Raw genomic sequence first — 53,794 nt, 5'->3', positions numbered from 1 at the left:
GGAGAAGCTGCCGCAGATCGTGGAGCGCTTCCGCAAGCGCCGCCGCAAGCCCGAGGCGCTGATCCTCACCCGCACCAAGGAGGAATATGAAAGCCAGGCGCGCATCGAGGACCTGATCCAGGCCGCCGCCGAACTGGGCCTTGAGATGCTGCGCCTTCCCAATGTCCTGGACATGCGGGAGATGGACGCCGGCTCGGAGGTGCGCCCCATCCGCCTGGAGGACCTGCTCCAGCGCAATCCGCTGAAGCTCGACGCCTCCACCATGGCGGCGATGATCAACGGGCGCACCGTGCTCATCACCGGGGCGGGCGGCTCCATCGGGTCCGAACTGGCGCGCCAGATCGTGGAGTTGGAGCCGGCGGGGCTCGTGCTCGTCGATGCCAGCGAGTATCTTCTCTACACGATCGAGAGCGAGCTTCGGCAGCTCGGGCGGCCGGTTCCGGTCCATGCGTGCCTGTGCAATATCCGCGAGCGGACCTCCATCGGGCGGGTGCTGGCCGAGCACCGGCCCGCCGTCGTCTTCCACGCTGCGGCGCTCAAGCATGTGCCGATGGTGGAGGCGCAGCCGCTGGAAGGCCTTTTCACCAACGTGATCGGCACGCGCAACGTGGCCGAGGCCGCCATCGAGACGGGGGCGGGCGCCATGGTGATGGTCTCCACCGACAAGGCGGTGAACCCGGCCAATGTGATGGGCGCCAGCAAGCGCATGGCCGAGATGTTCTGCCAGGCGATGGACCTCGCCTCGGGCGAGGGCGGAACGCGCTTCGTCACCGTGCGCTTCGGCAACGTGCTGGGCTCGGCCGGCTCCGTCGTGCCGCTGTTCGAGCGGCAGCTCAAGGCCGGCGGGCCGCTGACCGTGACCCACCCCGATATCGAGCGCTATTTCATGACGATCTCGGAGGCTTGCCTCCTCGTCATCCAGGCCGCCGCGAAGAGCTTGGGAAACCGGGAGGAGCGCGGTCGAATCTTCGTGGTGGACATGGGCGCGCCGGTGAAGATCATGGATCTGGCCCGCAACGTCATCCGCCTGTCCGGGCTGCGGCCCGATATCGACGTGCGGATCGTCTATACGGGCCTCAGGCCCGGCGAGAAGCTCTACGAGGAGCTGTTCGACCGGCGCGAGACGCTGGGGGAGACCGATGTTTCCGGGGTTCTCGTCGCCTTCCCGCGTTCCATCGAGCGCGCCTTGGTGCTGCGCATCTTCGACGAGATGCGCCGGCTGATCGAGATACAGGATCTCGCCGGGGCCCTGCGGCTCCTGAAATCCACCGTGCCGGAATTCAAGCCGGGGCCCCATATCGAAGCTCTGATGGAAGGGCGGCCCATGCCCTCAGGCGCGGACCAGACGCCCGCCCTTTGACTTTTCAGACCGTGAGATGCCGGCGCACGTCCGGATCGTCCAGGTCGGCGCCCACGCCCTCGAAGACGATGCGGCCCCGATCCATCACATAGACGCGGTCAGCCAGCTCGCGGCAGAAGTCGAGATATTGCTCGACGAGCAGGATCGCCAGACCCGCCTCCTCCTTCAGATAGCGGATGGCGCGGCCGATATCCTTGATGATGGAGGGCTGGATGCCCTCCGTCGGCTCATCCAGCACGAGAAGACCCGGCCGCATGACGAGCGCGCGGCCGATGGCGAGTTGCTGCTGCTGGCCGCCGGAGAGGTCGCCGCCGCGCCGGGCAAGCATGGACTTGAGCACCGGAAACAGCTCGAACACATGCGGGGGAATGGACTTCTCCGCGCGCCTGAGCGGCGCGAAGCCGGTCTGGAGGTTCTCCTTCACCGTGAGGAGCGGAAAGATCTCGCGTCCCTGCGGCACGAAGCCGATGCCGGCGCGCGCGCGGCGATAGGGCGCGTCGCCCTTCATGTCGCGGCCCTGGAAGGAGATGGAGCCCGCGCGCACCGGCTGCTGGCCGACGATGGCGCGCATCAGGCTGGTCTTGCCCACGCCGTTGCGGCCCAGGACGCAGGTGATCTCGCCCTTCCGCGCCTGCATGGAGACGCCGCGCAGCGCCTGCGCCGCGCCGTAATAGAGATCGACGTTGGAAACGGTCAGCATCGTCTCACCTTCCCAGATACACTTCGACCACGCGCGGGTCGGCCGAAACGGCGTCGAGCGAGCCCTCGGCCAGCACGTGGCCCTCGTGCAGGCATGTGACCTTGACGTCCAGCGCACGCACGAAATGCATGTCGTGCTCCACCACCACCACCGAATGGTCGCGCGCGATCTCCTTCAGGAGGCGCGCCGTTTCCTCCGTCTCCGCATCGGTCATGCCGGCCACGGGCTCGTCCACGAGCAATAGCTCGGGGTCCTGCGCCAGCAGCATCCCGATCTCCAGCCACTGCTTCTGGCCGTGGGAAAGATCGGCGGCGCCGGCATTGCGCCTGTCGGTCAGGCGCGTCGTTTCCAGAATCTCGTCAATGCGTTGGCGCTCGGCCTTCACGCCGCGATGGAAGAGGGCGGGGAAGACGCCGCGCGTGCCGGCGAGGGCGAGCTTCAGATTGTCGCGCACCGTGTGGTTCTCGAAGACCGTCGGCTTCTGGAACTTTCGCCCGATGCCCATGGTGGCGATGGACGCCTCGTCGTGGCGCGTGAGGTCCACATCGCCGCGAAAGTAGACGTCGCCGGTGTCGGGGCGCGTCTTGCCGGTGACGATGTCCATCATCGTCGTCTTGCCGGCGCCGTTCGGCCCGATGATCGCGCGCATCTCGCCCTTGGCGATGACGAGCGAGAGGTCGTTGATCGCCTTGAAGCCGTCGAAGCTCTTGGACACCTTGTCGAGATAGAGCAGCGTGTCGCCGCGCTTCAACTGGCCCGGCGGGGGAACGATGGTCATCTTCTCTACTCCGCTGGGCTGGGGGCGGGGGCCGCACCCTTTTCTGCGGCCCGGGCGCGGCGGCGCTCGGTGAGCGCCGACCAGCCGTGCTCGACCGTGCCGACGAGCCCGCGCGGCAGGAACAGCGTGACGGCGACGAAGAGCCCGCCCAGCGCGAAGAGCCACAGGCCGGGCGCGAAGCCCGTGAGCCAGGACTTGGCCGCGTTGACGAGCACCGCGCCGAGCGCGGCGCCCCACAATGTGCCGCGCCCGCCGACCGCCACCCAGATCACCGCCTCGATGGAATTGGCGGGGGCGAACTCGCCCGGATTGATGATTCCGGTCTGCGGCACGTAGAGCGCGCCGGCAATGCCCGCCATCACCGCCGAGAGGGTGAAGACGAAGAGCTTGAAGCGCTCCACCCGGTAGCCGAGGAAGCGGGCGCGGCTCTCCGCGTCGCGGATGGCCACGATGACGAGGCCGAGCTTGGAGGTGACGACCGCGCGCGCCACCAGATAGCCCCCCGCCAGCGCCAGCGCCGTGATGGAGAACAGCGCCACGCGCGTCTCGCGGGCCCGCAGGTCGAAGCCGAGGATGTCGCGGAAATCGGTGAGGCCGTTATTGCCGCCGAAGCCCATCTCGTTGCGGAAGAAGGCCAGCATCAGCGCGAAGGTCATGGCCTGCGTGATGATGGAGAGGTAGACGCCCGTGACGCGCGAGCGGAAGGCGAACCAGCCGAAGACGAAGGCGAGCAGCCCCGGCACGGCCATGACCATCAGCGCCGCGAACCAGAAATTGCCGAACCCCCACCAGTACCAGGGCAACTCGCTCCAGTTCAGGAAGACCATGAAGTCGGGCAGGTTCGGATTGCCGTACTGCCCGCGCGGCCCGATCTCCCGCATCATGTGCATTCCGATGGCGTAGCCGCCGAGCGCGAAGAAGGCGCCGTGGCCGAGCGAGAGGATGCCGCAATAGCCCCAGACGAGGTCGAGCGCGAGCGCGAGCAGCGCGAAGGCCATCCAGCGGCCGAGAAGCACCACCCAGGTGGTCGGCACGTAGAGCGCGTCCCCCGGCGAGAGGAAGGCGTTGGAGAGCGGCATGAAGAGCGCCGCCGCCAGAAGCAGGGCGACGAAGGCGCGCCCGCCCCAGTTTCCGAGAAGACGGGTCGCGATCATGCCTCCACCGCCCTTCCTTTTTGGGCGAAGAGGCCGCGCGGCCGCTTCTGGATGAACAGGATGACGAGCACCAGCACAAGGATCTTGGCGAGCACCGCCCCGGCATAGGGTTCGAGGAACTTGTTGACGACGCCGAGGCTCATGGCCGCCGTCAGCGTGCCCCAGAGCGAGCCGACGCCGCCGAACACCACCACGAGGAAGCTGTCGATGATGTAGCTCTGGCCGAGATTGGGGCTGACATTGTCGATCTGGCTCAGCGCCACGCCCGCCAGCCCCGCGATGCCGGAGCCGAGGCCGAACGTCATGGCGTCCACCCAGGGGGTGCGGATGCCCATGGCGGCGGCCATGCGCCGGTTCTGCGTGGCCGCGCGCATCGACAGGCCGAAGCTCGTCATCTTCATCAGGAGCATGAGCCCGAGAAGCACGGCGAGCGAGAAGCCGATGATGACGAGGCGGTTGAGCGTGAGCTGCGCGCCCAGGACATCGATTGTGCCGCTCATCCAGGAGGGTGAGGAAACCTCGCGGTTGGAGGCGCCGAAGGTGGAACGCGTGGCCTGCTGGAGGATGAGCGAGACGCCCCATGTGGCCAGCAGCGTTTCCAGCGGCCGGCCATAGAGCCAGCGGATGATCCCGCGCTCAATGGCGACCCCGATGGTGCCCGCCACGAGGAAGGCGGCGGGCAGCGCGAAGAGCAGCGAGAAGTCGAACAGGCCGGGCGCGTGCGTGCGCATGAGCCCCTGCACCACGAAGGTGGTGTAGGCGCCGATCATCACCATCTCGCCATGGGCCATGTTGATGACCCCCATGACGCCGAAGGTGACGGCAAGGCCGACGGCCGCCAGCAGGAGCACGGAGCCGAGCGAGAGGCCGTAGAAGAGGTTCTGCGCGAAATCGATCATCGCCAGGCGCGACTGGATCGAGGACAGGCCCGCGCCGGCGGCCTGCGCCAGCGCGCCCTCGCCCTCGGCCAGCGGGGTGAGCAGCACCAGCGCGTCGCGGTCCCCGCGTTCGGCGACCAGCTCGATGGCCTCGATCTTCTCTTCCTCCGGCCGGTCGGAGTTCAGGATGGCGGCGGCGCGGGCCTGGCGCATCAGCGCGGCGACGGAGGGAACGGTTTCCTGCGCGATGGCCGCGTCCAGCGCCTCGATGGAGGCGGCGTCGCGCGCGGAGAATATGGCCTGCGCGGCGGCCCGGCGCTGCGCGATGCTGGGGCTCTGCAAGGTCAGCGAGCCCATGGCGGCGGTGACGGCGCGGCGCACGCGGTTGTTGACGCGGATGGCGTCCACATCGCCGCGCGGCGCCTCGCCCGCCGCCTCGCCGGTGAGGGGGTCGGTCAGGGTATAGACGCGCCCGTCGCGCTCTCCCACGAAAACGCGCCCATCGGTGGAGCGCACCACGAGGTCGCCCTCGCCCAGATGGCGCAGGACCGGCGCGGCGGCCGGGTCGCCCGTGGCGGCCAGTTGGGCGATGGCGCGCTCCACCGCGTCGAAGCCGCCCGCCGCGCCCAGCGCGTCGACGAGCGGACGAAGCTCCGTGCCCTGGGCCAGGGCTGGCGGGGCGGCGAGAAGCGCCAGAAGCAGCGCCATGTGGCGGAGGAATGCGATCATCGAGAATCCCCGGATCGGGAAGGCGCCGCCCCTGGGGCGGGCCCGGCATCGGGAGGGAGGGCGCGGCGGGGCGCCCGTCCGGCGTTGTGGCGAGGCTGCGGGTCGCGCTCCTCCGCTCCCTCGAAGCAGCGCATGGCCGGTATTCCGTCTTCCGCCCGCCCTGCATCTGCCGATGCCACGGCCGCCGCCTCTGCCTCTGCCATAGTCATCCCGGATCGAGTCCGGGATGACTGTGGCGGTAGGTAGTACGGCAGCAGGTAGAGTGACTGCGGCAGTAGGGGCGGATGACGAAGGCGAAGGGACGGCTGAGCTAGGCGCGGGTGGCGGCCATCGCAGGCCGGAAGGCGAAGAGCCCGGAGGGGCGAGGGCGCTTGCGCCCCCGCCGGCTCCGCCCCGTCAGTTGGCGGGGGCGGCCGCTTCCGCGCCCTGGCCGCCGCAGCTTCCGGTCCTCACGTTGAAGTTGCCGCAGGAAAGCGGGGCGCGCCAGTCGGCGATGAGGTCGCGCGAGCCTTCCAGATAGGGCGACCATTCCTGCGCCACGACCGTGCCCGGCGTCTGCCAGACGGTCTCGAACTGGCCGTCGTCCTGGATTTCGCCGATCAGCACCGGCTTGGTGATGTGGTGGTTGGGCATCATGGCCGAATAGCCGCCGGACAGGTTCGGCACGGCCACGCCGATCATCGCGTCGATCACGGCGTCCGTGTCGGTCGTGCCGGCCTTCTCCACCGCCTTCACCCACATGTTGAAGCCGATATAGTGGGCCTCCATCGGGTCGTTGGTCACGCGCTCCTCGCTGCCGATGAAGGCGTGCCACTTGTCGATGAAGTCGAGATTCTCGTCCGTATCGACGCTCATGAAGTAGTTCCAGGCGGCGAGATGGCCGACGAGCGGGCCGGTGTCGATGCCCGCCAGCTCCTCCTCGCCCACCGAGAAGGCGACGACGGGGATGTCCTCGGCCGAGACGCCCTGGTTGGCCAGCTCGCGGTAGAACGGCACGTTGGCGTCGCCGTTCACGGTGGAGACGACGGCGGTGCGCTTGCCGGCCGAGCCGAAGCTCTTGATCTCCGAGACGATGGACTGCCAGTCGGAATGGCCGAAGGGCGTGTAGTTGATGAGGATATCCTCCTGCGCCACCCCCAGCTCGTCCTTCAGGTAGGTTTCGAGGATGCGGTTGGTGGTGCGCGGGTACACATAGTCGGTGCCGGCCAGCACCCAGCGCTCGATGCCCTCTTCCTCGGCAAGGTAGTTGACCGCCGGGATGGCCTGCTGGTTGGGGGCCGCGCCCGTGTAGAAGATGTTGCGCGAGGATTCCTCGCCCTCGTACTGAACGGGGTAGAAGAGGATGCCGTTCAGCTCCTCGAATACCGGCAGGACGGATTTGCGCGACACCGAGGTCCAGGCGCCGAACACGGCGTCCACCTCGTCCTCGGCCAGGAGCTGGCGGGCCTGCTCGGCAAAGCGCGGCCAGTCGGAGGCGGGATCGACGACCACGGCCTCCAAGGGCCGGCCCAGAAGGCCGCCCTTCTCGTTCTGGTCGGCGATCAGCATCTCCATGACGTCCTTCAGCGTCGTCTCGGAGATGGCCATGGTGCCGGACAGCGAATGCAGGATGCCGACCTTGATCGGCTCGCCGGAGGGCTCCTGCGCGCCGGCGGCGAGGGTGGAGAGCATGAGCGCGCTGAAGAGGCCGCCCAGAATGCCCGTTCTCTTGAACTTCATGATGCCTGTCCCCTGTCGTTTCGGTGATCCGGTTGCAACGCCGCCGGGCGTGTTGCGCGAGGGGGACCTTCGGCACTGCGGGAGAATAAGGGTATACGTCAAACGACGTAGATCGCCGGGCTTGCGCGGCGGGGGGCGGCGAAGGCCACAATGGAGCGCGGCATCTTGAGGGAGTCCATGACCGGGCGGCAGCGCATCCTACCCGTGCGGCGGGACTACAACCGCTGGGTCGCCAACCAGACGCTGGAAGACTACGCGCTGCGCTTCACCTCCAAGAAGGCGCGGCGCTGGTCGCCGCAATGGGTGTCGCAGACGGCCATCGGCGCCATCTCCTTCCTGGCGCTGGAGGCGGTGGGCGGGGCCATCACGCTGGCCTTCGGCTTCACCAACGCCATGGCCGCCATCCTCGTCGTCTCCGTGGTGCTGTTCCTCACCGCACTGCCGATCAGCCATTATTCGGCGCGCTACGGGCTGGACATCGACCTTCTGACGCGCGGCGCGGGCTTCGGCTATATCGGCTCCACCGTCACCTCGCTCATCTACGCGACCTTCACCTTCATCCTCTTCGCGGTGGAGGCGGCGATCATGACGGCCGCGCTGAACATCGCCTTCGGCCTGCCGCTGTGGCTCGGCTATGTCGTCTCCGCCTTCGCCGTCATCCCGCTCGTCACCCATGGGGTGACGTGGATCAGCCGCTTCCAGCTCGCCACCCAGCCGTTCTGGATCCTGCTCAACGTGCTGCCGCTCGGCTTCATCCTGTTCCACGACCCCGGCGCGGTGGCCGCCTGGACGGGCTTTGCGGGGCTGGAAGGGGGTGCGGAAGGGTTCGACATCCTGAAATTCGGCGCGGCGGCCTCGGTGATCCTCGCGCTGATGCCGCAGATCGGCGAGCAGGTGGACATCCTGCGCTTCCTGCCGGCGGAGAAGGGCCGGCCCTCGCGCAACTGGCTTCTGGCCATGCTGGCGGCGGGGCCGGGCTGGATCGTGCTCGGCGCGCCGAAGATCGTGCTCGGCTCCTTCCTCGCCGTCCTGGCGCTGCGCCATGGCGTGGTGCCGCAAAGCGCGGCGGACCCCGCGCATATGTACGACGTCGCCTTCGGCTTCGTCTTCTCCTCGCCTGCGCTCGCCACCTTCGTCATGGCCTTCTTCGTCGTGGTCTCCCAGCTCAAGATCAACGTGATGAACGCCTATGCGGGCTCGCTCGCCTGGTCGAACTTCTTCTCGCGCCTCACCCACAGCCATCCGGGCCGCGTCGTCTGGCTCGTCTTCAACGTGATGATCGCGCTGCTTCTGATGGAGCTGGGCATCTACGGCGCGCTGGAGGCGACCTTCGGCCTCTTCGCCAATGTCGCCGTCGCCTGGCTGGGCGCCATCGTGGCGGATCTGGCGATCAACAAGCCGCTCGGCCTCTCGCCGCCCGGCATCGAGTTCAAGCGCGCCCATCTCTACGACGTGAACCCGGTGGGCACGGGGGCGATGGCGGCCGCCGCCGTGCTGTCGCTCGTCGCCTTTTCCGGGGCGCTCGGCATCGTGGCGCAGTCGCTCTCGCCCTTCCTGGCGCTGGGCACGGCGCTCGTCGTCTCGCCGGCCATCGCGTTCGTGACGGGCGGGCGCTACTACCTCGCCCGCAAGCCCCGCGCCGAGTGGAGCGGGCTGTCCGAGATCCAATGCGCGATCTGCGAGCATCCCTTCGAGCCGGAGGACATGGCGCACTGCCCGGCCTATGCCGGGCCGATCTGCTCGCTCTGCTGCTCGCTGGACGCGCGCTGCGGCGATCTGTGCAAGCCACATGCGCGGTTTTCCGCGCAGGCGGCCGAGCTGGTGGCCGCGACGCTTCCCGAACGGCTGGCGCGGCACGCCACCTCCAGCGTCGGACGCTATCTGGGCGTCTTCACGCTGCTGACGCTCGTCATCAGCCTCGTGCTCTCGCTCATCTACTACCAGACGAGCATCGTGAACCCGGAGGCGACGGGAACGGTGGGCGCGGCGCTGTGGGCGGCCTTCTTCATCCTCCTCATCGTCACCGGCATCGCCACATGGTTCTTCACGCTCGCCCAGCGCAGCCGGCGCGTGGCGCAGGAGGAGACGGCCCGCCAGACCGCGCTGCTCCTGGAGGAGATCGACAAGCACCAGGCCACCGACGCGGCCTTGCAGAAGGCCAAGGAGGCGGCCGAGGCGGCCAGCCTTGCCAAGAGCCGCTACGTGGTGGGCATGAGCCACGAGTTGCGCACGCCGCTGAACACCGTGCTCGGCTACGCGCAGCTTCTGGGAGAGGACGAGACGATCCCGGCCGAGCGGCGCAACGGCATCAGGGTGATCCGCAACAGCGCCGAGCACCTCTCCGGGCTCATCGACGGGCTCCTGGACATCTCGCGCATCGAAACGGGGCGGCTTCACCTGAATGCCGGCCCGCTGAACCTGCCGGAATTTCTCGACGGGCTGGAAGACCTCTTCCGCATCCAGGCGCGGGAGCGGGGGCTGGACTTCCGCATCCTGCGGCCGGCCGGCCTGCCGCAGGTGGTGCGCACCGACGAGAAGCGCCTGCGGCAAATCCTCATCAACGTCCTGTCCAACGCGGTGAAGTACACCGAGCGCGGCTCGGTGACGCTCGCCATCCTCTATCGCAGCCAGGTGGCGACCTTCACGGTGACGGATACGGGGCCGGGCATGGCCGAGGCCGAGCTTTCGCGCGTGTTCGAGCCGTTCGAGCGGGGTGTAGCGGCGCGCGGCAAGGCGCCGGGCCTCGGCCTTGGCCTCACCATCACGCGCCTTCTGGCGAGCCTCATGGGCGGCGACATCACCGCCACCTCCACGCCCGGCGCCGGGTCCGTCTTCACCGTGCGCGTCATGCTCTCGCCGCTGGCCGGGGAGCTGCCGTCGAGCGAGGCGCGCCCGGCCGGCGGGCCGCTTCCCATCGGCTACGAGGGCGCGCGCCGCACCATCCTCATCGTCGATGACGAGGAGGTGCATCGCGAGCTGATGACGGATATCCTGCGCCCGCTCGGCTTCGTCGTGCTGACGGCCGCCGACGGGCCGGCCGCCCTGCGGCTGGTCCAGGACGTGCGCCCGGATCTTTGCGTGCTCGATATCCAGATGCCGGGCATGGACGGCTGGGCGCTGGCGCGGGCGCTGAACGAGTGCCTGCCGCGCGCGCCGGTCGTCATGCTCTCGGCCAATGTCGGCGAGCGGCCCGCGCCGGGGGAGGAAGCGCCCTCGGTGAAGGAGCTGATGGCCAAACCCATCGACCTGCGCCGCTTCCTCTCCAGCCTGGAATCCTTGCTCGGGCTGCGCTGGGTTTCGGCGAGGGCTCCGGCCGTGGAGGCCGCCGGCGCCCCGGCCCTTGTTCCGCCGGAGCCGGCGGTGCTGGCGGAGCTTCTGCGGCTGGGGCGGATCGGCTATGTTCGCGGCATCGAGCGCAAGCTTGCCGAGCTCGACGCCGACCCCGTGCTGGAACCCTTCACCGCAAGGCTGCGGATGCATTTGCGCGATTTCGACATGGAGCGATACGCCGCCGCCATCGAGGCCGCACTCGATGAATGAGGCCCCGTCCGATCGCGACGGGCCGGCCTTCCGCGCCGGGCCGGACATCGTGCTGGTGGTGGACGATTCGCCCGACGCGCTGCGGATGCTCACGGATGCGGTGGAGACCACGGGAGCCACGGTGCTCGTCGCCTCCAGCGGCGAGCGCGCGCTCCAGATCGCGGCGGAGATCACGCCCGACATCGTGCTGATGGACGCGGTGATGCCCGGCATCGGCGGTTTCGAGGCGACGCGACGGCTGAAGGCCGATGCAGGCCTGCGCCATGTGCCGGTGATCGTGATGACCGGGCTGACCGAGACCGAGCATGTGGTGGAGGGACTGGAGGCGGGGGCGGTGGACTATCTGGCCAAGCCCATCGTGCCCGACGAGCTTCTGGCGCGAATCCGCGTGCATCTTTCCACCGCGCGCGAGGCACAGCGGGCCCGCGAGGCGCTGGACACCACGGGCCGCTTCCTTCTGGCGGCCGATGCGCGGGGGCGGGTGCTGTGGTGCACGCCCCAGGCGCGCCGGCTTCTCTCCGATGCTCTGGTCGCCGAGCCGGGGCTTCTCAGTCTGCCGGCCGCCCTTTGCACGCAACTGCGCAGCGACGCGCAGGGCGGCTCTCGGGTGCTGCCGATGGCGGAGGGTTATCGCGGGCCGGCCCTGCACCTGTCCTTCCTCGGCACGACGGGGGAGGACGAGCATCTCTTCCGCGTGATGCTGAGCGAGGAGGCGCGGGCGCAGGCGCTGATCCGCCAGCGCTTCTCCCTGACCGAGCGGGAGGCCGAGGTCTCCATCTGGCTGGCGCGGGGCAAGGCCAATCGCGATATCGCCGATATCCTGGGCATGAGCCCGCGCACCGTGAACAAGCACCTCCAGGCGGTGTTCGCCAAGCTGGGGGTGGAAAACCGGGCCTCGGCGGCCGTGCTGGTGCTGCGCAGCATCTCCGAAGGCGGGGCACAGGTTCCCGCCGCGGGCGAACGGTAGCGGCCGGCGCGCGCCTGCCGTGCCTCCCGCCTTCAGAGGCAGCGCCGGGCGGCTGGCCGCTCCGGCGCCTTCGTGCTCACTTGGCCTTGGCGGGCCTGGCGGCGGGCGGCGTGAGGCCGCCTTTCAGGCTGGGAGCGGCGACGACCGCCTTCTCCACCACCTTTTTGGGCTTACGAACCTCTTTCGATCCGCGACGCTGTTCCTTGGCCATCTCGTTATCCTCCTGGTTGAAGCCGATCCTCGCACGGAACGGCGCCGGCAACCCCACGAATTCGTATTCGACGGTCGCGACTTGGCGCTTGACCGCTAAGGCGGACGTACTATTCTCGATTGTGCGGAGGAGGCCGCTCGTTCGCGGGAGGAACAGGAATATCGCGGCCTTCGGCCTGCCTTCGCGCCATGGAGCGCGGGCGGCCTCCAAGCCGTCCCGCAAGGGAGGTTGCGATGTCTGCTGTTTTCGAATTCCTGGCCGAGGCCAGTCCGCAATTTTACCTCACCGTCGGCGTGGCGGTCCTGCTCAGCATCTTCGTGGGCGAATAGGGCCGTCTCTGGGCGCCGGGGCGCGGTGTCAGAAGCCGTGGCCCCGCCGCGCCATGAGGCAATCCTCGCCTCCCGGCATGCAGGCACGGCAAACCTCGGGCCTCAGCGCATAGATCGTGCAGGCCGTCCGCTCGCCGACGACGCCCGAAAGGGCCGAGCAGCGGGTGCCTACGCATCGCATACCGGAGAGATCGTCGGAGACGAGTTCGGGCGGCAATGCGTCGAGGGCGCTGTCGGGCTCGGTGGAAAAGCGCGGCCAGTCGGCCGAGTAGGCGCAGCAGGCCCCGCAGGCCTGGCAGTCGAATGGGGCGGCGGATTGCATCATCGCGCTCCATAGCACGCGCCCGCCGGGAACGGGAGAACGCCCCCGTCGGTTCGTTGGCATGATCTACTTCACCGGCGACACCCATTTCGGCGACCCTCGCGTGCTGCGGATCGACCGCCGGCCATTCCCTTCGATGGGCGAGCACGATGCGGCCCTGATCGCTTCGTGGAACGAGGTCGTCCGCCCCGAGGATGAAATCTGGCATCTCGGCGACTTCGCGCGGGGCACAAGGGATGGCGTCGAGGCGCTTCTCGCCTCGTTGAACGGCCGCAAGCACCTCATCATCGGCAACAACGACCCGCTCGACACGGTGGAGGCGAGGGGGTGGAGCAGCGTGCAGCACTATGCCGAGATGGTGGTGGACGGCCACCGCCTGATCCTGTGCCATTACCCGTTCCGCACGTGGAACCAGATGGGCAAGAAGTCGGTCAACCTGCACGGCCACTCGCATGGCCGGCTGACGCCGGTGACGCGGCAGCACGATGTCGGTGTCGATCCGCAGGGGCTTCGGCCGGTGACGCTGGCGACCATCCTCGCGCCGAAGCGCAAGCGCCGCGCGCCGTGAGTTTGGCCGGGCGGCGGTTGCCGCCCGGCCTCGCCGGTCAGGCCGGCGTTCGGCTGCCGCCGCCCGCCAGCACCTGGGCGGCCGCCGCTTCGTCCACCTCCGGCACCAGGATTCCCACCCGGCGCGCGAAGGCGGCGAACGCGCTCCGGGCGGTCTGCGCCTCGACCCGATGGTTCATGGCGGCAAGACACGCCTTGCGCGCGACGATATGATCGGCCCGGTCGCGATGGCCGGGCATTTCCATCAGGAAGGTATAGGCCTGGAAGACGGTCTTGATCTCGCGCGGAACGCCGAGACCGGCGAAGACCCGAACGGGCTCGGCGAAGAGGTTGTGCTCCATCGTGGACTCCCCCATGAGCATGAAACGGAACGCCCCCATTACGCGGAACGGGGCCGAAGGTTCCCATCGCTGGAAGCCGCGTCGCCTTGCCGCGTCGCTTCCGGCTCCTCGCGCGAACGCCTTCGGCGGAACAATGGCCGGCGCGCGGGCTTCCTTGTCGACAGGAGCGCGAAGGAGTTCGCCATGTCCCGCATCGACGAAGCCACCGAAAACCCCAACGACAAGCTGCCGGCCGGCAAGCCGCTGGACCCCGATGTCATCGTGCCCGATGGCGACGCGGGCCTGGAGGAGGACGAGACGGCGGGCGAGGACGAGCGGCCTGCCGGGGCGCTCGACGCCGCCGACAACGACCTGATCAATGTGGGCAAGTTCAACGATCCCGCCATTCTCGATGACGGCCCATCGGAGCGGAAGGGCAGCGACCTTTCCGTGGCCGAAGCCTTCGGGATCGACGAGCGGGATCTCCACCAGCCGGCACCGGATGCGGCGCCGTCCCCCACGGGCAAGCCCTCGTGACCGGCCGCGAGCCCGGCCGGCCGGGCGAGACTCCGGAGGCCGAGGGGCGGCCGGACGTTTCGCCGCCGACGCGGCCCGAGACGGCGACCGAGAAGATCAATCGCGAGCAGGCGAAGCTGCCGAACCGGGGCCGGCCGGCGGAATACGACGAACCGGGCGACCACGACTGAACCGGCGGCGACGCCAAGGGGCCGGGACGTGTTTAAGCGTTCTTTCAGCCCCTTGGGCGCACGATCCTCCTGCAACCGGCAAGAGGCCGGGCTGATCTGAGGAGGAGAATGCCATGCCCATGATCCCGACATTCTATCTCGTCCACGGCAAGGACGGCTCGTCGACGCTGTTCCACGGCACGGCGCCGGCGGCAAAGCGCTAAGGGCGCCCGGACGGGAGGCACAAAAAAGGCGAGGCAGCCTGATGGCTTCCTCGCCCTTGCTTTCACCGTGGCCGGAAGGCGGCCGACGGAGAATCAGTAGACCTCGATGATTTCCCGAGTGGACGGACGCACGATCACGCGCTGGTCGTTGACGATGGTGTAGGCGTAGTCCGGCTGCTCGGGGATCTCGTAATACTCGACGGTATCGGGCAGGATCTCACCGCGCACCACGCGCCCTTCCAGCGTCACCGAAGGCCGCGCCTGCTCGACCACATAGGTGCGCACCGGAGCGGGAATCTCGATCACCGGCGAGGCGGTCGTCTCCTCGATGACTGTCGTCGTGGTGGTGGTCGTCGTCTGCGCGAAGGCGGGCGCGGCAAAGGCGATGGCGGCGGCCGAAGCGGCCAGAAGGGCGGTACGCATGAAAAGCTCCATAGCTGTTTCGTTGCCGTCCAAACGCTCGTTTCGCCCGAATGGTTTCCTGCATCCGACGCGCGGCCTGCGCCCATGCGTGGATTCGCCGTCGATTTCGCCGGCCCTATAAAGGCGGGAAGCACCCCCGCTCACGGGCGTGCGCTTTTACCGCTGCGCAGCGGGATAGGGGGACTTCATGAATATCCTCATCAGCCTGTTGATCACCGTCCTGGTGATCGTCCTCGTCCTGTGGCTGGTCGAGAAACTGCCGCTCGAGGGCAATATCAAGCAGATCGTGCGGATTATCGTCATCATCATCGGCATCATCTCGCTGCTGCGCTATCTCGCCGTCTTCTAGGCAGGAAGGGCAGGGCGGCCGGGCGCCGGTTCCGGGACGTCGCAGGCCGGACGCCTCCCATGGATCGGCGGCCTGCGGCCGTTGGCGGGATGATGGAAGCCGGCGAACCGGCCGCTATTGCACGGTCTCGATATAGGCGAGGATCGCCTCGATCTGGTCCGGCTCGGCCTGAAACATGGGCATGTCCGGGTGCCCCACCTGGATGCCCTCCGCGAAGGCTTCCTCCAGCGCGTCGATCGGATAGCGCTCGGACAGTTCGCGAAACGGGACCGCCTCGGGATGGGCGCTCTCGTCCTCACGGCCGATGGCATGGCAACTGGCGCAGTTCGATTCCGCCAGCGCGCGACCGAAGCTCACCACCTCGTCCTCCTGCGCCAGCGCGGGCGTGCCGATCGCGATAAGGGCGGCGAGGGTGAGGGCATTCTTCATGGGCGTGCCTTTCCTGTGAGGGGCCAAGCTTACGCTACCCCATCCGAACCATTGATGAAGGCCTGCCCGGAGCGAGGTCAGGCCCAGCGGCCGATGGTCCGCGAGGCGAATGGGACGCGAGCGGATGACGTCGAGACGCGGCCGCATGCGCGCCGGCCGTCCAGTGTCGTGAAACGGGCGGAAAGCTCAACCATTTCAACATGGACGGAGGCAGTGGAGGCCTCGGCCGGAATCGAACCGGCGTGCAAGGATTTGCAGTCCTCTGCGTAACCACTCCGCCACGAGGCCCCAACGCGGCCCTACCTACTGGCGCATATGGGTTTGCGCAAGTGGCCGCAGAACCATTCTGAAAACGATCCCCGCCCCATTCAGGAAAATAGGTCCCCGGTCGTTCCCTGTGTAAGCGGATCGGTCGGAGGCCAAGCCTCCTCTCCATCCGTGAACTAAATCACTTTGCAGTGATTCCTGGCCCGCCTCTGGTCAACTTTCCGTGACGAAAATGTCTTCGCAGGTGCGAGAAGCCGCATCCCGCGAGGCCGTGTCACAAAGTTGAGAATGAGGCAATTCCTTGGAAAATCTACGTAAATCGAAACGAGACAATCGGATCGATCTGCTGCGGGGGTTCGCGATGCTGAGCATCGCGATCAATCACGTCGCGGTCATCCCGAACCGCCTGGAGTTCGACGGGTGGCAGGTTCCGACCTTGACCCTCTACGGCTATTCGTCCGCGGCGGAGATTTTCGTCTTCCTCTCCGGCTACATGGTCGGACTGGTTTATCTCTCGAAGGAGAACCCCGAGAAGCTGCTCCTGCGGCGGGCAGGGACCCTGTATGCGGTCAATGTCGCCGCCTTCATCTCCTCCTGGATGATCATCGCGGTTCTCAGCCCCGAGATCCGGGACGCGAGCGGCTTTGCCTTCTTCATGGAAAGCCCCGTTTCGGGATTCGCGCTGTTCGCGGTGTTGCTTGTCCAGCCTCTCTTCACGGATGTCCTGGCGCTCTACACCGCACTGCTGCTGCTCACCGCGCTTCTGGTGAGCCCGCTGCGAATGCATCCGGCCCGGGTCATCCTCGCATCCCTCGCCATTTACGGCGCGGTCTATGTGGCCGGCGCGATGGGGCTGACGTTGAACGTGCCCGGTGGCCTGCCGGAAGACGACTGGCTGTGGACCTTCAATCCCTTCACCTGGCAGTTCCTGTTCATAGGCGCGGTCGTCCTCGGACGGTACAGGTTCCTGTCCGTCCTGTTTGAATTCCTCGAACGAAACAGAACCTTTGCTCTCGCCATCGTCATCATTCTCGCGGCGAGTATCGGTCTCTTCCTGGCGATACAGGCGCTGGGGATCTATTACGTTCCGCTTTCGGGAAAAACCAATCTGGGCCCGGTCCGGCTGGCTCATGCGGCGCTGGTCATCCTGGCGCTGATGTCGCTTCTGACGCTCATCGACCGTCGAGCGCAGGAATGGCTGGGCTGGTTGTCCCTGATCGGCCGGCACACGCTGCCCTGCTACGCCTTCAGCATCCCGCTGACCTACGCCCTGGCGGGCCTCTGGTTCTCGCTGGGACGGACGCAGACCGCCTATCTCCTCTGCGCCCTGATGGTCGTTCTCGCAATGCTGGCCGTCGCCACGGTCATGGAACGCAGGAAGCAGCGATCCCTCTGAAGCCGGGTCGGGAGTAGGGACGCTCCGGCGCATGAGGCGGCGAGCGCTGCGCGGGCCTGGAGGCTCTTACTCGGCGATGGCGGCGGAAAGGGCGCGGCCGATCTCGGCGATGGCGAGGTTGCGATCGTCCATGGAGGCAGCCGTCTCGGTGACGTAGATGGCGGCGACGATCGGCTCGCGCTCGGGCGGCCACATCACGGCGACGATGCCGCGCGTGCCGTGCCCGCCGGCCCCGGTCCTGTCGCCGATGCGCCAGCCGGCGGGGATGCCGGCGCGCAGTAGCGGGCCGCCGACCTCGTTCGCGACCAGCCACTCCGTAAGCTGCCCGCGCGAGCCTGCCGAAAGCGCGCTTCCCAGCACCAGCTCGCGCAGCGTGGCAGAGATGGCTGCGGGGGAGGTGGTGTCCCTCGGGTCGCCCGGCGTGCCCTCGTTCAACTCCGTTTCCCGCCGGTCCAGCCGCGTCGTCTCGTCGCCGAGGGAGCGCACGAAGGCGGTCACGCCGCCGGGGCCGCCCAGGCTGTCGATGATCGCGTTGGCGGCCGGGTTGTCGCTCGTGGCCATCGTCGCCGCGCAGAGATCGTGCAGCGAAACCTCCTGGCCCACCAGCTTTTCGGTGACGGGCGCGTGGGCGACGAGGTCTTCCGCCTCGATGGTCACGGTGCGTCCGGCGTCCTCCTCGCCAGCGTCGACCCTGGCCAGAAGCCCGGCGCAGGCGAGAGCCTTGAACGTGCTGGCCATGGGAAAGCGCTCGTCGGCATTGTGACGCCAGCTCGTGCCGCTCTCCAGATCATGGATGGCCAGCCCCACCCGCGCCCCCAGCCGCTGCTCGATCTCCCGCGCGGTCTCCACCACACGGTCCTCGGCCGCCGCCGCCATGCTGGATAAGCCGAGCATCAGGGCCGCCATAAGAGGCGGAAGGGCAGTCTTCGTCATCGAAACGTCTCCACAAACGGCCGCCGGCTGTTCCGGCCGGCCCGGTCGTTGTGGCCTAGTTTCGATCGCCGGCCATATTCGGGCAGCTTCGGGGCCATCCTCGCTTTCCCCGCAGCTTTCCTCATGAAGCTTTGCCGGCGGTGCGCTCCAGCCTTACGCGGGGCCGGGAACGGCGCAGAGCGTCGAGCGGGTCAGGAAGCGGCGTTCCCGACCGTTGTCGAGGGAGAACATGCCGCCGCGCCCGGGCACCACGTCGATGACGAGGTCGGTATGCTTCCAGGCGTCGTACTGGGCGGCGCCGATATAGAACGGCGCGCCGCCGATATGGCCAAGAAGCACGTCCCGGTCGCCGATCATGAAATCGGCGGCCGGGTAGCACATGGGCGAAGAGCCGTCGCAGCAGCCCCCCGACTGGTGGAAGAGGACCGGGCCGTGGTCAGCCACGATCTCGGCCAGCAGCTCCAGCGCGGCCGGCGTGGCGGAGACCTTTTCCTGCACGGCCCGGCCCATGGCCTCAGGCCGCGAGATCGAGGACGATGCGGCCCTCGATCGCGCCCTTGTGCATTTTGGCGAAGATGTCGTTGATGTCCTCCAGCTTGCCGGAGGCCACCGTCGCCTTCACCTTGCCTTCGGCCGCGAAGTCGATCGCCTCCTGAAGATCGAGGCGGGTGCCGACGATGGAGCCGCGCACGGTGACGCCGTTCAGCACGAGGCCGAAGATGTCGAGCGGGAAGTCACCCGGCGGCAGGCCGTTCAGCGCCACCGTGCCGCCGCGCCCGACCATGCCGATGGCCTGCTCGAACGCCTTGTTGCTGACGGCGGTGACGAGGACGCCGTTGGCGCCGCCATCGGTCTCCTTGCGGATCACGGCGGCGGGGTCCTCGTTGCGGGCGTTGACCGTGAGGGTGGCGCCGAGGCGGCGCGCCAGGTCGAGCTTGGCGTCGTCGATATCGACCGCCGCCACGTTCATCCCCATGGCCTTGGCGTACTGCACGGCCAGGTGCCCGAGGCCGCCGATGCCCGAGATCACCACCCAGTCGCCGGGCTTGGTGTCCGTCACTTTCAGGCCCTTGTAGACCGTGACGCCCGCGCACAGGATGGGCGCGATCTCCAGGAAGTCGATCTCCTTGGGCAGGTGGCCCACGAAGTTGGGGTCGGCCACCACATAATCGGCAAAGCCGCCATTGACCGAGTAGCCGGTGTTCTCCTGCTCGTGGCAGAGCGTCTCCCAACCGCCCAGGCAGTGGCGGCAGTGGCCGCAGGCGGTGTAGAGCCAGGGCACGCCGACGCGGTCGCCTTCCTTGATGTGGCGCACGCCCGCGCCGACGGCCGAGACGAAGCCCACGCCCTCATGGCCCGGGATGAAGGGCGGGTTGGGCTTCACGGGCCAGTCGCCCTCGGCGGCGTGCAGGTCGGTGTGGCACACGCCGCTCGCCTTGATGGCGACCTGGATCTGGCCGGGGCCGGGCTCGGGAATCGGCACCTCGTCGATAGTCAGCGGCTTGCCGAACTCGCGCACGACGGCGGCCTTCATGGTTTTCGCCATGGATATGTCCTGCCTCTTTCAATTGCGACTGTCATGGGGCGCGGCGGGGCGGGCCCCGCCGCGTCGTATGCTGGCTCAGAAGAAACCGAGCTTTTTGGGCGAGTAGCTGACCAGCATATTCTTGGTCTGCTGGTAGTGGTCCAGCATCATCTTGTGGTTCTCGCGCCCGATGCCCGACTGCTTGTAGCCGCCGAAGGCGGCGTGGGCGGGATAGGCGTGGTAGCAGTTGGTCCACACGCGGCCGGCCTGGATGGCGCGGCCGAAGCGGTAGGCCGTGTTGCCGTTGCGCGTCCAGATGCCCGCGCCTAAGCCGTAGAGCGTGTCGTTGGCGATGGAGAGGGCCTCCTCGTCGTCCTTGAAGGTGGTCACGGACACGACCGGCCCGAAGATCTCCTCCTGGAAGACGCGCATCCCGTTGTGGCCCTTGAAGACCGTGGGCTTGACGTAGTAGCCGCCGGCCAGATCGCCCGGCAGCTCGTTCCTTTCGCCGCCCGCCAGCACCTCGGCGCCTTCCTGCCGGCCGATGTCGAAATAGGAGAGGATCTTTTCGAGCTGCTCGGAGGAGGCTTGCGCGCCGACCATGGTGGCGCTGTCCAGCGGGTCGCCCTGCACGATGGCCTCCACGCGCCTGAGCGCGCGCTCCATGAAGCGGTCGTAGATGCTTTCATGCACCAAGGCGCGGCTAGGGCAGGTGCAGACCTCGCCCTGGTTCAGCGCGAACATGGCGAAGCCTTCCAGTGCCTTGTCGAAGAAGTCGTCGTCCTCGTCCACCACGTCCTTGAAGAAGATGTTGGGCGACTTGCCGCCCAGCTCCAGCGTGACCGGGATGAGGTTCTGCGATGCGTATTGCATGATGAGGCGGCCGGTCGTCGTCTCGCCGGTGAAGGCGATCTTGGCGATGCGCGGCGAGGAGGCCAGCGGCTTGCCCGCCTCCAGCCCGAAGCCGTTGACGATGTTGAGGACGCCGGGCGGCAGCAGGTCGCCCACCAGCTCGGCCCATACGAGGATGGAGGCCGGGGTCTGCTCGGCGGGCTTGAGCACCACGCAATTGCCGGCGGCTAGCGCCGGGGCCAGCTTCCAGCAGGCCATGAGCAGCGGGAAGTTCCATGGAATGATCTGGCCGACGACGCCCAGCGGCTCGTGGAAATGATAGGCGACGGTATCGTGGTCGATCTCCGAGATGCCGCCTTCCTGCGCGCGCAGCGCCCCGGCGAAATAACGGAAGTGGTCGATCGCCAGCGGCAGGTCCGCCGCCGTCGTCTCGCGGATCGGCTTGCCGTTGTCCCAGGTCTCGGCAAGGGCGAGGAGGTCGAGATTCTCCTCCATGCGGTCGGCGATGCGGATGAGGATCAGGGCGCGCTCGGCCGGGCTGGTGCGGCCCCACGCTTCCCTGGCCTTGTGGGCGGCGTCGAGCGCGGCCTCCACGTCCTCCGGGCCGGAGCGGGCCACTTCGCACAGGGGCCGGCCGTTGACGGGCGAGGTATTCTGGAACGTGCGGCCCGAGAGCGCATCGCGCCACTCGCCGCCGATGAAATTGCCGTAGCGCGCGTTGAAGGGCGCCTTGGTGGTGCGTGAGAATTCCGCCTTGTTCATATCTTTCCTCCCGAAAAGCTGGGCCGCCACGGAGGGGGCGAACCGTGTGCGGGAATGTCGCGCCTGGAAGCGGCCACGTCATGCGCCGGCTATGGATATTGCGGCGGACCTGTCGCATCGTTGCGACAGGTAACGCCATCAATGCGGCCGGCGCAGGCCGAGGCGGTTCATCCGCCGATGCAGCGTGGCGCGCGAGACGCCCAGATTGCGGGCCGCCTCGCTGACATTGCCCCCGGCGCGGGCCAGTGCGCGCTGGAGCACGCCCCGCTCCGCTTCCAGTGCCTCCATGGCGTCGCCGGCGGCCGGGCCGAAGAGGTCGATGGCCGGCAGGCCGGCGGCGATTCGTTCCGTATCGAGTCCCAGCGCGAGGCGGGCCGCGCGGCTGGCGCCCACCACCAGATCATCGCCGTCCACCGCGAGCAGCGCGTGGCCGCCCTCGGTGCCGGGAACGACGAGGATGCGCTCCTGCGAGAAGACGGAGCGGAAATGCTCCGCCTCGATCCGCCGCGCGGCATCGCCCACGGCCAGCGCGATCAGCCCCGCGAAGCTCTGGGTCAGGTCGGCCCGGCAGGAGGAGACGTCGAGGGCGGCGACGAGGCGGCCCTCATGGTCGTGGATGGGCGCGGTGGTGCAGGAAAGGCCGATATTGCGCGTGAGGAAGTGCTCGTCGCGGTGGATCGTCAGCGCCCGTCCGTCCACCAGGCAGGTGCCGATGCCGTTGGTGCCCTCGTGGTCCTCGCCCCACAGGGTGCCGGTCCACAAGCCCCAGCTTCGAAAGGTCGCGTCGTCGCACGGCGCGCCCCGCCGCTCCACCGGTATGCCGTCGCTGTCGGCCAGAAGCACGCAGCAGCCGACGCCGCCCACGGCCAGATAAAGCTTGTCGAGGCTGGCGGAGGCGGCCCGGATCAGCCGACCCATGCGCTGGCGCGCATGAGCGAGTTCCGAATCGGAGATGCGCTGGGGCGGGGTTCGGGCAGCGGGGTCGAGGCGATGGAGGGAGCAGGAGCGGCGCCAGGAGGCCACGAGGCCCGAGCGGGCGGCCTCGTCCGATTGAATCGCGTGGAGAACGCGGCTCGCGTGAAGGCGGTGCTCATTCATGCCATCCTCCCTCGAAGGCACGAACCGGCGCAGGGCCGATCCAGCGCGAGCCTACTCTAAGACCGCGACCGTGGATCGGCAAGGGAACAGGGTTAATGGAAGCGCGTGGGGCCGTTTAGGCGGTGCGGCTGCTAGGCGCGCGCCTCAGCGGCACTGGCGGCTGTTGAGATAGAAGACGCCGTCCTGCCCGCTGCGGTGGTAGCGCGTTTCCACGGCCGCGATCTCGCCCCGGCGCAGATGGGGGCGCCAATCCTCGCAGAGATTGGCCGCCAGTTCCCTGTAGGCTTCGCGAACGGGCCGCTCCGGCGGCAGGGCATGGCTCAGGACGACGCGGTCGCCCGCGCGCTCCACGGCCTCGAGCGTGGAGCCGCCGGGCATCATGCGGGGAAGGTCCGTGCTCAGGCGCAGGACGGTGTCGTCCACGCTGCCGAGCGCGTTGGGGAAGGCGATCGCTCCGATATCGTCATGGAAGTAGGCGACAAGCGCCATGGCGGCAGCAGCGCCCAGCGAAAGCTCTCTGGCGCGAAAGAGCTTCCTGCCGAAGAAATGCGAAACCATCGACATGTCCCGTGCGGATGATGATCCTGCCGAACGCGCCGCGCGGGGCCCGGTTCCCCATTTTCCTCGCATCGCAGCATCGCACGGTCCGATGCGCTGCCGCGAAGGGCTGGCTACAACAGGCCGAGGAATGCCGCCAATGCCGCCGCGCAGGCGAATGCGACGAGGACCCATAAGCCCGGATCCCTGAATGAATGCGGCATGCGTAGGCGACCGATCTGTGGATTCGACAAGTCAGCTACGTGCGCGCACACCAGACGGATGCGTTCGCTCATGGAAAAGGGGGACAGCCGCTTCGGCCGCCCCCTGCCGAAGTCGCTCGCGCGGGCTCAGCGCGAGGCCTTGTAGAGCTTCTGGGCAATCTCGAACATTTCCTCCGGCGCGTAGTCCGGGGTGAAGGCCGAGGGAACGCCGGTGAGGTCGTGGATCTTGGCCCCGTCCGGGTGGCCGTCGATCACCTCAAGCTCGCCCTGCGGGTCGCCGGGGAGCGCCATCTCGCCATTGCCCCAGATGCCCGCCATCTCCTTGTAGTCGTTCGGGCTGAACGTGTAGAGCCGCCGGTGCGAACCCTCGTCCAGATATTTCTGGCACTCGGGAATCCTGTCGAGCGGGATGTTGGGCGTGGGCAGGAACTTGTCGAGATCCACGCCGGTGATCTTCTTGAGCGCCAGCGCATAGGCGTGGGCGTGAACCGAGCCGCGCACCAGCAGATAGCCGCACACCTCGCGCCCCGTGGGATCGGTGAGGCTTTCATAGACGCGCAGCTTGTGCAGCCGGGCGCCGCATTCGAGGTGGAAGTTGTGCAGGAGATCGACCACGACATTGCCCGTGGTGGTGACGAAGTCGTTGTTCCAGGAGGCGCCGTTGGAGTTCACCGGCATGGCGCCGCCGCCGGCGGAGAAGAAGGCGCCCGCGAGCCTCGCCTCCGCCATGTCGGCGAAGGGTGCGCCGGAGATGTCGCCGCCGTCGCCCGTGTCGCCATCGGGCTTGTCCGGGCCGTTGGCCAGCATCGCCACGCCGTTCGAGACAAGCTCGACATGGCCGAGCTCCTCGGCCGTGATGGCCGCCACGAGGCTGTAGAAGGGTTTCAGCTTGGTCTTGGAGCGGAAGTTGAAGCTCTGGAACATGTAGTTGCCGAGCGTGGACATCTCTCCATACTTCCCGCCGAGCAGTTCCTGAAGAGCGGCGGCGGCGTTGGGATCGGCGCGGGTGGGCGCCGGCAGTTCGACTTGCAGCTTATCGACGCGCATGAACATGGGGTCGGTCCTTTCCAACGGGTGGACAGGAGCAACGACGCGTACGGGATGGCGTTCCGCCCCTTGGTTAACAGAGTTCGCGTGCCGCGACCGGATAAGCCCTCATATGCCCGAGCCGGCGTCCTCCTGCGCGTCCTCGGGGCGCATCGGCTCGGGCCATGAGGCGGCGAGCGGCGAGGGCAGGGGCATCCATCCCATCAGCTCGGCCTCTGCATAGAGGATGACGCAGTCGGCGCTGGAATCGGCGGCGCGCCAGCCTTCCCCGGCCCGGCTGGTGCCACGGGCCCAATAGGCCGTATCGACGGTGGCCGGGCCTTGCTCCGTGGCGCGCAGCGTGACCAGAATGCGGGTGCCGTCGCGCGGGGCGCTGGCGAGGTCGCGCCACTGGAACGTCTCCGGCGGTGTCATGGGATCGCCTCCTGTTGCGCGCCGACGGAACGCCGACGACCTTTCGCGTTCCATCGGGCGGCCTTTCCCCGTAGATGGCAAGCCAGCACGGGGAACCCCTCGCCGCTGAGCGGCTTTTGGACCGCAAACAGGAGAGACCGAACGATGACCGATGTCGAACTGGACGAGATCAACGAGAAGATTTCAAGCCTCTTCGAGGGCAAGACGCTCGAGGACGTTTCCACCGTGCTCAAGATCCAGCTCGCCATGCTCGTGACCCAGGGCTCGGAGAATGCCGAGGAGGCGGGCGACTTCCTCGCCGACATCGCCGACGAGGTCGAGGAGATGATCGAGAGCTTCGATTTCGCGAATGCGGGCGGCGAGGAAAGCTGAACGCGGGCTTCAGCGCAGTCCGATTCCAAGGGCGCGGCCTCCGCATCGGGCCGCGCCCTTTCTTTACCCTTCGGCGGAGGGGGCCGCCTTTGCCCTCGGGCAAGGGCCGGGGGACGACATCGCTTTTAAGCGAGACTTCACGTCTCGGCGATAAGCCCCGCCGGATCGTGGGGGAGTTGAGTGCATGCCATTCGTTCAGATCGACGATATCGGGGTTCCGGCCTTTGTCCTCGCGGTCGGCACGGACGGGTTCCGTTTCCTGGGCATCAATGCCGCCTATGAGGGCCTGTCGGGCCTGTCCAACGCCGAGGTCGCCGGCCGCCCATTGCGCGAGTGCCTGTCGGCCCGCGCCGCCGAGATGCTGCACAGGCGCTACAGCGACTGCGTGGCGACGGGTGTGTTCAAGGATTACGAGGAGAGGCTTTCGCTGCCCTGCGGCCGCCGCTGGTTCCACACGCTGCTGAACCCGGTGCGCGATCCGCAAAGCGGGCGGGTGTACAAGCTGGTGGGCATCGCGATCGACATCACCGAGCGCAAGAGGCTGGAGCGCGAGCTGGAGAAGGCCGCGCTGACGGACGACCTGACGGGCCTGGCCAACCGCCGGGGCTTCGTCGTCTGCGCCGAGGATGCGCAGGACGCGGCCGAGGACGAGCAGGCGCGCCTCGGTCTGATCGTGGTCGATCTCGACGGCTTCAAGGCCATCAACGACCGCCACGGCCATCTGGTGGGGGATGAGGTGCTGAAGCAGGTCGCCCGGCGGATGCGCGCGGCCCTGCCGGAAGCCGAGGTGGTGGCGCGGCTGGGCGGCGACGAATTCGTCGCGCTGGTGCGCGTCGAGGGCGAGGAGCACCTTGGCGAGCGGGCGGCGACCCTCGGTGAGCGCCTGTGCGCGCCGCTCGTTCTGGAGGGGTATCCGGCGCTGGACATGGGTGCCAGCGTCGGGGCGGCGCTCTGGGCGCCGGGTGCAACGCTTTCGGGCGTCATGGCGTTTGCCGACTCACGCATGTATGCAGCCAAGGGGCACAGGCGCCGCGCGGCGTGAGGCGCCCGGTTCGGGGAAGGGCCAGACGATATGAGCGCTGGGAGCGAGGATCCGGCCCCGGCCACGGCGTCGCCGCAGGACGCCGCGCGTGAACGGCTGGCCTTGCGCCTTCGCGCCGTGGCGCAGGGCGACCGCGTGGCGCTGCGCGACGTCTATGACCTGACGAGTGCGAAGCTTTTCGGCATCTGCCTGCGTATCTTGCCGGACAGGCAAGAGGCCGAGGACGTGTTGCAGGACGTGTATCTGACGGTGTGGCGCAAGGCGGAAGCCTTCGATCCCGCGCGGGCCAGCCCGGTGACGTGGCTGGCGACGATCGCCCGCAACCGCGCCATCGACCGCCGCCGCTCCCTGGCCGGGCGCCACCCGCCGGCCGCGTTCGAGGCCGCGCTCGACGTGCCGGACGATGATGAGGGGGCGCTGGCCGGGCTCGAGCGCGCCGAGGACGCGCACCGCCTGCGCGCCTGCCTGGAAGAACTCGACGGGCGGACGCGAGGCGCCATCGCGCGGGCGTTCTTCGCCGGACTGACCTACCAGGAACTCGCGCGCGAGCGCGCCATGCCGCTCGGGACGGTCAAAAGCCTCATCCGGCGCGGCCTCATCCGCCTGAGAGGGTGCCTGGAAGCATGATCGCGAGCGGCATGGACCCCGAACGGGACGAGGATTTCCTGGCGCCCGAATACGTGCTGGGAACGCTGGACGCGGCCGGGCGCGAGCGCGCGCGTCGAAGGCTCGCGGGCGATCCCGCCTTCGCTTCGGAGGTCGAGGCGTGGGCGCGGCATCTGGCGCCCATGGCCTCGGCGGTGGAGCCCGTTTCCCCGCCGGCCGCCGTCTGGCGCCGCATCGAGGCCGCCCTGCCGCAGGCCTCGTCCCTGCGCGATGCGCCGCGCGCGCTGGTGGACGCGATCTGGCGGCGTCTGGCCATCGGCTCCATGGCACTGGCCGCCGCGAGCCTTGCCGCGCTGGCCTTCGTGGCATGGCAGCCGAGCCGGCAGGCCGGGCCCGTGGGAGGGGTGGAAATGAGCACGGCGATCATGGACGAGGACGGCGCCGCGCTCGTCGCCGCGCTGGTGGATGCGGCGGACGGCTCGATCACGCTCGTTCCCATGGCCCTGCCGGATGCGGACGGGCACACGAGCCAATTGTGGCTCGTCCCCGGCGAGGGGCCGCCGCGCTCCCTCGGCCTCGTGGACCGAACACGCCCCACGCGCCTCGCGCTGCCGGCGGACCTCTCCGAAGGGATGATGAGCGAGGGGGCCGTGCTGGCCGTCTCGCTGGAGCCGGCCGGCGGCTCGCCGACGGGCCAGCCCACCGGGCCGGTGCTCGGCCACGGATCGCTGGGAAGCCTCTGACGGCGCATCGGGCGCCGTTTTCATACACGCCGTCGCAAGCCTTTGGAGGCCGGAAATCCGGCCTCGCGAGATTGTGCGGCGCAATACTCGCGTGGCGTGTCCTTCTCGTTCTCTGCTCCTCCTCGCGCCTGGTCGCGGCCGCTGCCCGGAGGCAAGCTAAGTCATTGCAGAAGGGTCTTAACACGCGGCTGAAAGGGGCGTAGACTGCTTTATATGGTATGCGTGCATTTTGCACGTTTGAGTTGCGGTTCGGCTTGGTGGTGGCATTGACTTAACTGTGTCGCCGGAAGTGGAACGAAGGGACTGAACCGCGCTTGCTCCGTTCAATCCCGCGCGGTTTGCTTTTCCGGGACGACCGGTCACGAGGTGTGAATGGCTGCGGCCGAGAAGAACGAACTGCGTCGTCTTCGCAGCTTGCAGGATTCCGGCCTTCTGGAAGGCGGGAACCTTCCGGAGATGTCGGACCTCTGCGAGATCGTGCGCGAGATGTTCGCCGTGCAGTCCGTTTACGTCTCGGCGGTGGACAGGGACGATCTGTGGTTCGTGGGTCGAAGCGGGCTGGATCTGGAGCGCATCCCCCGCGCGCAGTCGCTCTGCCAGTACGCGATCCGGTTCGACGAGGCGCTGGTGGTTCCCGATGCCCGGCACGATCCGCGATTCAGGGATCTCATGTGGGTGCGCGAGGGGGTCGTCCGGTTCTACGCGGCCGTGCCGCTGGCCATCGAGGCGGGGCTCAATCTCGGCAGCCTGTGCATAGTCGATTCCGAGCCCCGCCGTTTCGATGCGACGGATACGGCCAGGCTACGGCGTTTCGCGGCCATCGCGCAGGGGCTGATGCGGGCGAGGGCGTCCGCCCTGGCGGTGCGCCGGCGAAGCCAGGAGCTGGAGAGCCGCAATGTGACGGTTCTCAAGCAGGCGGAAGACATATGGCGCACCGGCCGCGTGCTCAAGCAGGTGGGGCGGCTGGCCCAACTCGGCCTGTGGGAGTGGAACCCGGCGGAAGGCCGGCTGTCGCTTTCGACGGAAATCCACCGCCTGACGGGCATCGAGGAAGCAGGCCCGCTGACGGCCTCGGAGGGCCTGTCCATCTTCGGCCCGGCCGATGCGCTGGCGCTTCGCAAGGCCCTCAGCCGCGCAGTCCGCAAGCGGCGGCCGCTGGACCTGCGCGTTTCCTATCGCACCAGGGACGGCCATGTGCGACGCGCCCACATTCTGGGCGAAAGCTCCAGCGCGGGCGCCCAGCCCGAACGCGTCTTCGGCACCTTTCACGATATCACGCACCAGCATGAGACGGCCCTGCGCCTCATGCACATTTCCAAGCACGACCAGCTCACCGGGCTGGCGAACCGCACCTTCTTTGCCGACCGGCTCGAACAGGCGGTGGGCGAGGCGAAGCGGCGCGGCGGGATGGGGGCGCTGCTGCTGCTGGATCTGGAGGACCTTCAGGTCATCAACGACAGCCAGGGCCATGAGGCGGGCAACGCGGCGCTGGTCGAGGTGGCACGCCGGGTTGCCGGCTTTCTCGGACCGGAGGATGTCTTCGGGCGCGTGGGCGGGGACGAGTTCGGCATCTTCTTCACGCGGGTGAAGTCCCAGTCGGAGGCGGCCAAGCGCGCGTCCCGCCTCATGGAGGCGCTGGCCGACGATGTGAAGATGCAAGGCCAGAGCGTGCCCCTGCGGTGCAGCCTCGGTATCTCGATCTTCCCCTCGCATGGAGGGGACGGGCGAGCCCTCATGCAGAATGCCGACATCGCCCTGCAACGCGCCAAGGGCGACGGCGGCGGGGCCGTTCTCTTCGCCCAGACGATGCGCGAGGCGTTCGATACGCGCATCCGCCAGATCGCCCAGTTCCGCGCGGCGCTGCGCGCCGAGGCGGTGGAGGCATTCTACCAGCCGCAAATGGACGCGGCCACGGGCGCCCTGAACGGCTTCGAGGCGCTGGCGCGATGGCACAAGCCGGACGGGCGCCTGGCGACGGCGGGAGAGTTCCAGGCCGCGCTGTGCGACCAGCGCGCCGCCATCGCGCTGGGCGAGAGGATGATCGCTTGCGTCAGCAGCGATCTTCGCCGCCTTCTCGACGCCGGGATGCACCCGCCGCGCATCTCGCTGAACGTGACCGGGTTCGAGTTCTGGAAGGGCGATTACCCGGACAAGATCGCCGAGGCGTTCGACCGGCGCGGGGTGCCGCTCGACCTGCTGGGGCTGGAGGTGACGGAATCGGTGTTCCTCGACCGGCCGGGCGCGACGGTGGGCGAGCAGCTCTCGCGCCTGCGCGCGCTCGGCATCACCATCTCGCTGGACGATTTCGGCACCGGCTACGCCTCGCTCACCCATCTGAAGAGCTACGCGATCGACACGATCAAGATCGACCGCTCCTTCATCCGCGATCTCTGCGGCTGCGGGGAGGACGAGGCGATCGTGGGCACGCTCATCACGCTGTCGCGCTCGCTGGGCATCCGCACCGTGGCGGAGGGCGTGGAGACGTGCGAGCAGGCCGAGCGCCTGCGGCGGCTCGGCTGCGACTCCTTCCAGGGCTTCCTGTTCGGCCGCGCCATCCCGTTCGACGAGGCGGCGGCGCTGCTTCGCCGCCCCGTCGCGGCGATGCAATAGCGGGCGTCTGACGAGAACGGCGTTCTGCCGGGCGCTCTACGCGGCGGCGACGCCGATCTTCTCCAGCGCCTCGCGCAGCGCGGAGACGATGAAGTCCTGCGTGGCGGCATCCAGATAGGGGTGCATCGGCAGGCTGATGACCTGTTCCCCCAGCTTGTCGGAAACCGGCAGCCGGCCGCCTTCGACCGGGAAGTCGCGATAGGCGGTCTGGCGGTGCAGGGGCTTGGGATAGTAGATCGCGGTGGGCACGCCCCGCGCCTTCAATTCGCCCGCCAGCGCATCGCGCCGCCCGCCATCGACGAGGACGGTGTATTGCGCGAAGGTGGAGACCACGCCGGTGGGCAGGGCCTGCGGCACGGCAAGGCCGGAGAGAAGCCGGCCGTAGCGGGCGGCGATCCGCCCCCGCGCCTCGATCTCCCCGGCGAAGATGTCGAGCTTTTCCAGAAGAATGGCGGCCTGCATCGTATCGATGCGCCCGTTCATGCCGATGCGCACATTGTCGTACTTGTCCGCGCCCTGGCCGTGGATGCGCAGCGAGGCCATGACGGCGTGAAGCGCCCCGTCATGCGTCTGCACCGCGCCGCCGTCGCCGTAGCAGCCGAGCGGCTTGGCGGGGAAGAAGCTGGTGCACACGACATCGGCCCACACGCCGCTCTGCTGCCCGTCCAGCGTGGAGCCGTAGCCCTGCGCGGCGTCGGAGATGAGCTTGAGGCCGTGCGCGTCGCAGGTCCGGCGGATGGACGGATAGTCGGCGATCTGGCCGAAGAGGTCGACCGCGATGACCGCGCGCGGCACGAGCCGGCCCTCGCGCTTCACCGCCTCCACGGCACGGGCGAGGCCGGCCGCGTCCATGTTGAACGTATCGGGCAGGACGTCCACGAAGACGGGCGTGGCGCCGAGGAAGGCGACGACCTCGGCCGTGGCGGCGAAGGTGAAGCTCGGGCAGAAGACCGCATCGCCGGGGCCGACGCCCCAGGCCATGAGCGGCAGCAGGAGGGCATCCGTGCCGGAGGAGCAGGCCAGCGTGTGCGGCAGGCCGGCGAAGGCGCCGAGGCGCTCTTCCAGCTCGGCGATCTCCGGGCCCATGATGTAGGCGCCATGGTCCAGAACGCGCTTGAGCCTCGCCTCCACGCGCTCGCGGATCACCGCCTGCTGGGCGGCCAGGTCGATGAAGGCGATCGGTGACTGAGACATGGGCGGCGCGTCCTCGAGGATCGAAACGATGTTCCCGAGGCAATAAACAGGGCAAGGAGGCGATACAACGGCCTGTGCGGCCCTGCCCCGATCAGCTTTGGAAACCGCCTGAAATCTGGCGTGTCAGGGCGCGCCGAGAAGGAGCTGGCCGCGTTTCTCGCGGCGCAGGAAGCGCACGCTCATGGACGCGGCGGCGGCGAGCAGCCCGATGCCAAGCCCGAGCCAGACCCCGACCGCGCCCAGCCCCAGCGGGAAGGCGAGGAGCCAGGCGGCGGGCATGCCGATGAGCCAGTAGCTGACGACGGCCAGGATCATGGGCACGCGCGTGTCCTTCAGCCCGCGCAGGATGCCGCTGGCGAGCGCCTGGAGCGTGTCGAAGAACTGGAAGCCGGCGGCCACGGCCAGCAGCGGCACCGCATAGGCCAGCACCGCGGCGGCATCGGGCGTGCTGCGGTCGAGATAGGCGCCCACCAGTGCCTGCGGGATGAGGACGAAGAGGAGCGCGGCGAACAGGGCGACGCCCGCCCCGACCAGAACGGCGGTGCGCGCCGCGCGGCCGATGCCGACCTCGTCGTGCCGCCCATAGGCGAGCCCGACGCGCACGGTGGCCGCGCTGGCGAGGCCGAGCGGAACCATGAAGGCGATGGACGCCAGTTGCAGCGCGATACCGTGGGCGGCCAGCTCCACCGTGCCGATCCAGCCGATCATGATGGAGGAGGCGGCGAAGAGCCCGACCTCGGCGACGATGGTGGCGCCGATGGGCCAGCCGAGGCGGATCACGTCGAAGAAGCCCGGCCAGTCCGGCCGCCAGAAGCGCACGAAGATCTCGTAGGGGGCCAGTGCGCCGCGCGCCGAGTCGATCGCCAGCAAGAGCGTCATGAACAGCATGGTGGAGAGGCCCGCCACCCCCGCGCCCACGATGCCGAGGGCCGGCGCGCCGAGCCGGCCGAAGATGAAGGCGTAGGCGACGAGCAGGTTGAACAGCGAGCCGAGGATGGTGACGATCAGCACCACCTGCGGCCGCTCCAGCGCGCTCAGGAAGCTGCGCAGCACCATGACGGCCAGCGCCGGGAACATCGACCATTGAAGGACGCGCATGTACTGGCGGCACAGATCCGCGACAACGGGGTCCTGGCCCAGGGCCAGCATGATCGCCTCGGTCTGCCACATGAGCGGCATCACCGCCGCGCTGTAGAGGCCGCAGACCCACAGGCCCATGCGCACGGAGCGGCGCACGGATACGATGTCGCCCTGTCCCGCCGCGCTGGCGGCCATCGGCATCACCGCGATGGCGAAGCCCGAGCCGAGCATCCAGACGAGATGAAAGAACTGCGTGGTGAGAACGGCGGCGGCCAGCTCCGTGGTGCCCAGCCGCCCGACCAGAACGGTGTCCGCCACGTTGATCGACATCTGCGCGAGCTGCGCCCCGGCCAGCGGCAGGCCGAGCAAGAGCGTGCCGCGCACATGCGCGCCCCACGAATTGCCGATGCCGATGCCTTTAGCGGGTGCCGCGCTGCTGCTCATGGCCTGCCTCGAAAAGCGACGTCCTGATGCACGGGTGTGCAAAACTCCCGCGCCGGGCGCCGCCGGTGGTTAGGCCTGGCCGACCGGGTTGTAAACCCGGCGCCCTTCTGTCCGCCGGGTCTGTCGGTTACAAGGAGCACGGCAGGAGGGCGCAATGGCGGTTTGGGCGATCGGCTTGATGACGGGAACGGTGCTCGACGGCAATGTCGACATCGCCATGGTCCGCACCGACGGGGAGACGATCCATGAGTTCGGGCCCTCCGCGCTCAGCCCCTATCCCGGCGAGGTGCGCCCGCTTCTGGCAGAGGCGCTGGAGGCGGCCGCGAGATGGGGCTTCTCGGGCGAGGAGCCGGCGATCTTCGCCGAGGCCGAGCAGGCCCTGACGCGGGCGCAGGGTGAGGCCGTGCTGGCGTTCCTCGAATCGCACGGCATCGCGCCGCGCGAGGTGGCGGTGGTCGGCTTTCATGGGCAGACCGTGCTTCACCGGGCCCGTACGGCCGAGCGCAAGGGGGCCACGCGCCAGCTTGGAGACGGCCATGCCATGGCGCGCCAGCTCGGCATCGACGTGGCGTTCGACTTCCGCTCCGCCGACGTGCTGGCGGGCGGGCAGGGCGCGCCGCTGGCGCCCATCTACCACCGCGCGCTCCTGAAACGCATCGGCGCGGGACCGGAAACGGCGATCCTCAATCTCGGCGGGGTCGCCAACATCACGCTCGTCGACGCGCAGGACGGGATGCATGCCTTCGACACCGGCCCGGCCAACGCGCCCCTGAACGACTGGGTGAGAAGCCATACCGGCGAGGAAATGGACCGGGACGGGCGGACCGCCGCGCGGGGCAGGGCCGACGAGGCGCGGCTGGCGCGGCTTCTGGAGCACCCCTATCTAAGCGCTCCCTATCCCAAATCGCTCGACCGCAACGACTTCACAGCCGCGATGGCGCAAGGGCTCTCGCTGGAGGACGGGGCGGCGACGCTGACGGCGTTCACGGCCGGAGCCGTCGCGCGGGCGCTCGACATCCTGCCTGCGCGCCCGGAGCGGCTGGTGGTGTGCGGCGGCGGGCGGCGCAACCCCACGCTGATGGCCGAGCTTGCCCGCCGCTGCGGCGTGGAGGTGGTGGACGCCGACGCGCTGGGCTTGCGGGGCGACGCGGTGGAGGCGGAGTGCTTCGCGCTGCTCGCCGTGCGCGCGCTGGCCGCCATGCCGATCTCGTTTCCCGGCACGACGGGCGTGCCGGCCCCTGCCACCGGCGGGCGCATCGCCCGCGCCTGAAAAATATCGTTGGGCGGGCGACGATGATTTATCGCGCCCGGCCATTGCCGAGGGGGGCGCCCCGCCCTTGATGGCTTCCTAGTTTGGAAGACTTATAAAAGGGGCGGCTTCGATGAAGTTGACCATCAACGGCACGGAATACAGCCTGGAGGCCGATATCCGCACCTCGCTGCTCGATATTTTGCGCGACCATCTGGCGCTGACGGGCACGAAGAAGGGCTGCGACCACGGCCAGTGCGGCGCCTGCACGGTGCTGGTGAACGGGCGGCGCATCAATTCCTGCCTGACGCTGGCCGTGATGCACGAGGGCGACGAGATCACCACCATCGAGGGGCTCGGCAAGCCCGGCGACCTGCACCCGATGCAGGAGAGCTTCCTCTCCCATGACGGGTTCCAGTGCGGCTATTGCACGCCCGGACAGATCGTCTCGGCCGTGGGAATGCTGGACGAGGTGGAGAAGGGCTGGCCGAGCCACGTGACGCAGGACGTGGCGAACGGCGCCTCGCTTTCGGATGCGGAAATCTCCGAGCGCATGAGCGGCAATCTGTGCCGCTGCTCGGCCTATCCGAACATCGTCGACGCGATCCGCGCCGTCGGCGCGAAGAGCTGACGGGAGCGGGACGATGAGACAGTTCGAATATTCCCGTGCGTCCGACACGGGCGAAGCAACGCGGGCCGCCGCGACGGCGGGGGCCCGGTTCATCGCCGGGGGAACCAACCTGCTCGACCTGATGAAGCTTCAGGTGGAGACGCCGCAGAAGCTGGTGGACATCTCGCGCCTGCCGCTGACCGAGGTGGAGGAGGTTGAGGGTGGCCTGCGCATCGGCGCGCTGGTGCCAAATTCCGACCTTGCCGCCCACCCCGCCATCCGGCGCGATTACCAGGTGCTTTCCCGCGCGCTGCTGGCCGGGGCCTCCGGGCAGCTCCGCAACAAGGCGACGACGGGCGGCAACCTCCTGCAACGCACCCGCTGCGGCTATTTCTACGAGACCTCCTCGGCCTGCAACAAGCGCGAGCCGGGCTCGGGCTGCGACGGCATCGGTGGGTTCAACCGCATCCTTGCGATTCTGGGCACGAGCGAGCACTGCATCGCCACCCATCCCTCGGACATGGCAGTGGCCATGCGGGCGCTCGAGGCGCAGGTGGAGACGCTGAAGAGCGATGGTTCGACACGGCAGATCGGGCTCGGCGAGTTCTACCGCCTGCCGGGCGACACGCCGCACCTGGAAACCGTGCTGGAGGGCGGCGAGCTGATCACCGGCATCCGCCTTCCCGCGCCGCCGGGCGGCCGGCATGTCTACCGCAAGGTGCGCGACCGCGCCTCCTACGCCTTCGCGCTCGTCTCCGTGGCGGCCGTCGTCTCCATGGAGGGCGGGGCGATGCGGCGCGTGCGGCTGGCCTTCGGCGGGCTGGGCACGATGCCGTGGCGCGACGAGGGCGTGGAGCGGCTTCTGGAAGGCGAGGTGCCCTCGCGCGCGCTGTTCGAGGACGCCGCCGACGCGCTTCTCTCAGGCGCGCGGGGCTACGGCGAAAACGACTTCAAGCTCGACCTCGCCCGCCGCACCCTCGCGGCTGTCCTGGGCGAGGCGACACGGGGAGAGGCGCAATGAGCCAGAAGACGTTCCAGCTCGACGAGCCCATCGGCGAAACGCGCCTCGACCGGCACGTGCAGGACGTGATCGGCAAGGGGCTTCCGCGTTTCGAGGGCGCGCTGAAAGTAAGCGGACGCGCGCCCTATGCCTATGAGAACCTGCACGGGGCCGATGTCGCCTATGGCTTCCTCGTCACCTCCACCATCGGCTCCGGCAAGATCCTGTCCATCGACGCCGAGGCCGCCAGGGCCGCGCCGGGCGTGCTGCATGTGGTGCTGGACAAGCGGGCGGTGCGCGCCTCGGCGGATGCCAGCGACCCCTATCCGGCGCAGGTGAACGGCGAGATCACCCATTACGGCCAGCCGCTCTGCCTCGTGGTGGCCGAAAGCTTCGAGGCCGCGCGCGACGCGGCGCGGCTCGTGAAGGTGGATGTGGAGTATCGCGAAGGCGCCTACGATCTGGAGGCGAACCGCCACAAGGCCTATGACCCCGGCGACGACATGGGCGAGATGCGCAAGGGCGAGTTCGAGAAGGCCTTCGCCGAGGCGGAGGTCACGTTCGACGCGACCTATACGACGCCGAGCCAGAGCCATTCGGCGATGGAGCCCCATGCCTGCGTGGCGCACTGGACCGGCGACGAGCTGACGCTGCACGGCTGCTACCAGCTCATCGCCAAGAATGTCGGGCAGCTCGCCAAGGCGCTGAATGTCTCGGCCTCCAAGGTGCATATCAAGGCGCCCTATATCGGCGGCGGGTTCGGCGGCAAGCTCGGCATCGGCCCGGAGGCGGTCTACGCCTCCATCGCGGCCAAGGAGCTGGGCCGGCCGGTGAAGGTCGCGCTGACGCGCCAGCAGGTCTACCAGGCCACCAACCGCCGCTCCGACACGATCCAGCGCATCCGTCTCGGCGCCACGAAGGACGGGCGGATCACGGCCATCGCGCACGACACGATCGGCTCGAACTCGCCGGGCGACGATTTCATCGAGCCGGCGGGCATTTCCACCGTCTTCCTCTATGAGGGCGACAACCGGCTGATCACCCACCGGAAGGTCGATCTGGACCTGTTGCTCTCCGCCTCCATGCGCGCGCCGGGCGAGGCGGTGGGGATGCTTTCGCTGGAGAACGCTATGGACGAGATGGCCGAGAAGCTCGGCCTCGACCCCATCGAGTTCCGCAAGCGGAACGAGCCGCGAAAGGACCCGCAGCAGGGGCTGCCCTTCTCCTCGCGAATGCTGCTCGAATGCATGGACGAGGGCGCGCGGCGCTTCGGCTGGGCCGACAGGCCGAAGAGGCCGGGCGAGCGGCGCGAGGGTGAATGGCTGATCGGCTACGGCATGTCCGCCGCCTCGCGCAAGAACCTGTTGCAGCAGTCCTCGGCCAAGGTGACGCTGAACGCGGACGGCAGCGTCGGCGTCGAGACCGACATGACCGATATCGGCACGGGCACCTACACGATCCTCCAGCAGATCGCGGCCGAGATGCTGGGCCTGCCAGTGGAGAAGGTGGCGGTGAAGCTCGGCGATTCGGCCTCTCCGCAGGCGGCGGGATCGGGCGGCTCCTGGGGGGCGAACTCTTCCGGCTCCTCGGTTTACGTCGCGTGCCAGGGGATCGTGGAAAAGATCGCCGGGAAGCTCGGCGTTTCGTTGGACGACCTGACGCTGAAGGACGGCACCGCCATCGCCGGCAACCGGCAGACGGCGCTGGCCGAGCTGTTGAAGGGTGAGCCGATCGAGGTGACGGGCACTTTCAAGCCGGGCAAGGCCTTCAAGGAAACGCACCAGGCCAGCTACGGCGCGCATTTCTGCGAGGTCGCGGTCAATTCCGTGACGGGCGAGACGCGCGTGCGCCGGCTGCTGACGGTGGGGGCGGCGGGCCGCATCCTGAACGAGAAGACCGCGCGCTCGCAGTGCTATGGCGGACAGATCTTCGGTATCGGCGCGGCGCTGACCGAGGAGCTGGTGGTCGATCCGCGCTCGGGCCTGTTCGTGAACCACGACCTTGCCGAATACCACGTGCCGGTGAACGCCGACGTGCCGCAGCTCGAGGTGGTGCTTCTGGAGGAGCGCGACCGCTACGCCAGCCCGCTGGCGGGCAAGGGCATCGGCGAGCTGGCCATCTCGGGTGTGGGGGCGGCGGTGACGAATGCCATCTACAACGCCTGCGGCGTGCGCGTGCGGGACTACCCCATGACGCTGGACAAGGTGCTGAAGGGTATGCCGCGCGAGGCCTTCGCGGAAGCTGCCGAATAGCACCGGGCAACGGGGCCATGCACAAGGCGCCGGGAGCGATCCCGGCGCCTCTTTTCGTTCGGCTTGCGCGTGCCGGGCGATTGCACGGGGGCGCGGGCTCGGCCTATCGTTCAGCGTATGACGGCCCATGACACGGAATCGACGCCCCGCGCGCAGAACGGCCTTGGCGGCGTGCCGCGCCTTCGCCTCGTCTTCGGCCCGCAGGCCATTATCGGACCGGGGCGGGCGGAGCTTCTGGAACGGGTGGCGCGCACGGGCTCGCTGGCGGCGGCGGGGCGCGAGATGCGCATGAGCTACAAGCGCGCCTGGTCGCTGGTGGAGGAGCTGAACCGCACCTTCGATACGCCGCTGGTTGAGCTTTCGCGCGGCGGGGCGGCGCATGGCGGCGCGGTGCTGACGCCGCTGGGCGCGGAGATCGTCGAGCGCTACCGGCGGATGCAGGCGCTGAGCGAGGCGGCCATCGCGCCCGACCTCAAGGCGCTGGCGGCCCGGCTCGCGCCGCGCGCCGACGGGGCCTGACACGCGGGCCGCGCCGTGGCGCGGTGGCGGCCTCCTTCGCCGGGCCGAACAGGCGCTGCCAGACGCGCCGGGCCGCGATGTGCCGGTTGATGTCGTAGCCGGCCCGGCCGGCGCGCACCTCGCGGGCAAGCCTTCGCAACTCCCTGTCCAGCGCCTCGCGGATGCGGGGCAGAAGGAAGCCGGGCGGTGGCGCGCCCGCCTGCTGCGCGAGAGCGATCTCATCGAGCGTGAAGCCCAGCGCGGCCAGGACGCCGCGTGTCTCGCGGCGGTGATCGCCTTGCGTCTCCGCCGCCTTCAGCGCCGCGACATAGGCGCGCGCCGCGCCCCTCAGCGTGCGCTCCATGCGCTCGATGGCGCTCGCCGACACCATGGTCTCTTCCATTTTTCGTCTCCCGCGATGAGCGAGAAGCATCGCGCCGGCGCAACCGTGAGGGGACAGAATCCGGTTGACCCAATCCGCGAAAACGGTGGAACATAAAGGGAACAACGCTTGCCCGGCGCCCGATAAAAGGAAATATTTCCTATCACGGCCCAGTTTTGGGGGATGCTGGGGCCAGAGCGATGCATGGCAGAGGATCAGGAGATGCACATAGAGCCCCAATTGCGCGGGACGCCTGCGATACGCGAGCGGCGCGGGCCTTCGGCGGTGGTGGACGACTGCCGGATGGCGCAGGCCATCGCGAGCGCCTTCCTGGACGTGGCGGTGGAGCGGATCGCCTCCACGCGGCGCGAGACGGCGCCCGTGGCCACGGCGCGGCATGTGGCCATGTATCTGGCCCATGTCGCGATGGGGCATTGCGTGCCCCTCGTGGGGCAGGCGTTCGGGCGGGACCGCACCAGCGTTTCCTACGCGCTCCACAAGATCGAGGACCGCCGCGACGACGCGGCCTTCGACGCGCTGCTGGCGCGCATGGAGGGGCTGGCCGCTTCCTACAGCGCCCTTGCGCGCGCAAGGGTGCGGCCATGACGCAGGCAGGCTACAATCTCGACGAATCCCCGCTGGCGCGCCTGGCCACACGGCGCGGGCGCGAGGCATCCGCCTTCCTCAGCGAAGCCGAAGCGATGGCCGGGGAGCGGCTGCGGGCGGACTTCACGCGCGCGCAGCTCACGCCGTCGGTTTCCCAGAGCTGGGAATGGAGCCCGCGCGGGCAGGGCGGGCGGAACGGGGCGGGAGACCTCTCCGACTCGGCGCTCGACGCGCGCCGGCGGCTGGACCGAGCGCTGGAGGCGGTGGGGCCGGAACTGTCCGGCCTCCTCCTCGACATCTGCTGCTTCCTCAAGGGTCTGGAAACGGTGGAGCGCGAGCGGCGCTGGCCGGCGCGCTCGGCCAAGCTCGTGCTCAAGATGGGGCTGGCCGGCCTTGCCCGCCATTACGGGTTCGAGCGCCGCGCCGCCCCGGAAGGGCGCATCCGCCGCTGGGGCACGCCTGATTCCAAGCCGCGCGTGCTCTAGCGGCCGTCATGCCCCTTGGCCATGACGGCCGCTAGGCCGCCGCCATGGCCTGTCGGGCCTCTTCCTTGATGCGCGCCACCATGGAGCGCAGGCCGTTGGAGCGCTGCGGGGAGAGGTGGTCCTGAAGGCCGAGGCGCGCGAAGACGGCCTCGGCGTCCGTCTCCACGATCTGCGGGGCGGTGCGGCCGGAAAAGAGGGCGAGCGCGATGGCCACGAGGCCGCGCACGATATGCGCGTCCGACTGGCCGGCGAAGGTGATGTGGGGCGGCGTCTCGCCATCCGCCCGGCTGACGAGCCAGACCTGGCTGGCGCAGCCGCGCACCTTGCTTTCCTCCGTCATCGCCTCGGGCGGCAAGGCGGGAAGCTCCCGGCCCAGCTCGATGAGATAGCGATAGCGGTCTTCCCAGTCGTCGAGAAACTCGAAGTCGCTCTCGATGTCCTCGATGCGTCTCATGCGGGGCCTCATAGCGGCCGCGCCCTTGAGCGGCGGGGCCTGTCGTGCGGCATATAAAGCCCCCGGAGGCGCTTGTCAGGGGCGCGGAGCGGCGGTGGGCACGGCGAGGCGGGCGGGCGCGGGCGGCAAGGGCGCATCCGCGAGCGAGACCGGCGCGGCCTCGGCGGCCCGCGCGGGGGGCGCGCCGAAGGGCGGAAGGCCGGCCGCCTTGCGCACGCGCTCGGCCGCGACGGCGGCGGTCTCCATCGGATCGGGCGAGGCGGCCACGGCGATACGGGGGGCGGGCTGCGCGGCGAGGCTGGCCTGCGGCGCGCCATCCAACGAGGCGAGGATGGAGGGCTCCTCGCGCATCTGGCCCTGCGCGACGCGATAGGCATAGGCGAGCCCGTCGCCGACGCGCGCCGCCACGAAGGAGCCGACCTCCCGACCCGCCGCGCAGGCGGTGGGGGACCGCTCGCAGAAGCCTCTCATGTCGGAAAGCGCCTCCTGAGCGCCGAGGAAGGCGGAAAAATAGTTCACGTCCGGCCGACTTGCCTCCCCGCCGCCCGAGGGGAGGAAGAAGGCGATGAGCGCGAGCCAGAAGCCCATCTTGAGAAGGAAACGCATGCGTCCGGTCCCAGTCCCGGGCGGCCACGCGGCACGCCCTGTTCCCCGGCAATCTGGCGTGCCGCGTGGGAAAAGCGCGTTTCGGGCGCGGCGGCGAATTGATTCAAATTGCGCCGAAAGTCGCCCGGCCGTCGAGCGCTCCCTTCGCTATCCCCCGGTATTTCGGGGCCCGCGATGCGCGGAGGCTTTCGTTAAACATGGAAGAGAATTGTGACGAGGCGCGCCAGATGAGGCCGTTTCGCCTTGGCTTCGTCACGAGCATTAGCCCCGGGTTAACGGGCACTTATGCCTTCCTTAAACGCTTGCGGGCAAGGATCGCCCCAAGAGTTCGGCAGGGCGCTGCGGCGCGCCGGCCACGGGCAAGCGAGACGGTGCGAATGAAGGAAGCGAGGCGCGAGGAGGGAAGGGGCGCGGGCGGGAACCGCGCGCTTGCGCGCGCCGTCGCCCATGCCTTCGACGGCCTCGTCTGCGCCGCCGTCGAGACGCCCGCGGAGCGGCAGGGGCAGGCCAGGGTGCTTGCCGGGCTCGTCGGCTCCGGCCTCGTCTGCGCCGCCCTTTCGCCGCTCGGGGCCTTCTCCGGGGCGGGGCTGGGCACCATCCTCGCGCCGATGGCGGCCGGGGGACTGTTTCTTTCCGGCGCGGCGGCGCTTTCGGCCACCGGCCGCCTCGGGCCGGTTCTGGCCGGCATGTTCGCCACGCTGGGCGGCCTGGGCGGCCTGGGCCTTGCCTCCGGCGGGCCGGCGGCGGTCGCCGGCGGGCTCGCGCTCGGCGCATCTGCCGTGGGGGGCGCGGTTCTGGCCGCACGCCATGCCCGGCGCCGCCGGGCCGAACGTGCGGCGGGCAGCGGCGAGCGCGAGCGCGAGAACGCCAGCCTTCCCGCGCTTCTTTCCGGCCCGCTCCTGCGATTCGACGCGGAGGGGCGGCCGCTGCCGGCCGACGGCAACCACGCGCTGCCGCTCGATCGCATCCACATGCACGACCGGCTCGCCTTCCTCCACGCCTTCGCCGACCTCCGGCGCGGCAGCGAGGCCGCGCGGGCCGAGCTTCGGCTGCTGCCGGGCGAGGAGAGCGAGCAGGTGATCCTCCTGTCGCTCGCCCCGGTGCGCGACGGAGCCGGCGTGCTGACCCACGTGGTGGGAACCGCGCGCGACATCACACAGGAGCGCTGCGCGGAGGCGCGGCTGGAAACGACGCTGAAGGCCGCGCAGGACGCTTCGGAGGCCAAGAGCCGGTTCCTGGCCAATATCAGCCACGAGCTGCGCACGCCGCTCAACGCCATCATCGGCTTCACCGACATTCTGGAGAAGGAATATTTCGGCGGTTTCGAGAGTCCGCGCCAGAAGGAATATGTCGAGTTGATAGGGCGTTCGGGCGAACACCTCCTGCAAGTTGTGAACGGATTGCTCGACATTTCCAAGATCGAGGCCGGACGCTACGAGATCGCGCCCGAGCGCTTCTCCCTGCGGGAGGCGATGGAAAGCGCCGGGGCGATGGTGAAGGCGGAGGCCGAGCGAAAGGGCCTGATGCTCATCCTGCAGGAACCCGACAAGGGGGCCGAAATCCATGCGGACCCGCGCGCCTTCCACCAGATTCTCCTGAACCTGTTGTCCAATGCGGTGAAGTTCACCGAGGAGGGCAGCGTGCGGCTTTCGGCGCGGATCGAAGGGGGCAGGCAGTTGGTGGTGGTAGAGGATACCGGCATCGGCATCGCGCAGGCCGACCTGACGCGCATCGCAGAACCGTTCGTGCAGCTCGGCCGGGACCGTCCGGGCGCGCAGCCCGGCACCGGGCTCGGCCTGTCGCTGGTGAAGGGGCTCTGCGAGCTTCACGGCGGCCGGCTCACGATCGAGAGCCGCCCCGGAATCGGCACCACCGCCAGCGTCTCCATCCCCATCGATTGCGCCGACGCCTCTCCCGGTGTCCCCGAAAAGATCGTAAGCTTGACCGATGCCCGCAAGAAGAACCACATCCAAGCGCCAGCCCCAGCCGACCGTCGCACAGCGTAGCCTCGCCGTCGCGGGCGGGGCGCTGGGCGCACTCGGCGGTATCGTCGCGGCGGCGGGCCTGGGCGTCGTCTCGCTCGTGGCGGCCCGACCGCTCGCCTTCCTCGGCTCGGCGGCGTTCCTGACGCTGAGCGGCGTCGTGGCCTCCAACGCCCTGTTCGGGCAGGGGGGCGCACACCCGCAGCCGATGCTGGCGACGCGCGCGGTGGAGCTGGTGAACACGGCCGGCGCCGCGCCGGCGGCGGTGGAGCCGTGGCGCCCCGTCAACGACCCGCGCATCATGACCGTGCCGCTGGTGCGCGACGTGCAGGTGCTGCTGGCGGAGGCCGGCTATTACCAGGCTGAGATCGACGGGCGGCCGGGGCAGGCCACCGACCGGGCCATCCGCGCCTTCCAGGCCGAGCGGGGCCTGCGCGTGGACGGCATGGCGACACCGCTTCTGCTGACGCAGATCCGGCAGATGACCACCGATGCGCCGAGCCCCCAGACGCGGCCGGACGGCGAGCAATATGCCAGCCTCGAAGAACTGATGAGCGACGTGACGACGGGCGGAATCGCGCCCGGCGCCGGCAGCGACCGCGAACTGGTGCGGCGCATCCAGACCGCGCTGAACGAGACCGCCGTGGCCGAGCTGAAGGCGGACGGCATCATGGGCGCGCAGACGCGCGCGGCGATCCGCGCCTTCCAGGAGCTGGAGGGCATGGAGGTGACGGGCGAGCCTTCGCCCGAGCTGCTGACGCGGCTTTCGGAGCTGACCGCTGGCAACTGACCGGAGGGGCCTTCCATGCGTGTGACGAGCGAGTTCTTCGTCGCCGCGCTGGTGCGCCGCGTCTTCGCCGATGGCGGGTTCGCCGCCGTGGAGCGACGGGGCGCCGAGGCGGCCGGGGCGATCTTCGTGGTGCAGCGCCAGCGGGACGGCTCGATCGCCCTGTTCGGCCCGGCCGTGCAGACGATGGCGGGCGAGGACGGCCGACGCTTCATGCGCGAGGCGGCGGGAGACGAGGAGGCGATGCGCTTTCGGTTCGAGCGCGAGGCCCGATTCGATCCCGATTTCTGGGTGGTGGAAGTGGAGACCGCCGAGCCCGAGCGCTACCTCGATCTCGCTGCGGAGGAGTAGCGCCGTTTGCGGCCGGCTTGGGGGGCGTTCGTCTACGCTTATGCGTGGGCGCTTGCCTGAGTGGGCGGGAGCGGGACGGGCGGGGCCACGCGCCGTCGTTCTTCGACACGCTCAGGATGAGGGCTACCGGTCGGCCGAGCGGTAGGGCCCTGACACTGCGCTTGCGAAAGGGGTTCGATCCCAATCCGTTTCGCATCGACGACGCGCGTGACCAGGCTGCCGGCGGGTGGCGGGGGTCCACAAGGCTCGCTGACGTCGGACGCGCATTCGCTCCATGCGCATGGCTTCAGCGCGATTCATGGAGGTTCTGGCGCCTGCAAACGGGCCTGACCGGAGCCTGGATGGCCCGCCGGTCCTGCCCGCGCGTTTTGCTGCTGGCTAGGAGCCCTGGCCCCGGTTCTTTTCGGCGGGGCGGGTCTTGCGGCGGCCGAATTGCGGGGGCTGCGCCTCGCTGCGCGTGGCGGTGGCGCGCGTGGAGCCAGCCTTGCGGGCGAGGCGCTTGACGGCATCCAGCCGGGAGCGTGATTCGGAAAGGCCGAGGCCGGCATAGGCCTGCCTCATCCTCTCGAACGCGCCGACATCGAGGCCGATGCCCGGCTTCATCATCATCAATATGCCGAGTGCATCGGCTGCGCCGATGTCGAGCGCGCGCAGCGCCACGGCCAACTCGCGCCCCTGCGCATCCGCCTCGATCCGGGCGCATTGGTCGAGCGAGAGGCCGAGCAGTTCCTGAAGCGTGGCGTAGAAGCGGGCGGCATCGCGCGAGCGGGCCCGGAGGAGGAGGGTAGCGGCCGCCTGCGGCCCCTCGGGCGCCGGCGTCCGGCTGGCCTTGGCCAGGCGGCGCAGGGCGGAGCGCACGAAGGCGGCCGTGGCAAAGGGCTCCTGCGGGGCCGGCGCGGGGGCCGGCCGTTCGGGTTCTTCGAGAGTATGAGCTTCGAGCGGCGGGGCGGCGATCTCGGGCAGGGGGCTCGGCTCGCTGCGGGGCGCCGGGCGGGCGGCCTGCGGCGGCGCGATGGCGTCGGCGTGCCGGCGCCGGCTCTCCGCGATCCGCTTCAGGCGCTCGTCCCCGCGCGCGGCGAGTGCGGACAGGTCCGCCTCCGTCAGGCTGGGGCTGGAGACCAGGAAGGGCGCGGCGATCTCCACCGGCGCATCGAGGAGAAGCTGCACGAGGGCGCGCGGCATTCGCGGCGCGTGCGAGAGCGAGGCCGAGACGGAACGCTGCGTTTCGGGAGAGACCTTCTGCCACAGCGGCGCCACGAGGCGGGCGAGGTCACGCGCCTGCGCTTCGGTGGGGGTGCGCAGGGAACCGTAGGCGGCGACCGCCGCGCGCACGATGGCATCGAAGCCGGGGGCGCCGTTGGTTTGTTCGAGGGATCGAAAGATCCGCGGGGCGGCTTCCTTCATGGCGCTCCGGCTCGGGGCTTGGGTTCGGTCCCTCCGACAATTAGCGGCAATATCTTAGCAAGCTGTTAACCTTGACGATGCTTTGCTCCTCATCAGGCATCAGTAGAGGCCCGTCGGCAGCGAGAGGGAGCAGGGCATGGCGGTGATCGAAAGCATGCATGACTGGAAGAGGCCGGTCTTCGCCCGGAAGCTGCGCGAGCGCGAGCGCCCCCCGCTGGTGCGCGGCGCCGAGGTTCTGATCCTTCCCTGCATCCGCCGCGAGCGGATGGAGGAGGCGCGCATGGGTGTGGAGGACGTTGCCGGCGCTGCCGGTTAGTCCGCCTCGGCAAGGGGCGCGGCGGCTGCCGGCTCGACCGGTATGCAGGAGAGGGAGCGCGCGAAGCGTTCCGCGAAGGGGCGTTCGCTGGCGGTCGGGGCAAGGACGCGCAGGGTGAGGTAGAGCTCGCTCGCCTCGACGCCGATGGGAATGGCGCCGTCATCGCCAAGCAGGCCTTCGGCGCGCGCGTCTTCCAGTTGCGCGGCGGTGCCGACGACGAGGTCGAGCTGCCCGTCCGGCGCGAGCCGCTCGTTGATGCTGTAGAGATTGTCGCCGCTGCGCGCATAGAGCGAGGCCGACCAGAAGCCGGCCGCTTCGCCCGCCTCCAGATGCACCGGCCCGTCCGCGAGCGGGAAGCGGCAGGCCGAGGTGATGAAGGCGGGGTCCATGAAGGCGAAGCGGGCGCGCATCGGACCGGCGGCCGGAAGGCCGCCGCCCTCCCAGATCACGGCTGCCTGAAAGGGCGAGGTGACCCGCGAGAGCCGCGCCCAGGCGTTGTCCTCCGCCACGCGCGGCATGGCCAGGATCACCGCGATATGCACGATGGCCGCGCCGACCAGGCCGACCAGGAGCGCGAGCAGGACCTTACCCATCTACGGAGCACCCCAGCCGCTCTATGCCCGGCATGGCCAGCTCGGACGCGCCGCCGGAGGTGGAGGCGGGCGTATCGTAGATGGTGAGGGCCAGCACGAAGGGGCCGCCGCCCTCCAGCGCCAGCCAGTTGCCCGGCTGCGCGAGGCCGCTCACGAGGATCTCCGCACCGTTCGCGTCGTCGCGCATCAGGTCGCTGGAGACCAGCCAGGGAGGGCGGCCCTCGGCGGGGACGATGGTGGCGCCGTCCGGCGTGAAGGCGGACAGTGTCCAGACGCGGGCGGGCGGCAGGCCGCCGGCTACGCGATAGGTGCATTCGCGCCGCAGCTCCAGGCCGGCCGAATCGGCCCGCGCGCGAAAGGCGATGCCCTCGGCCAGACCCAGCGTGAGATTGCCGTCGCGCGCCAGCCGCGCCTTGGAATAGGGGTCCGCCTGCGGTGAGCCGGCGAGGCGGTTGGCCTGCCACGGCCCGACATCGACGGCGCCGGCCCCCTCGAAGCGGGCCAGCATGACCGCCGCCGACCAACCGCCGAGACCGATCGAGAGCGTTGCGGCGAAAAGGGCGAGGAACAGGAAACGCATGGGATGAGGCTATGCCGGCGAGATCAGCGCGCGGCGCGGTCGGGCGCGGGCAGGGCTCCTGCGGAGGCCAGCTCCTCGGGCGCTGCCCGGCGGGCGGCGGCCATGGCGCCCGCAATGTCGCCAAGCACACGCTGCGTGGCGGCGGTGAGGCTGGCGGGACGCGTGAGGCGCGGCGTATCGTCCTCCCCGGCCGCCGCGACGGGCGTCTGGCCGGGCGCGGGCAGGGGGTTCTCGATGCCCGGAATGGGCCGCAGCTCGATGCCCTGATGGGCCGCTTCCATGAAGCGCTGCCACGTCATGGCCGGCAGAGAGCCGCCGGTGAGGTTGTTGGTGGGGCGGAAACTGTCGTTGCCGTACCAGACGGCGGCGGTGAAATTGCCCGTGTAGCCGACGAACCACGCATCGCGGTAGCCCTGGGTGGTGCCCGTCTTGCCGGCGGCGCGCGTCATGGTGAGAGCGGCGCGGCGGGCGGTGCCGCGCTCGGGAATCGTCACCATCATCTGGTTCATCGCGTCCGCGGCCTTCTGGCTGAGGACGCGGCGGCGGGGCGGAAGGTCGCGCGCCGCCGTCCACACCACCTCGCCGTTGGTGTCCTGCAATGAGAGAATGGTGTGGCGGCGCGATTCGAGGCCGCCGGCGGGAAACACCGCGTAGCCCGTGGCCTGATCCAGCACCGTGACCTCGCTGGTGCCGAGCGCCATGGTCTTGTCGCCCCGAAGATTGCTTTCCACGCCCATCGCCTTGGCCACCTCCACCACCTTTCGCATGCCGATGGCCTGCGAGAGCTTGACGGGAATGGTGTTGATGGAGCGGGCCAGCGCGTCGGTGAGGGAGACGCGGCCGGCGAAGGAGCGGCCGTAATTCTGCGGCGACCAGCCGGCGATGGAGACCGGGCCGTCCACGACCACCTCGTTCGGCTCGTGCCCCTCCTCCATATAGGCCGCGTAGATGAAGGGCTTGAAGGAGGAGCCGGGCTGGCGCAGCGCGCGGGTGGCGCGGTTGAACTGCGACAGGCCGTAATCGCGCCCGCCCACCAGCGCCACCACGCCGCCCTCGTCGTCCAGCACGACCATGGCGCTCTCCTCCACCGCGTAGGAGCGGCCGAACTGGCGCAGATGGTAGTCGATGGACTCGTCGGCGAGGCGCTGGAGGCCCATGTCGATGGAGGTCTGGGCGATGAAGTTGCGCCGCGTCATCGGGCGGGCGATGCGCTGCACCTCCTCGAAGGCGAAGTCTAGGAAATAGTCGGGCGAGACGATGCCGGTGCGGTCGATGGCGTTGGCCGGGCTGCGGCGGGCGGTGACGACCTGCCCCTCCGTCATGAAGCCCGAATCCACCATGGCGGAGAGAACCACGTTGGCGCGCGCGCGCGCCGCCGGCAGGTTGATGTGGGGGGCGTAGTTGGCGGGGGCCTTGAACAGCCCCGCCAGCATGGCCGACTCCGCAAGGTTCACGTCGCGGATGTTCTTGCCGAAATAGAACTCGGCCGCCGCCGCCGCGCCGAAGGTGCCGCCGCCCATATAGGCGCGGTCCAGATACATGCCGAGGATCTGCCGCTTGGAAAGGTTGGTCTCCAGCCAGAGCGCGATGAAGGCCTCGTTGATCTTGCGGTCGAGCGAGCGCTCGTTGGTGAGGTAGAGATTCTTGGCGAGCTGCTGGGTGAGGGTGGAGCCGCCCTGCACCACGCCGCCGGCGCGCGCATTCTGGCTGAGCGCGCGGCCGAGGCCGATGAAGTCGATGCCCCAATGCTCGAAGAAGCGGCGATCCTCCGTGGCCAGCACCGCCTTGACGAACTGGTCGGGCAACTCGTCGATGGGCACCGCGTCGGAGCGCAGCACGCCGCGACGGCCGATCTCGTTGCCGTGCCTGTCGAGGAAGAGGACGGAGTAGTCGGTCTGCTCCGGCAGGCCGGCGGCGGTGTGGCGCATGGCCGGCTGGGCCAGCGCGAGGAGGACGACGATGCCCGCGAGCCCCAGCGTCAGCGCCTCGCCCGACAATTCCACCATGACCCGGTTGAAGCCGCGCGTGCGAAAGCGGCGGGAGAAGATGGTGATCGATTCCCAGAGGCCCGAAAAGCTGTGAAAGAAGCGCCACAGGCTGGAATCCAGCCATGCATCCAGCTCGATCAGCCGCGAGGGACGGTGGCGGCGGAAGCCCTTTGCGGAGGGAAGCAGTTTGGACACGCTGACAGACCACCTCCGGGAGGTTCACGCATGGCCGATGATGGCCATCCCTCGTCCCGTCATACTATAAGCCCCTTCATGGCTGCTAGATGTGCAATTCGCGGTTATCGGCAAGCCGCGACCGATGTTCCCCGCAATGACTCCTTCGGATGCGTGATTTGAGCAACAATCCATTCTGGCGCGAGAAGCCGCTGGAGGCGCTGAGCACGGCCGAATGGGAGGCGCTGTGCGACGGCTGCGGGCGCTGCTGCCTGAACAAGCTGGAGGACTGGGACACGGGCCAGATCCACTGGACGGATGTGGGATGCCGCCTGCTGGACGGGCAAAGCTGCCGCTGCTCCGACTATGCGAACCGGCAGGCCACGGTGCCCGACTGCGTGAAGCTGACGCCGCAGGAGGTGCGCACGCTCTCCTGGCTGCCGCCCACCTGCGCCTACCGGCTCGTGGCCGAGGGGCACGACCTCTACTGGTGGCACCACCTCGTTTCCGGGGACCGCGACACGGTGCACGAGGCCGGCGTTTCCGTGCGCGGGCGCATCGTCAGCGAGGTGGGCATGGAGCCGGAGGACTACGAGGACCATCTGGCCGCATGGCCGGGCGAGGTGCCGGACATGCGGCCCACCAAGAAATATGAAAATATTCCTTGACACCGTGACGGTGGTTCGGTAGGGTTCAGCTACAGTCGAGATATTGCGGGCAACGGCCGGTTCCGAGAGGAGCGGGCCGTTTTTGCGTTCGGGGGTTCGGATGGCCGGAAAGACGCGCCGGGCGTTGATGGCGGATCGGCTCATGGCGGCGCTGGATGCCGAGACGCGGGCGCTGGAAGCGGAGGTGGAGGACAATAATCCTGAAAATGGCGAGGGGAGCCGGAGCGGGGCGAAGGCGCGCATCGAGGCCATCGGCCAGGTGACGCGCACGCTGGAGAAGCTTCTGGAGCTGCGGCGGCTGGAGGCTCTGGCGATGGTGACGGGGCAGGAGGAGGACGCGGCCGAGACTCAGAAGCTGCGCCGCGAGATGCTGAAGCGGCTGCGCGCCATCGACGCGCGCCGGGCGAAAGGGGCGGGGCTCCTGCCCGCGGAGGGGGCCGCGTGAGCGGCGGTGCGCTGGACGAGGGCGCGTTCTGGGAGGCGCTGGAGCGGGAGGTCGGCAAGGCCGCGCCCCGCGCCCTGCGCGCCGCGATGCCGGATTGGCCCTGCTTCGCGCGCGCCGAGCAACTGCCCCCGCCCGGCGAATGGCGGCAATGGCTGATGATGGGCGGGCGCGGCTCGGGCAAGACACGGGCCGGGGCCGAATGGGTGCGGGCGATGGCGCTGGGCCTGCCGCCCATCGCCCGCAGGCCGCACGGGCGGATCGGCCTTCTGGCCGAGACCCTGGGGGATGCGCGCGAGGTGATGATCGAGGGCGAGAGCGGCATCGCCTCGCTCGACTGGCGGGCGCGGCCCGTGTTCGAGGCCACGCGCCGCCGGCTGGTCTTTTCCAATGGCGCGGTGGCGCAGATCTTCTCCTCCGAGGACCCGGAGGCGCTGCGCGGCTACCAGTTCGAATGCGCCTGGGGCGACGAGCTGGCCAAGTGGAAGCATCCGGACGCCTGTTTCGACAATCTGCAACTGGCCCTGCGGCTGGGAGAGAAGCCCCGCGCGCTCTTCACCACCACGCCGAGGGCCGTGCCGCTGCTGCGCCGGCTCTTGCAGGAGCAAGGGACGGTGGTGACGCGGATGCGCACGGCCGAGAACGCGGCCAACCTGGCACAAGGGTTCATCAGCGCGATGGAGGGGCGCTACGGCGGCTCGCGGCTGGGGCGCCAGGAGCTGGACGGCGAGATGGTGGAGGCGCGCGAGGACGCGCTGTTCGACCGCTCCGGCATCGACGCCCTGAGGGTGCGCGCGGCGCCGGAGCTGCGGCGCATCGTGGTGGCGGTGGACCCGCCGGCGGGATCGGGCGCGCGCTCCGATGCCTGCGGCATCGTGGCGGCCGGGCTGGCGGCGGACGGGACGATCTACGTGCTGGCGGACGCCAGCCGGCAGGGCCTGAAGCCTCCGCAATGGGCGCGGGCCGCGGTGGCGCTCTACGAGCGGCTTCAGGCCGACCGGATCGTGGCCGAGGCGAACCAGGGTGGCGAGATGGTGGAGGCGGTGATCCGCGCCGTGAGCCCCGACGTGCCGGTGCGGCCCGTGCGCGCCAGCCGGGGCAAATGGCTGCGCGCCGAGCCTGTGGCCGCGCTCTACGAGCAGGGCCGCGTGCGCCATGCCGGCGCCTTCGCGGCGCTGGAGGACGAGATGGCCGATTTCGGGCCGGACGGGCTCTCCGGCGGGCGCTCTCCCGACCGGCTGGACGCGCTGGTCTGGGCGGTGAGCGCGTTGACCCAGCCGCAGGCCGAGCCGCGCATTCGCGGGCTCTGATACGGCTCGCGGGCGAAGGTTCGGGATGAGGGCGCCCGAAGCGCCTGCGCCCGTGCCGGGCGGGAATTTTTCGACATCGAAGCATCAGGAGACGGATATGGGGCTGCGATCCATGATCGGGGCGTGGATGGCGCGCGCGCCGATGCCGGCCGAGATGAAGAGCGCGGGCTATGCGGCGGGCACGCTGGTCTTCCCGGGCCTCTCGGCCGGCGAGGAGGGCGAACGCAGCTATGCGGGCGGCGCGCGCGCGGGCTTCATGCGCAACCCGGTGGTCTACCGCTCGGTGCGGCTGATCGCCGAGAACGCCTCGGCGGTGCCGCTGCTTCTCTATGAGGGCGGGCGCGAGGTGGAGGCGCATCCGATGCTCGACCTCCTGCGCCGGCCGAACGGGCTGGACGACCGCGCCGCGCTGATCGAGGCGCTGTGCGGGCATCTGCTCCTGTCCGGCAACGCCTATCTGGAGGCGAGCCTGATCGGCGAGGAGCCGCGCGCGCTCTATGCGCTGCGGCCCGACCGGGTGCGGGCGCTGGAGGGGCCGGACGGCTGGCCCGAGGCCTATGAATACCGCATCGGCCGGCAGGTGAGGCGGATCGCGGCGGAGGGCGAGGGCGGGCGGCCGGGGCCGCTGCTGCACATTCGCCTGTTCCATCCGCTGGCCGACGCGGAGGGCTTCGCGCCGCTCTCGGCCGCGCGGGGCGCGGTGGACCTGCACAACGCCGCCGGGCGCTGGAACAAGGCGCTGCTCGACAATTCCGCCCGGCCCTCCGGCGCGCTGGTCTACCAGCCCGGCGAGGGCGGCAACCTTTCGCCCGACCAGTTCGACCGGCTGAAGACGGAGCTGGAGAGCGGCTATGCGGGCGCGGCTCGCGCCGGGCGGCCGATGCTTCTGGAGGGCGGGCTCGACTGGAAGGCCATGGCCCTCTCGCCGAGGGACATGGACTTCATCGAGGCCAAGAACCAGGCCGCGCGGGACATCGCGGTGGCCTTCGGCGTGCCGCCCATGCTGCTCGGTATTCCGGGCGATGCGACCTATGCCAATTACGCCGAGGCCAACCGGGCGCTGTTCCGCCTGACCGTGCTGCCGCTGCTGACACGGCTGACGGGGGCGGTGGGCGACTTCCTGGCCGCCCATTTCCGCGAGGGGACGGGGATGCGGCTGGGCTTCGACGCCGACCGCGTGGAGGGGCTGGCCGCCGAGCGCGAGGCGCTGTGGGCGCGCGTGGGCGCCGCCGATTTCCTGACCGAGGACGAGAAGCGCGAGGCCGTGGGCTACGGCCCGCGCCGCTGATGGTTTCACACTCATGGAAGGGAGACGCGCCATGACGGCCGACCCAATCTCTCCGCTGGCGCTCTTGAGCGCCAAGCTTTTCGGGGCCGTGGCGGGCTCGGCGATCTCGGTCGCCTACCTGCTTCCGTCCGGCCGGCGCGAGGCGGCGATCCGCTTTCTCGCCGGGGCCGTGATGGGCCTCGTCTTCGGCGGCCCGGCCGGGCTGATGCTGGCCGAGCATTTCGGCTTCGCCTCGCGCCTTTCGGCCAGCGAACTGGCGCTGATGGGCTCGGCGGCGGCGAGCCTTTGCGCCTGGGGCGCGCTCGGCGTTCTGACGCGCTTCATCGACGGGCTGTTCCAGCCGGCGGGGGCGAAGCGATGAGCCTCGTGCCGAGCGTGAAGCGCACGAAAGCGGCGCGGCCGGCCGGGCCGGTGGACGCGCGCGAGGACGGGCTCGTGCGCGGCTATGCCAGCCTCTTCGAGCGCACCGACCCTTCCGGCGACCGCATCGAGCGCGGCGCCTTCGCCCGCACGCTGAAGGAGCGCGGGGCGGCGGGCATCCGTATGCTCTGGCAGCACGACCCGGCCGAGCCCATCGGCGTGTGGACCGCCATCGCGGAGGATTCGCGCGGGCTCCTGGTGGAGGGAAAGCTCGCGCTTTCCACGCGCCGGGGGCGCGACGTGTTCGAGCTGATCCGCGCCGGGGCCGTGGACGGGCTGTCCATCGGCTTCAAGGCGCGCCGGGCCCGGCGCGAGCCGGGTGGCGTGCGGCGCATCGCCGAGATCGACCTTTGGGAAATCTCGGTCGTCACCTTTCCCATGCAGGCCCTCGCGCGGCTTGCCGAGACGCGGGGGCGCGACCTGCCGCGCCGAATCCGCGAGGCCGCGCGGCGGCTGGCGCGCCCCGCGCGCGCCGCATCCTGAACCACCCCCCAAGAGGAGCGACCATGCACAACAGC

The 53,794-nt window shown here is 69.4% G+C and carries 58 protein-coding genes and 1 tRNA gene (2 of these 59 cut by a window edge); 31 read left to right on the top strand and 28 right to left on the bottom strand.

Annotation, left to right across the window (positions count from 1 at the left end; genetic code table 11):
• Positions 1 to 1,360, top strand: partial view of a nucleoside-diphosphate sugar epimerase/dehydratase gene (locus J7654_RS16055; protein ID WP_209736868.1) — the 3' portion only. 620 nt of this gene lie to the left of the window's left edge; the window shows 1,360 of its 1,980 coding nt (coding positions 621-1,980); its start codon lies off the left edge, out of view; the stop codon is at positions 1,358 to 1,360.
• 4 nt (positions 1,361 to 1,364) lie between these two features.
• Here the strand turns inward: J7654_RS16055 and urtE are convergent, their stop codons facing one another.
• From urtE to urtA, 5 genes are all read right to left on the bottom strand, one after another.
• Entirely contained in the window at positions 1,365 to 2,060 is a 696-nt protein-coding gene (urtE, locus tag J7654_RS16050) for an urea ABC transporter ATP-binding subunit UrtE (RefSeq protein WP_209736867.1), read from the bottom strand.
• A gap of 4 nt (positions 2,061 to 2,064) precedes the next feature.
• Positions 2,065 to 2,838: an urea ABC transporter ATP-binding protein UrtD gene (gene urtD, locus J7654_RS16045; RefSeq protein ID WP_209736866.1), complete on the bottom strand. Its 774-nt coding sequence runs from the start codon at positions 2,836 to 2,838 to the stop codon at positions 2,065 to 2,067.
• A 5-nt stretch (positions 2,839 to 2,843) separates the two neighbouring features.
• Positions 2,844 to 3,992: an urea ABC transporter permease subunit UrtC gene (urtC, locus tag J7654_RS16040; protein ID WP_209736865.1), complete on the bottom strand. Its 1,149-nt coding sequence runs from the start codon at positions 3,990 to 3,992 to the stop codon at positions 2,844 to 2,846.
• Positions 3,989 to 5,599 carry an urea ABC transporter permease subunit UrtB gene (gene urtB, locus J7654_RS16035; protein WP_209736864.1) on the bottom strand — a complete coding sequence of 537 codons (1,611 nt, stop codon included), beginning with the start codon at positions 5,597 to 5,599 and terminating at the stop codon, positions 3,989 to 3,991. Before urtB ends, urtC begins: the two co-directional genes overlap by 4 nt.
• Positions 5,600 to 5,995: 396 nt before the next feature.
• Positions 5,996 to 7,318: an urea ABC transporter substrate-binding protein gene (gene urtA / locus J7654_RS16030; RefSeq protein ID WP_209736863.1), complete on the bottom strand. Its 1,323-nt coding sequence runs from the start codon at positions 7,316 to 7,318 to the stop codon at positions 5,996 to 5,998.
• Positions 7,319 to 7,495: 177 nt separating this feature from the next.
• Between urtA and J7654_RS16025 the strand changes: the two genes are divergently transcribed.
• Entirely contained in the window at positions 7,496 to 10,858 is a 3,363-nt protein-coding gene (locus J7654_RS16025) for a hybrid sensor histidine kinase/response regulator (RefSeq protein WP_209740615.1), read from the top strand.
• Positions 10,851 to 11,825 (top strand): response regulator transcription factor, encoded by a 975-nt coding sequence (locus J7654_RS16020; protein WP_209736862.1) that lies wholly within the window; start codon positions 10,851 to 10,853, stop codon positions 11,823 to 11,825. Before J7654_RS16025 ends, J7654_RS16020 begins: the two co-directional genes overlap by 8 nt.
• Before the next feature lie 76 nt (positions 11,826 to 11,901).
• Here J7654_RS16020 and J7654_RS16015 read toward each other — a convergent pair whose 3' ends face one another.
• Both J7654_RS16015 and J7654_RS16010 read right to left on the bottom strand, forming a co-directional pair.
• Positions 11,902 to 12,246 carry a hypothetical protein gene (locus tag J7654_RS16015; RefSeq protein ID WP_209740713.1) on the bottom strand — a complete coding sequence of 115 codons (345 nt, stop codon included), beginning with the start codon at positions 12,244 to 12,246 and terminating at the stop codon, positions 11,902 to 11,904.
• A gap of 147 nt (positions 12,247 to 12,393) precedes the next feature.
• Positions 12,394 to 12,690, bottom strand: a complete 297-nt coding sequence (locus J7654_RS16010; protein ID WP_245195532.1) for a YkgJ family cysteine cluster protein — start codon at positions 12,688 to 12,690, stop codon at positions 12,394 to 12,396.
• A gap of 58 nt (positions 12,691 to 12,748) precedes the next feature.
• Between J7654_RS16010 and J7654_RS16005 the strand changes: the two genes are divergently transcribed.
• Positions 12,749 to 13,255: a metallophosphoesterase family protein gene (locus tag J7654_RS16005; protein WP_209736861.1), complete on the top strand. Its 507-nt coding sequence runs from the start codon at positions 12,749 to 12,751 to the stop codon at positions 13,253 to 13,255.
• A gap of 37 nt (positions 13,256 to 13,292) precedes the next feature.
• Here J7654_RS16005 and J7654_RS16000 read toward each other — a convergent pair whose 3' ends face one another.
• Positions 13,293 to 13,595 (bottom strand): DUF982 domain-containing protein, encoded by a 303-nt coding sequence (locus tag J7654_RS16000; protein ID WP_209736860.1) that lies wholly within the window; start codon positions 13,593 to 13,595, stop codon positions 13,293 to 13,295.
• Positions 13,596 to 13,778: 183 nt separating this feature from the next.
• On the opposite strand from J7654_RS16000, the gene J7654_RS15995 reads away from it, so the two are divergent.
• Positions 13,779 to 14,111: a hypothetical protein gene (locus tag J7654_RS15995; RefSeq protein WP_209736859.1), complete on the top strand. Its 333-nt coding sequence runs from the start codon at positions 13,779 to 13,781 to the stop codon at positions 14,109 to 14,111.
• Positions 14,108 to 14,281: a hypothetical protein gene (locus tag J7654_RS15990; protein WP_209736858.1), complete on the top strand. Its 174-nt coding sequence runs from the start codon at positions 14,108 to 14,110 to the stop codon at positions 14,279 to 14,281. The genes J7654_RS15995 and J7654_RS15990 overlap by 4 nt, the downstream gene beginning before the upstream one ends.
• A 296-nt stretch (positions 14,282 to 14,577) precedes the next feature.
• Here J7654_RS15990 and J7654_RS15985 read toward each other — a convergent pair whose 3' ends face one another.
• Positions 14,578 to 14,907, bottom strand: coding sequence for a DUF1236 domain-containing protein (locus tag J7654_RS15985; RefSeq protein ID WP_209736857.1), 330 nt, complete (start codon positions 14,905 to 14,907; stop codon positions 14,578 to 14,580).
• Between the two features lie 187 nt (positions 14,908 to 15,094).
• Here J7654_RS15985 and J7654_RS15980 point away from each other — a divergent pair, with 187 nt between their 5' ends.
• Entirely contained in the window at positions 15,095 to 15,256 is a 162-nt protein-coding gene (locus J7654_RS15980; RefSeq protein WP_209736856.1) for a Thivi_2564 family membrane protein, read from the top strand.
• Between the two features lie 114 nt (positions 15,257 to 15,370).
• Here the strand turns inward: J7654_RS15980 and J7654_RS15975 are convergent, their stop codons facing one another.
• Both J7654_RS15975 and J7654_RS15970 read right to left on the bottom strand, forming a co-directional pair.
• Positions 15,371 to 15,685, bottom strand: coding sequence for a c-type cytochrome (locus J7654_RS15975; protein ID WP_209736855.1), 315 nt, complete (start codon positions 15,683 to 15,685; stop codon positions 15,371 to 15,373).
• 214 nt (positions 15,686 to 15,899) lie between these two features.
• Positions 15,900 to 15,973 (bottom strand) — tRNA-Cys (locus J7654_RS15970).
• 340 nt (positions 15,974 to 16,313) lie between these two features.
• On the opposite strand from J7654_RS15970, the gene opgC reads away from it, so the two are divergent.
• A complete protein-coding gene (opgC, locus tag J7654_RS15965; protein ID WP_209736854.1) occupies positions 16,314 to 17,348 on the top strand; it encodes an OpgC domain-containing protein in 1,035 nt (344 codons plus the stop codon).
• Between the two features lie 66 nt (positions 17,349 to 17,414).
• Here the strand turns inward: opgC and bla are convergent, their stop codons facing one another.
• The 8 genes from bla to J7654_RS15925 form a co-directional block, all read right to left on the bottom strand.
• Positions 17,415 to 18,281 (bottom strand): class A beta-lactamase, encoded by an 867-nt coding sequence (gene bla, locus J7654_RS15960; protein WP_209736853.1) that lies wholly within the window; start codon positions 18,279 to 18,281, stop codon positions 17,415 to 17,417.
• Positions 18,282 to 18,434: 153 nt separating this feature from the next.
• The gene (locus J7654_RS15955) at positions 18,435 to 18,791 is read right to left on the bottom strand and encodes a DUF779 domain-containing protein (RefSeq protein ID WP_209736852.1); all 357 of its coding nucleotides are present in this window, start codon (positions 18,789 to 18,791) and stop codon (positions 18,435 to 18,437) included.
• 4 nt (positions 18,792 to 18,795) lie between these two features.
• The gene (gene adhP / locus J7654_RS15950) at positions 18,796 to 19,827 is read right to left on the bottom strand and encodes an alcohol dehydrogenase AdhP (RefSeq protein WP_209736851.1); all 1,032 of its coding nucleotides are present in this window, start codon (positions 19,825 to 19,827) and stop codon (positions 18,796 to 18,798) included.
• Between the two features lie 75 nt (positions 19,828 to 19,902).
• Positions 19,903 to 21,420 carry an aldehyde dehydrogenase gene (adh, locus tag J7654_RS15945; RefSeq protein WP_209736850.1) on the bottom strand — a complete coding sequence of 506 codons (1,518 nt, stop codon included), beginning with the start codon at positions 21,418 to 21,420 and terminating at the stop codon, positions 19,903 to 19,905.
• Positions 21,421 to 21,558: 138 nt separating this feature from the next.
• A complete protein-coding gene (locus J7654_RS15940) occupies positions 21,559 to 22,518 on the bottom strand; it encodes a GAF domain-containing protein (protein WP_209736849.1) in 960 nt (319 codons plus the stop codon).
• Between the two features lie 144 nt (positions 22,519 to 22,662).
• A complete protein-coding gene (locus J7654_RS15935; RefSeq protein ID WP_209736848.1) occupies positions 22,663 to 23,082 on the bottom strand; it encodes a hypothetical protein in 420 nt (139 codons plus the stop codon).
• 323 nt (positions 23,083 to 23,405) lie between these two features.
• The gene (locus J7654_RS15930) at positions 23,406 to 24,332 is read right to left on the bottom strand and encodes a manganese catalase family protein (RefSeq protein WP_209736847.1); all 927 of its coding nucleotides are present in this window, start codon (positions 24,330 to 24,332) and stop codon (positions 23,406 to 23,408) included.
• 102 nt (positions 24,333 to 24,434) lie between these two features.
• A complete protein-coding gene (locus tag J7654_RS15925; protein WP_209736846.1) occupies positions 24,435 to 24,740 on the bottom strand; it encodes a hypothetical protein in 306 nt (101 codons plus the stop codon).
• Between the two features lie 144 nt (positions 24,741 to 24,884).
• Here J7654_RS15925 and J7654_RS15920 point away from each other — a divergent pair, with 144 nt between their 5' ends.
• From J7654_RS15920 to J7654_RS15900, 5 genes are all read left to right on the top strand, one after another.
• Complete coding sequence (locus J7654_RS15920) at positions 24,885 to 25,112, top strand: hypothetical protein (protein WP_209736845.1); 228 nt, start codon at positions 24,885 to 24,887, stop codon at positions 25,110 to 25,112.
• Between the two features lie 184 nt (positions 25,113 to 25,296).
• Positions 25,297 to 26,154 carry a sensor domain-containing diguanylate cyclase gene (locus tag J7654_RS15915; protein WP_209736844.1) on the top strand — a complete coding sequence of 286 codons (858 nt, stop codon included), beginning with the start codon at positions 25,297 to 25,299 and terminating at the stop codon, positions 26,152 to 26,154.
• 30 nt (positions 26,155 to 26,184) lie between these two features.
• Positions 26,185 to 26,781, top strand: coding sequence for a sigma-70 family RNA polymerase sigma factor (locus J7654_RS15910; RefSeq protein WP_209736843.1), 597 nt, complete (start codon positions 26,185 to 26,187; stop codon positions 26,779 to 26,781).
• A complete protein-coding gene (locus tag J7654_RS15905) occupies positions 26,778 to 27,503 on the top strand; it encodes an anti-sigma factor (RefSeq protein WP_209736842.1) in 726 nt (241 codons plus the stop codon). Before J7654_RS15910 ends, J7654_RS15905 begins: the two co-directional genes overlap by 4 nt.
• A 372-nt stretch (positions 27,504 to 27,875) precedes the next feature.
• Positions 27,876 to 30,113, top strand: a complete 2,238-nt coding sequence (locus J7654_RS15900) for a putative bifunctional diguanylate cyclase/phosphodiesterase (protein ID WP_209736841.1) — start codon at positions 27,876 to 27,878, stop codon at positions 30,111 to 30,113.
• 36 nt (positions 30,114 to 30,149) lie between these two features.
• Here the strand turns inward: J7654_RS15900 and J7654_RS15895 are convergent, their stop codons facing one another.
• A complete protein-coding gene (locus J7654_RS15895; protein ID WP_209736840.1) occupies positions 30,150 to 31,307 on the bottom strand; it encodes a DegT/DnrJ/EryC1/StrS family aminotransferase in 1,158 nt (385 codons plus the stop codon).
• Positions 31,308 to 31,430: 123 nt separating this feature from the next.
• Entirely contained in the window at positions 31,431 to 32,831 is a 1,401-nt protein-coding gene (locus J7654_RS15890; protein ID WP_209736839.1) for an MATE family efflux transporter, read from the bottom strand.
• Between the two features lie 154 nt (positions 32,832 to 32,985).
• Between J7654_RS15890 and J7654_RS15885 the strand changes: the two genes are divergently transcribed.
• From J7654_RS15885 to J7654_RS15865, 5 genes are all read left to right on the top strand, one after another.
• Entirely contained in the window at positions 32,986 to 34,101 is a 1,116-nt protein-coding gene (locus tag J7654_RS15885; RefSeq protein WP_209736838.1) for an anhydro-N-acetylmuramic acid kinase, read from the top strand.
• Between the two features lie 112 nt (positions 34,102 to 34,213).
• Positions 34,214 to 34,711, top strand: coding sequence for a 2Fe-2S iron-sulfur cluster-binding protein (locus tag J7654_RS15880; RefSeq protein WP_209736837.1), 498 nt, complete (start codon positions 34,214 to 34,216; stop codon positions 34,709 to 34,711).
• Between the two features lie 13 nt (positions 34,712 to 34,724).
• Complete coding sequence (locus J7654_RS15875) at positions 34,725 to 35,711, top strand: FAD binding domain-containing protein (protein ID WP_209736836.1); 987 nt, start codon at positions 34,725 to 34,727, stop codon at positions 35,709 to 35,711.
• The gene (locus tag J7654_RS15870) at positions 35,708 to 37,942 is read left to right on the top strand and encodes a xanthine dehydrogenase family protein molybdopterin-binding subunit (protein ID WP_209736835.1); all 2,235 of its coding nucleotides are present in this window, start codon (positions 35,708 to 35,710) and stop codon (positions 37,940 to 37,942) included. The genes J7654_RS15875 and J7654_RS15870 overlap by 4 nt, the downstream gene beginning before the upstream one ends.
• Positions 37,943 to 38,059: 117 nt before the next feature.
• On the top strand, positions 38,060 to 38,461 hold the full coding sequence (locus J7654_RS15865; RefSeq protein WP_209736834.1) for a winged helix-turn-helix domain-containing protein: 402 nt from the start codon (positions 38,060 to 38,062) through the stop codon (positions 38,459 to 38,461).
• On the opposite strand, the gene J7654_RS15860 is transcribed toward J7654_RS15865, so the two are convergent.
• Positions 38,415 to 38,843, bottom strand: a complete 429-nt coding sequence (locus tag J7654_RS15860) for a hypothetical protein (RefSeq protein ID WP_209736833.1) — start codon at positions 38,841 to 38,843, stop codon at positions 38,415 to 38,417. The genes J7654_RS15865 and J7654_RS15860 overlap by 47 nt on opposite strands.
• Before the next feature lie 183 nt (positions 38,844 to 39,026).
• Between J7654_RS15860 and J7654_RS15855 the strand changes: the two genes are divergently transcribed.
• Both J7654_RS15855 and J7654_RS15850 read left to right on the top strand, forming a co-directional pair.
• The gene (locus J7654_RS15855; RefSeq protein ID WP_209736832.1) at positions 39,027 to 39,428 is read left to right on the top strand and encodes a helix-turn-helix domain-containing protein; all 402 of its coding nucleotides are present in this window, start codon (positions 39,027 to 39,029) and stop codon (positions 39,426 to 39,428) included.
• Positions 39,425 to 39,913, top strand: coding sequence for a DUF6456 domain-containing protein (locus J7654_RS15850; RefSeq protein WP_209736831.1), 489 nt, complete (start codon positions 39,425 to 39,427; stop codon positions 39,911 to 39,913). Before J7654_RS15855 ends, J7654_RS15850 begins: the two co-directional genes overlap by 4 nt.
• A 31-nt stretch (positions 39,914 to 39,944) precedes the next feature.
• Here the strand turns inward: J7654_RS15850 and J7654_RS15845 are convergent, their stop codons facing one another.
• Positions 39,945 to 40,367 carry a SufE family protein gene (locus tag J7654_RS15845; RefSeq protein WP_209736830.1) on the bottom strand — a complete coding sequence of 141 codons (423 nt, stop codon included), beginning with the start codon at positions 40,365 to 40,367 and terminating at the stop codon, positions 39,945 to 39,947.
• Positions 40,368 to 40,442: 75 nt separating this feature from the next.
• On the bottom strand, positions 40,443 to 40,973 hold the full coding sequence (locus J7654_RS15840; RefSeq protein WP_209736829.1) for a DUF5330 domain-containing protein: 531 nt from the start codon (positions 40,971 to 40,973) through the stop codon (positions 40,443 to 40,445).
• A 377-nt stretch (positions 40,974 to 41,350) separates the two neighbouring features.
• Between J7654_RS15840 and J7654_RS15835 the strand changes: the two genes are divergently transcribed.
• From J7654_RS15835 to J7654_RS15825, 3 genes are read left to right on the top strand one after another with little or no spacing between them, the layout of a single operon-like run.
• The gene (locus J7654_RS15835; RefSeq protein ID WP_209736828.1) at positions 41,351 to 42,979 is read left to right on the top strand and encodes a sensor histidine kinase; all 1,629 of its coding nucleotides are present in this window, start codon (positions 41,351 to 41,353) and stop codon (positions 42,977 to 42,979) included.
• A complete protein-coding gene (locus tag J7654_RS15830; RefSeq protein WP_209736827.1) occupies positions 42,921 to 43,745 on the top strand; it encodes a peptidoglycan-binding domain-containing protein in 825 nt (274 codons plus the stop codon). The genes J7654_RS15835 and J7654_RS15830 overlap by 59 nt, the downstream gene beginning before the upstream one ends.
• Before the next feature lie 15 nt (positions 43,746 to 43,760).
• Positions 43,761 to 44,093: a DUF1491 family protein gene (locus J7654_RS15825; protein ID WP_209736826.1), complete on the top strand. Its 333-nt coding sequence runs from the start codon at positions 43,761 to 43,763 to the stop codon at positions 44,091 to 44,093.
• 378 nt (positions 44,094 to 44,471) lie between these two features.
• Here J7654_RS15825 and J7654_RS15820 read toward each other — a convergent pair whose 3' ends face one another.
• On the bottom strand, positions 44,472 to 45,497 hold the full coding sequence (locus tag J7654_RS15820; RefSeq protein ID WP_209736825.1) for a hypothetical protein: 1,026 nt from the start codon (positions 45,495 to 45,497) through the stop codon (positions 44,472 to 44,474).
• Between the two features lie 136 nt (positions 45,498 to 45,633).
• Between J7654_RS15820 and J7654_RS15815 the strand changes: the two genes are divergently transcribed.
• Positions 45,634 to 45,813 (top strand): hypothetical protein, encoded by a 180-nt coding sequence (locus J7654_RS15815; protein WP_209736824.1) that lies wholly within the window; start codon positions 45,634 to 45,636, stop codon positions 45,811 to 45,813.
• Here J7654_RS15815 and J7654_RS15810 read toward each other — a convergent pair.
• From J7654_RS15810 to J7654_RS15800, 3 genes are read right to left on the bottom strand one after another with little or no spacing between them, the layout of a single operon-like run.
• On the bottom strand, positions 45,810 to 46,406 hold the full coding sequence (locus J7654_RS15810) for a DUF1254 domain-containing protein (protein WP_209736823.1): 597 nt from the start codon (positions 46,404 to 46,406) through the stop codon (positions 45,810 to 45,812). The genes J7654_RS15815 and J7654_RS15810 overlap by 4 nt on opposite strands.
• The gene (locus J7654_RS15805; RefSeq protein ID WP_209736822.1) at positions 46,399 to 46,986 is read right to left on the bottom strand and encodes a DUF1214 domain-containing protein; all 588 of its coding nucleotides are present in this window, start codon (positions 46,984 to 46,986) and stop codon (positions 46,399 to 46,401) included. Before J7654_RS15805 ends, J7654_RS15810 begins: the two co-directional genes overlap by 8 nt.
• Positions 46,987 to 47,009: 23 nt before the next feature.
• Positions 47,010 to 49,169, bottom strand: coding sequence for a transglycosylase domain-containing protein (locus J7654_RS15800; RefSeq protein WP_245195530.1), 2,160 nt, complete (start codon positions 49,167 to 49,169; stop codon positions 47,010 to 47,012).
• A 158-nt stretch (positions 49,170 to 49,327) separates the two neighbouring features.
• On the opposite strand from J7654_RS15800, the gene J7654_RS15795 reads away from it, so the two are divergent.
• From J7654_RS15795 to J7654_RS15765, 7 genes are all read left to right on the top strand, one after another.
• Positions 49,328 to 49,816 carry a YcgN family cysteine cluster protein gene (locus tag J7654_RS15795; RefSeq protein WP_209736821.1) on the top strand — a complete coding sequence of 163 codons (489 nt, stop codon included), beginning with the start codon at positions 49,328 to 49,330 and terminating at the stop codon, positions 49,814 to 49,816.
• A 127-nt stretch (positions 49,817 to 49,943) separates the two neighbouring features.
• Entirely contained in the window at positions 49,944 to 50,261 is a 318-nt protein-coding gene (locus J7654_RS15790; protein ID WP_209736820.1) for a hypothetical protein, read from the top strand.
• 86 nt (positions 50,262 to 50,347) lie between these two features.
• Positions 50,348 to 51,568, top strand: coding sequence for a DNA-packaging protein (locus J7654_RS15785; RefSeq protein ID WP_209740612.1), 1,221 nt, complete (start codon positions 50,348 to 50,350; stop codon positions 51,566 to 51,568).
• Between the two features lie 97 nt (positions 51,569 to 51,665).
• Entirely contained in the window at positions 51,666 to 52,856 is a 1,191-nt protein-coding gene (locus tag J7654_RS15780; RefSeq protein WP_209736819.1) for a phage portal protein, read from the top strand.
• A gap of 31 nt (positions 52,857 to 52,887) precedes the next feature.
• Positions 52,888 to 53,217 (top strand): DUF6107 family protein, encoded by a 330-nt coding sequence (locus tag J7654_RS15775; RefSeq protein ID WP_209736818.1) that lies wholly within the window; start codon positions 52,888 to 52,890, stop codon positions 53,215 to 53,217.
• A complete protein-coding gene (locus tag J7654_RS15770) occupies positions 53,214 to 53,759 on the top strand; it encodes an HK97 family phage prohead protease (RefSeq protein ID WP_209736817.1) in 546 nt (181 codons plus the stop codon). The genes J7654_RS15775 and J7654_RS15770 overlap by 4 nt, the downstream gene beginning before the upstream one ends.
• Before the next feature lie 23 nt (positions 53,760 to 53,782).
• Positions 53,783 to 53,794 carry the start of a phage major capsid protein gene (locus J7654_RS15765; RefSeq protein ID WP_209736816.1) on the top strand. 1,236 nt of this gene lie beyond the right edge of the window, so 12 of the gene's 1,248 nt are visible here — the first part of the coding sequence; its start codon is at positions 53,783 to 53,785; its stop codon lies off the right edge, out of view.

Origin of the sequence: Aureimonas populi (assembly GCF_017815515.1) — a bacterium.
Classification (GTDB): Bacteria; Pseudomonadota; Alphaproteobacteria; order Rhizobiales; family Rhizobiaceae; genus Aureimonas; species Aureimonas populi.
Note: the sequence above shows the minus strand (reverse complement) of the source record. Positions and strands in the feature narration are given on the sequence as shown.

Coding starts and splice junctions, on each gene's coding strand:
- urtE (WP_209736867.1), bottom strand. CDS start 2,060: ATGCTGACCGTTTCCAACGTCGATCTCTATTACGGCGCGGCGCAGGCG.
- urtD (WP_209736866.1), bottom strand. CDS start 2,838: ATGACCATCGTTCCCCCGCCGGGCCAGTTGAAGCGCGGCGACACGCTG.
- urtC (WP_209736865.1), bottom strand. CDS start 3,992: ATGATCGCGACCCGTCTTCTCGGAAACTGGGGCGGGCGCGCCTTCGTC.
- urtB (WP_209736864.1), bottom strand. CDS start 5,599: ATGATCGCATTCCTCCGCCACATGGCGCTGCTTCTGGCGCTTCTCGCC.
- urtA (WP_209736863.1), bottom strand. CDS start 7,318: ATGAAGTTCAAGAGAACGGGCATTCTGGGCGGCCTCTTCAGCGCGCTC.
- J7654_RS16025 (WP_209740615.1), top strand. CDS start 7,496: ATGACCGGGCGGCAGCGCATCCTACCCGTGCGGCGGGACTACAACCGC.
- J7654_RS16020 (WP_209736862.1), top strand. CDS start 10,851: ATGAATGAGGCCCCGTCCGATCGCGACGGGCCGGCCTTCCGCGCCGGG.
- J7654_RS16010 (WP_245195532.1), bottom strand. CDS start 12,690: ATGATGCAATCCGCCGCCCCATTCGACTGCCAGGCCTGCGGGGCCTGC.
- J7654_RS16005 (WP_209736861.1), top strand. CDS start 12,749: ATGATCTACTTCACCGGCGACACCCATTTCGGCGACCCTCGCGTGCTG.
- J7654_RS16000 (WP_209736860.1), bottom strand. CDS start 13,595: ATGGAGCACAACCTCTTCGCCGAGCCCGTTCGGGTCTTCGCCGGTCTC.
- J7654_RS15995 (WP_209736859.1), top strand. CDS start 13,779: ATGTCCCGCATCGACGAAGCCACCGAAAACCCCAACGACAAGCTGCCG.
- J7654_RS15985 (WP_209736857.1), bottom strand. CDS start 14,907: ATGCGTACCGCCCTTCTGGCCGCTTCGGCCGCCGCCATCGCCTTTGCC.
- J7654_RS15980 (WP_209736856.1), top strand. CDS start 15,095: ATGAATATCCTCATCAGCCTGTTGATCACCGTCCTGGTGATCGTCCTC.
- J7654_RS15975 (WP_209736855.1), bottom strand. CDS start 15,685: ATGAAGAATGCCCTCACCCTCGCCGCCCTTATCGCGATCGGCACGCCC.
- opgC (WP_209736854.1), top strand. CDS start 16,314: ATGCTGAGCATCGCGATCAATCACGTCGCGGTCATCCCGAACCGCCTG.
- bla (WP_209736853.1), bottom strand. CDS start 18,281: ATGACGAAGACTGCCCTTCCGCCTCTTATGGCGGCCCTGATGCTCGGC.
- J7654_RS15955 (WP_209736852.1), bottom strand. CDS start 18,791: ATGGGCCGGGCCGTGCAGGAAAAGGTCTCCGCCACGCCGGCCGCGCTG.
- adhP (WP_209736851.1), bottom strand. CDS start 19,827: ATGGCGAAAACCATGAAGGCCGCCGTCGTGCGCGAGTTCGGCAAGCCG.
- adh (WP_209736850.1), bottom strand. CDS start 21,420: ATGAACAAGGCGGAATTCTCACGCACCACCAAGGCGCCCTTCAACGCG.
- J7654_RS15940 (WP_209736849.1), bottom strand. CDS start 22,518: ATGAATGAGCACCGCCTTCACGCGAGCCGCGTTCTCCACGCGATTCAA.
- J7654_RS15935 (WP_209736848.1), bottom strand. CDS start 23,082: ATGTCGATGGTTTCGCATTTCTTCGGCAGGAAGCTCTTTCGCGCCAGA.
- J7654_RS15930 (WP_209736847.1), bottom strand. CDS start 24,332: ATGTTCATGCGCGTCGATAAGCTGCAAGTCGAACTGCCGGCGCCCACC.
- J7654_RS15925 (WP_209736846.1), bottom strand. CDS start 24,740: ATGACACCGCCGGAGACGTTCCAGTGGCGCGACCTCGCCAGCGCCCCG.
- J7654_RS15920 (WP_209736845.1), top strand. CDS start 24,885: ATGACCGATGTCGAACTGGACGAGATCAACGAGAAGATTTCAAGCCTC.
- J7654_RS15915 (WP_209736844.1), top strand. CDS start 25,297: ATGCCATTCGTTCAGATCGACGATATCGGGGTTCCGGCCTTTGTCCTC.
- J7654_RS15910 (WP_209736843.1), top strand. CDS start 26,185: ATGAGCGCTGGGAGCGAGGATCCGGCCCCGGCCACGGCGTCGCCGCAG.
- J7654_RS15905 (WP_209736842.1), top strand. CDS start 26,778: ATGATCGCGAGCGGCATGGACCCCGAACGGGACGAGGATTTCCTGGCG.
- J7654_RS15900 (WP_209736841.1), top strand. CDS start 27,876: ATGGCTGCGGCCGAGAAGAACGAACTGCGTCGTCTTCGCAGCTTGCAG.
- J7654_RS15895 (WP_209736840.1), bottom strand. CDS start 31,307: ATGTCTCAGTCACCGATCGCCTTCATCGACCTGGCCGCCCAGCAGGCG.
- J7654_RS15890 (WP_209736839.1), bottom strand. CDS start 32,831: ATGAGCAGCAGCGCGGCACCCGCTAAAGGCATCGGCATCGGCAATTCG.
- J7654_RS15885 (WP_209736838.1), top strand. CDS start 32,986: ATGGCGGTTTGGGCGATCGGCTTGATGACGGGAACGGTGCTCGACGGC.
- J7654_RS15880 (WP_209736837.1), top strand. CDS start 34,214: ATGAAGTTGACCATCAACGGCACGGAATACAGCCTGGAGGCCGATATC.
- J7654_RS15875 (WP_209736836.1), top strand. CDS start 34,725: ATGAGACAGTTCGAATATTCCCGTGCGTCCGACACGGGCGAAGCAACG.
- J7654_RS15870 (WP_209736835.1), top strand. CDS start 35,708: ATGAGCCAGAAGACGTTCCAGCTCGACGAGCCCATCGGCGAAACGCGC.
- J7654_RS15865 (WP_209736834.1), top strand. CDS start 38,060: ATGACGGCCCATGACACGGAATCGACGCCCCGCGCGCAGAACGGCCTT.
- J7654_RS15860 (WP_209736833.1), bottom strand. CDS start 38,843: ATGGAAGAGACCATGGTGTCGGCGAGCGCCATCGAGCGCATGGAGCGC.
- J7654_RS15855 (WP_209736832.1), top strand. CDS start 39,027: ATGGCAGAGGATCAGGAGATGCACATAGAGCCCCAATTGCGCGGGACG.
- J7654_RS15850 (WP_209736831.1), top strand. CDS start 39,425: ATGACGCAGGCAGGCTACAATCTCGACGAATCCCCGCTGGCGCGCCTG.
- J7654_RS15845 (WP_209736830.1), bottom strand. CDS start 40,367: ATGAGACGCATCGAGGACATCGAGAGCGACTTCGAGTTTCTCGACGAC.
- J7654_RS15840 (WP_209736829.1), bottom strand. CDS start 40,973: ATGCGTTTCCTTCTCAAGATGGGCTTCTGGCTCGCGCTCATCGCCTTC.
- J7654_RS15835 (WP_209736828.1), top strand. CDS start 41,351: ATGAAGGAAGCGAGGCGCGAGGAGGGAAGGGGCGCGGGCGGGAACCGC.
- J7654_RS15830 (WP_209736827.1), top strand. CDS start 42,921: ATGCCCGCAAGAAGAACCACATCCAAGCGCCAGCCCCAGCCGACCGTC.
- J7654_RS15825 (WP_209736826.1), top strand. CDS start 43,761: ATGCGTGTGACGAGCGAGTTCTTCGTCGCCGCGCTGGTGCGCCGCGTC.
- J7654_RS15820 (WP_209736825.1), bottom strand. CDS start 45,497: ATGAAGGAAGCCGCCCCGCGGATCTTTCGATCCCTCGAACAAACCAAC.
- J7654_RS15815 (WP_209736824.1), top strand. CDS start 45,634: ATGGCGGTGATCGAAAGCATGCATGACTGGAAGAGGCCGGTCTTCGCC.
- J7654_RS15810 (WP_209736823.1), bottom strand. CDS start 46,406: ATGGGTAAGGTCCTGCTCGCGCTCCTGGTCGGCCTGGTCGGCGCGGCC.
- J7654_RS15805 (WP_209736822.1), bottom strand. CDS start 46,986: ATGCGTTTCCTGTTCCTCGCCCTTTTCGCCGCAACGCTCTCGATCGGT.
- J7654_RS15790 (WP_209736820.1), top strand. CDS start 49,944: ATGGCGGATCGGCTCATGGCGGCGCTGGATGCCGAGACGCGGGCGCTG.
- J7654_RS15785 (WP_209740612.1), top strand. CDS start 50,348: ATGCCGGATTGGCCCTGCTTCGCGCGCGCCGAGCAACTGCCCCCGCCC.
- J7654_RS15780 (WP_209736819.1), top strand. CDS start 51,666: ATGGGGCTGCGATCCATGATCGGGGCGTGGATGGCGCGCGCGCCGATG.
- J7654_RS15775 (WP_209736818.1), top strand. CDS start 52,888: ATGACGGCCGACCCAATCTCTCCGCTGGCGCTCTTGAGCGCCAAGCTT.
- J7654_RS15770 (WP_209736817.1), top strand. CDS start 53,214: ATGAGCCTCGTGCCGAGCGTGAAGCGCACGAAAGCGGCGCGGCCGGCC.